Source organism: Nostoc sp. DSM 114167, from assembly GCF_052692655.1.
In genome coordinates this window covers 7605515-7663185 of sequence record NZ_CP195116.1, presented here as the reverse complement: position 1 = coordinate 7663185, position 57671 = coordinate 7605515, and the positions used below count along the sequence as shown (strand labels likewise).

Below are 57671 nucleotides of genomic sequence, written 5' to 3'. Positions count from 1 at the left end.
TGAAAGCTGGGATCTCGTACAAGAGGGCGTTATCTCCGAAGCCGACTTCAAATCCTATGTATTCGCTAATCCCTACAAGTTTTACACCCAAGCTAACCCCGATTTCTTCAAGGGTACAGCGATCGAATCTAAGGTAGGTAACACCGAATTTAAACAAGTGGACAAGAACCTAGTGGTGGCATGAAGAGTGCTGAGTGCTGAGTACTTCTTAATTCACTCAGGACTTAGGACTAAGTAGGGTAAAAGGCGAGATGAGGGAGCAGAAGAGAAGTTGCAATAATGTTTTTCTCCTCTGCCCCTCTGCCCCCTTGCCCCTCTGCCCAATCCCAAAATTAAATTAGGAGTCATAACAATGCCTGTTGAACAACGCTCTCATGACACTAACAATGGTTCCTTGCCTTATCTGTTCTCACCCGTTTCTGACAATGCCAAGCAACCTGCACCTTTAGTATTGTTTCTGCATGGAGGACGCGATCGCGGGACGGATTTGAATGTGCTACTGAAATGGGGTCTACCTCGTTTCGTGGATTTATCCGACTCGTTACCTTATGTCTTTGCTGCACCCCAGATTCCGGCTGAACAGACTTGGGCAGATCGAGCCGATGATGTGCTTGCTTTGCTTGATGAACTGATCGTTTCTCAGCCTGTCGATCCAGCGCGGGTGATATTGGCTGGGTTCAGCTTAGGCTCGGCGGGTATCTGGCATATCGCTGCTTTACATCCCGATCGCTTCGCAGGTTTAGTACCTGTGTCTGGACGTGTACCGAAAACATTAGCAGAAAGCGAACTAGCTGCACTCAAAAACATTCCTGTTCAGATATTCCAAGGTGGACAGGACAAAAATCTGCCGATTGAGGATACAGAGAATTTTGTTGAGCGCTTACGCAAGGTAGGGGGGAAAGTTGATTTAACTGTGCTACCAGAAGGCGATCATTTTATTGCAGATGAAGTATACGGCGATCCGAAGTTACAACAGTGGCTAATTTCCCAGAACCGGCGTGAAATTTCTGTAGTTGCTTGAGGTGAAATGTTCAAAAACTAATTTGCAATATTCTCTGAGGTAGGCAGCGTTCTGCCTGCTTAACATAACAATATATTAATATCTCTTCTAGAATCATGAACATAATGCTTCTCAAGTCAAAACCGAATTTTTTCGGCAAAATTTAGTTGACTTATGTCATCTCGCAAAGAAATCAGAATTTGTTTTATTGGTGAATCCTTTGTCAATGGCACAGGCGATCCAGAGTTTTTGGGTTGGACAGGTAGAGTGTGCCGCAATGCTGAGTCAAGAGGATACGCTATCACCCATTACAACTTGGGCGTGCGAGCAGAGACAAGTCGGTATCTCAAACAACGTTGGTACTCGGAAGTCTCCTATCGTCTCCCAAAAGAATCTGATGGTCGAGTAGTGTTTTCCTTTGGGGCAAACGATTCAGGATGGGCGGGTAAACAGCAAGGAATCGAACTTTCAGAGTCGATCGCAAATGCTCGCAGTATCTTAAGCCAAGCAAAGCAACTCTATCCGATTTTGATGGTTAGTCCGCCACCCTGTGGTGATAATCAAATTCTTGCTAATCTTTCCGAGGAATTCGCATTGGTTTGTAATGAACTAGATATTCCATATCTTGATGTGTTTTCTAGCTTGGTGAAGTCACCAATCTGGCTAGCAGAAGCAAAAGCTAATGATGGCGCTCACCCAAAAGCAGATGGTTATGCCGAATTTGCGGCGATCGTCCAAAACTGGGAAGGTTGGTTAAATTGGTTTACACCTTAAAAAATGCATTTATTAGACCTCTTGCAAAAGTTACTTTTGCAAGAGGCGGGAAAAGGGGAAAGGTTAAAGGGGAAAGGTTTTTTTATTCCTTTTCCCTTTCCCCCAAACCCAATTCCCTACAAATGCCAAGAAGTCTATTGCATAACGTTTTAGTTCTGCGTTAGCATACCCCTCCGGGGATCTTGCTACGCGTACCGTCTCGTAAAGAAGCGGGGCAAAACGCACGTCGCATTCTATTTAAAAATTTTAAAACTTTCTCAATCAACTTCAATCAACAACATATCTATGACTTTACCAACTACTAATCTCGGTAAAACTGGATTAACTGTTTCGCGTCTTTGTCTCGGCACTATGACCTTTGGTTTGCAGACCGACGAAGAAACTTCCAGGCAAATCCTCGACACCGCCGCCGATGGCGGAATCAACTTTTTGGATACAGCCGACGTTTATCCCCTTGGCGGCGGACTAGCTACTGCGGGACGCACTGAAGAAATCGTTGGGCGCTGGCTCAAAGGCAAACGCGAACATTTTATCTTGGCTACCAAGTGCGTCGGTCGAGTTGGCCCTGCACCTTGGGATCAGGGGGCTTCCCGGAAGCATATTTTGGATGCTATCGATGCTTCCCTGCGACGCTTGGGAACCGATTATATCGACCTGTACCAGTTGCACTCCGATGATGCTTCAACTCCCCTTGATGAAACTCTGGAAGCGCTGGATGCAGTGGTTCGTGCTGGCAAGGTGCGCTACATTGGGGTTTCTAACTTCTTAGCCTACCGACTCGCCCGCGCCTTGGGTCGTGCTGAAACGCGCAATTTAACCAAGTTCATCTCAATTCAGCCCCGCTACAATTTGTTATTCCGCGAAATTGAGCGAGAACTATTGCCCCTGGCCAAAGAAGAAGGACTGGGTGTAATTTCTTACAATCCTTTGGCGGGTGGTCTACTTACGGGTAAACACGATTTTACTCAAGGCCCTACATCAGGCACTCGTTTCACGCTAGGTGCTGCCGCAGAACGTTATCAAGAACGCTACTGGCGCGATCGCGAATTTAATACTGTTGAAGAATTACGCACGGTAGCCGATCTCGCCGGATTTTCCCTCACCACCTTAGCAGTGGCTTGGGTTTTATCTAATCCCATTATCACTGCCCCGATCGTTGGCGCTAGCCGTCCAGAACAACTTGCTGACAACCTCAAGGCGGTAGAACTAAAACTTGACGACAATTTGAAACAAAAGTTAGACGACATAACCGCCGAATACCGAAGAGGAGATTCTCTTCGTTAGAAACTAGGGACGCAGCGAATAACAAATGACAAAAAAAGCTAGACAATCCAAATCCTTTCAACGTGCCCCTGATGCACCAGATTTGCCATCAACTCCATTCAGGTTCATTTGCTATTTCGTTAACCAGTTTCGCTGGTGGTATGTGTTAATGGTGATCCTGGAAATCATACACGCAACCTGTGGCATTATGTTGCCTTATGCCATTGGCCAGATCATCCGGGGCGTAACGGGGACGGGACACAGCCAGCCCATTTTTGATGCCATGAAGCAACCCCTGATGCTGTTCATCGGCTTGAGTGTAGGTGAAGTGGTATTCGGGCGATCGGCTGGACTCTTGCAAACGATTCTCCATCCCATCCACCGACAGCACATTGTGCGATCGCTATATGCCTATTTACAGCACCATTCACATCGCTACTTAAGCAGCAGTTTTTCCGGGGCATTGGCACATCGGATTAGCGAAACTTCTCTGGGTGTTACCCAGACGATGCAAATGATGATTACTGAATTTATGCCAGTAATTGTTGTGTATTCCGTCGCTACGACGATACTGTATCGCGCCTATCCCCCGCTAGCTGCACTGGTGGGAATATGGGCAGTTCTCTTCATCAGTATTTCGTTCTGGCTGGCAACTCGCTGCCGATTTTATTCCCGGAAAGCCGCAGCCGCCAGAAGTGAGACAACTGGTATCATTGTAGATACAGTCACAAATCTCACTAGTAGCCGACTATTTGCTCGCTTTGGTTTTGAACGACGTTATTTGAACGAGCAATTAAGGCGCGAACTCAAACACGTGAGAGAGTCCAACTGGTACTCGGAACGCATTCGCTGGTTTCAGTTCATCTCAGCAGCTATTCTCAAAATTAGCACCCTGTATTACTCGCTCTCTCTCTGGAGTCAAGGAAAGATCGCTGCTGCTGACTTCGTTGTTGCAACCAGCCTGTCGCTATTGATTATCAGTGAAGCCCGGAATTTGAGCCGCCGCTTTCTAGAATTTTTTGAACACGTTGGGAATGTCGCCAATGGTGTTTTAACCATTGTTCAACCCCACGAGTTAATCGATCGCGATCGCGCGATCGCCCACTCAATCACTCAAGGTAAGATTGAGTTTCGGCGGGTGAATTTCAACTACACAGAAGAGAAGAAAGTTTTCAACAACCTTTCTGTAACCATCCAAGCGGGACAGCGTGTCGGATTGGTGGGCTTGTCCGGCTCTGGAAAATCCACCTTTGTCAATCTGATTTTGCGTTTGTTCGACCCACAATCTGGACAGATTATCATTGATGGGGTCGATATTCGAGACATGACTCAGGATGCTTTACACGCTCAGATTAGTTTGATTCCCCAAGATCCGTCTCTGTTCCATCGCACTTTGCTAGAAAATATTCGTTACGGACGTTTGGATGCAACCGATGAGGAAGTCATTGAGGCTTCGCGAAAGGCTCATGCTCACGATTTCATCGTTCAAAGTAAGGATGGTTACAATTCTCTGGTGGGTGAACGTGGCGTTAAGTTGTCTGGGGGGCAAAGACAGCGTATTGTGATTGCGCGGGTAATCCTCAAAGATGCGCCGATTCTAATCTTAGATGAAGCCACCTCTAGCCTCGATTCAATTACCGAAAAAGCAATTCAGGATACCCTCGATTTAGCCATGAATGGCAAAACGGTCATCGTAGTAGCTCATCGATTATCTACCATCGTCCATCTAGATCGGATTTTGGTGTTCGATAAAGGTCGGATTATCGAAGATGGTTCCCACGCCAAACTGCTGGCACTCGGCGGCGCTTATTACAGATTATGGAAAATGCAAGCAGGTGGATTTCTACCGGAAAATCTTGATGAGGTTCGCAGTGGCACAGATAACATCGAAAAGGGAATGATCGCTTGACATTTGCCGCTACTTGGGGCTTATTTGCAAATTCAATTCAAGAATTGTCCGAGAAAGAGTTCACAAAACTAAAGTAATGTAATTGAAGTAGTGGCGTGTCAAGACTAAATTTGTGCATTAGCAAACTCTTGTGGGATGGGCTTCTAGCCCGTCCTAATTTGCGGGCAAGATGCCCGCCCCACAAGAAAATTTATTGCAACATTTTAGCCTTGCCGCGCCACTACGTATATTTCAAAAATTAAACATGAGTTTTATATCATAAGTGCTGCATCGATCGCGACTATTGTTATTCTCTACATCTTCACAATCGGCTTGAATGTCTATTGTAAGTCTACCGATGCAGGTAACGGGGGAACTTTACCACCAGGGAAATAAAAGACAGATGCGATCGCTTCCTTAAGAGGAGCAACGCGAAAAAGTGAGATTATCGTGAAACGAGCAGGGAAGCAAAGAGAAATTTTGAGTAATTTTTACGACTGGTATAGCCATCAATACACTTATTTATTTTTCTTCCCATCTCAAAACCCCAAAACGCGATCGCATTTATAATTGAATTACTGTCTTAGTTATAGCCTCAGTTTAGAGTAAGAAAGACAAATTATAAACATATATTTGCAATAAAAGAGGTCTAAAAATGAAAAGCGAACAGGAACGCGAACAATTAATTAAAGAGATTAACATCCTGTTAAATCAAGCTTATGATAGTACTTTAGATGAGATTTACGCACTACTTAAAACAATCGAACAAGAAGAAGAAGAAGAAGATTTAAAAGCCTACGACAAAGCAAAAAAAGAAGCTAGTGTTGAGAACTCATTGTCATGGGAAGAAGCTAAAAAAGAACTAAAGACAGGAATCAAAAAGGAAGTTGCGTGAGTTATAAAGTTTAAATATTGAGGGGTGCATTGAAGCAACTTAAAAAAATCCCGTCAGAACTTCAAGAACGTATACAAATTAAAATTGATGATTTAGCTACAGAACCACGTCCGAATGGGGTTAAAAAGCTAAAAGGGAAAGAAAATGCTTACAGAATTAGAATAGGTGACTATCGCGTTATCTATGATATTTTCGACGATCTTCTAGTGGTGAATGTTGTGGAAGTAGGACATCGTAAAAATATTTATAAAGATGAAAGTTGAGAAGCAAGAAAAACTTAGAGCGATCGCACCTCCACAAACCTAAACACGATTCCTACTGTCAGCTTTACAAAGTATACATTTCCCCAACTCGTGAGTTGAGCCTACAATATAAAAAAGCAAGTTATCTGTAATCTCTATGGAAAAGCTCAATATTAAAGAAGAAGCTCGAAAGCTAATTGATAAATTACCTGCTAACTCAACATGGGATGACCTCATGTATGAGATTTATGTTAGGCAAGTTGTGGAAGCTGGACTTGCTGAGAGTCAAGCAGGTAAAGTAATTTCCGTACAGGAAGTTAGGGCAAAATTTGGACTACCAGAGTGAAAGTTTTTTAGACAGAAACAGCGATAGAAAACCTATCGGCAATTTATACTTACATTGCCCAGAATTCACCTCGGTACGCAACCAGGATTATTGACCGTATAACCAAACGTTCCCAGCAGCTTGCGAATTTCCCTCTATCTGGTCGAATTGTACCAGAGTTTGAAACCGAGGAAATTCGGGAAGTTATCGAAGGTTCATATCGAATTATCTATTACATCAAGCCCGAACAAATTGATGTACTTGCTGTTATACATGGGGCACAGGAAATTACACCAAGTATAGAATGAATAGCGATCGCTCTCCCAAACCAATCAAGCAAACGCGATCGCACCTCCAAAAACCAAACGTGATCGCTCTCCCAAACCAATCAAGCAACCGCGATCGCCCTACACAAACCCAAAATGAATAGACGCAACGCGGCTTGTCGTTATACATCGCACATCGCCCAGATCCCCCTACTCCGGTAAACCCTCTAAAATCTTCCGTGCTACCTTAGCCCAATATTCATCCTTATACTCAACATATATCTCCAACGCTTTCTGTAAATTAGCCCTAGCCTCTGCATAGTTTTCCTCTGCTTGTGCAAGCGTTCCTAAACCATGAAGCGTAAGAGCTTGCCAATAGCGATCGCCAAATTCGATTTTGATTTCCAGGGCTTGTTGATAATAATCCCGTGCCTGGTCGTATTCCCGCAACTCTTGGGCAACCATTCCCAAGTTGTGGTAAGTCCTAGCACTCGAATAGCGATCGCCAAATTCGATTTTGATTTCCAGGACTTGTTGATAATAATCCCGTGCCTGGTCATATTGGCGCAATTCTTGGGCAACCATTCCCAAGTAGTGGTAAGTGCTAGCACTCGAATAGCGATTGCCAAATTCGATATCTATTTCCAGGGCTTGTTGATAATAATCCCGTGCCTGGTCGTATTGGCGCAACTGTTGGGCAACCCTTCCCAACTGGTGGTAAGTCCTAGCACTGGAATAGCGATTGCCAAATTCGATATCTATTTCCAGGGCTTGTTGATAATAATCCCGTGCCTGGTGGAACTGTCGCATATTCAGAGAGACATTACCTAAATAATGCAATGAATTGGCGACAGCACGACGATTTTCCTGCTTTTTGGCAATATCTAAAGCTTGTTGATGATAGCTGTTTGCACTTTCAAACTGTCGTTGCTGCCGATAGCTTTTACCTAGCTGATTGATAACTTCGATTTGTAAGGAATAATCAGGAAATTGCTTGGCAATTTTCCCAGCTTTTTCTAAATATTCTCTAGCTTTGATTGGTTTGTGCTGGCTTAAATATGCTTTGCCCAATTCATTTAAAATATTACAGCAATTGCGGAGATGTTCTGGGCGGGGTATTTCTCCAGTTGGGTGATATTCCATCAACAAACTATGTAATAAATCGATACGTTCTTGTTGTTTTGGTGTTGGTAAGCGTTCTATATTTATGTCTGTATTCAGAGTATTGGCAATTGCCTTATCTCTAGTCAATTCTGTGGTTTTAAAGCGAAATAAACCTGATTTCCAAGCCCAAAAATCAGGTGCAAATTTTGCTAACCGCGAAATTGCATAATCTGGCAAGATAAATAAAAGCGGATGGGGTACGGTTTGACGATAGGAATCGCGGACGAAGTTTAAATCCTGTAAAACTGGTGGATAATCTCCAAAAACACCAATCGATTTTTCTAAATTCCGAATTAATAAAACAAGTTTTTTATTTGTTTCTTTAGTAATTTTGGCTAATTGCTGCACCAATTCATCCCGCAGAAATCGCAAATTTTCATCAGGAAAATCTAAAACCACAAATTGGATTTCTTCACATTGAGAATTTTGTTGCAATCCAGCAATTAATAGTTCTATATCGGGTGTAAAGTTAATTTCAATAAAACCTAATGTAAAATTTTCTGCAAAATCGACAAATGTCACTAATTCAGCAAATTCATCTTGATTATAGGCAATAAATTTACCTATTTCGGCTTGAAGTTCACTGTTTTTGTGCTGATTGAAGAGCTTCTTGGAAGAACTCATTTCGCTTCACCACTGGATTTGGATAATTCCATCGTTTATCACCGTTATATTCCAACACGGAAGTATTAAATAACATTAGTTGTCCAATTTCATCTTTACTGACATTTTTAGTTAAACAAACCTGCGCTAAATGAGCGTAATGTTCTTCAGGAATAAATCGCTCAAAACTAAATTGTTGCTGTTTAACTGCATACTCTATATCTTCGGAGATAATTTTTGTATGTTTTTTGGTACTGGCTGTTTGACATGCAGAGCGCATCATTTGCATTAACTGACGCACATGGCCACCACTTGCTTGTGCTAGTTCTAATAATTGATTACGGCTCTCAAAAATTGCATCAATATCAACCCGCTTTTCAATTACACTTGCCATCGCATCTAAGCCCGTTTGATGATAATTTAAATCACATTTATGCCGTTCAAATTTATAGATATTAATCATCGGTATAATATGAGGATCACCATCAAATTGATTTAGGGGATTTTTCGGCGAACAAAGAATTGAAATTGGTACTGTATAAATGATTGTACAATTTAATTCCTGCATCTGAGCTGCATAATCAAAGAACAAATGTTCTGCTACGACAGGAGGAACCCGATCCAAATTATCAAAGATAATTAATAAACCTTTACACTCAGGAAATTTTTGCCGCAATTTTGTGTAAGCATCACTTAATAACAGATTAGTATCAGATTTGAGGCGAGATAAATCTTTTTCTAGAGTTTGTCGAATAGTTGTCTTTTGCTTGTCCGAGCCTTTAATTTGTGCCAGCAATTTGACCATTAGTTTGGCCAAAAATGGCGCAGTAGGGCTGAGAGTTGCTTCTGCCTCGACGTTGACTGATTTTTCGACACTTTGCTCGTTTTCTTGAGTAATGTCTTTAAACCATGATTCAAAACTTTTTAATAAATTTTGATTAAAAGTTAAACCTAATTTTCGTAATTCAAATTCAACTTGTTTAATTACAATCAAATATAAATCTGTATATCGGGTATCATTAATATCTGTCTCTTCATTGGCTTCCAAATAAATTACCCGATAATTGTTTTCCCAAAGACTCTGAATTTTTTTTAACTCCGTACTTTTCCCACAACCGCGATGTCCGGTAAATAAAATTGTTGTAAAATCACCTGCTTCTTGAAAATCCAAAATTGTACTAACATTATCAATAGCTGAAGTTTTCCGCACCAGCGACAGATCGACATAATACCGTTCCATTTCTGCTGGTTCAAGCGGCTCAACATTACAAGCCAAAAAAGCCGCTTTAAGAGTATTTGCACGCTGAAAACTTGACTGAGACATTCTTTTGAGCAGATAACAATCACCAACTTTTAAATTTTAAGCGATCGCCCATCAAATTTAGCAAATATAGCTATAGCACTCATAAAACTCCGCGCGCAAGTTCGGAATTTAGTTATGATTCCTACAGCCATTGCACCCCAAAGAGCCAAAGCTATGCTTTGTCTCCCCTTTCCTTGGTATCAGCACTCGTAACTCGCTTAACCTTCAACAATAGTTGCCAAAATTGAAACGTTTGCAACAATTACTTGTTCATGTATAAGAAAGGTTTAAGTATTTCCAAGAAAGGTATAAGCAATTGCTGCAAAGGCTTCATACTTTGCAACAATTGCTTGTTCATGTATAAGAAAGGTTTAAGTATTTCCAAGAAAGGTATAAGCAATTGCTGCAAAGGTTTCATGCTTTGCAACAATTACTTGTTCATGTATAAGAAAGGTTTAAATCATTGCAGCAATCGTTGTAACTAACTTATGAGTCGCTCTATAGTGCGTCACTTCGGCTCCTTTCGACTTCGCGGTAGTTGAGCGCAGTCGAAACTCAAGGCAAGTCGCTCAGTGACCATCGTAGACATCGCAAACCGTCTCCATGAGGATAGCTTGGCGCGGACAGCATCAATTCTCGCTAATAACTGCTGTAAGTCAACCTGGTAGAGAAACAGAAAGTGCGATCGCAATTAGCTGAGAAAGATTACACTTCTTGGCATTTGTAGGGAAAAGGGTAAGGGGGAAAGGGAAAAGGAATAAAAAAACCTTTCCCCTTTGACATGAACCCCTTTGACCGCAAGAGTGCAAAAGTTACTTTTGCAAGAGGTCTATTGAATTTACGTTAACAGTGTTGTTGTTTTTTGAACAGTGACAACAGCAAACACACCAGTCCCATTACTAACAATGGCACTGAAGAAGTAGATTCTGGGACAGGCTGAGGGTTTTGCACAGGCTGATAATTGATAAAATTTCCTTGAATTGGGCTGAGTGATGCCAAAAGTTGCTCAATATCGCTAGATATATTAGTGTCATTACCAACACTTTTAGAAGAGATGAGGCGGTTAAAGGTTTGGCTACTCGATTTATCAAAATCTCCTGTGAACCCAAGAAAATTTTTACCTATTTTACCTATAAGAGAGTCAATTAGATTGTTAACATCAGTTTTGATTCCTAGTGGGGATAACTTTAAACTGCTGAGATTATTGACGTTTCCAATCGTTGTATTGTCAGTCTTTGTTAACCAATTGCCATTACCAATAATTTCATTTCCATTGGTAAAAACCCAGTTACCATTACCAATAATTGTATTATCTTTACCGAAGTCCCAATTACCGTTTCCAATGGTTGCGTTGTCACTGCCAAAGTGCCAATTACCATTACCTAATGTTGAATTATTACTTCCATCGTCCCAATACCAATTGCCGTTACCAAGGGTTGTGTTATTCTTTCCAAATAGCCAGTTGCCATTACCGATGGTTGTGTTGTCATTATTAAAGTTCCAGTTACCATTACCAATGGTTGCGCTGTTACTGCCAGAATCCGAGTTAAAATTACCAATAGTTGCGTTATTACTGCCAGAGTCCTTATTACCTTTGCCAACCGGTGCGTTGCTCTGATTAAAGGTTTGGCTACCTGAATTAGATGTATTCCCAGTGTTACTAAAAGGTATACTGTTACCAAGGACTTCTTTCAACGGATCGAAAGGTGATTGTTGAAGCAGACTTCCAGCACTTGCGATCGCATTACCACCACCTGCAAATGGGTTACTACCGCCTGCAAATGGATTACCACCGCCTGCAAATGGGTTAGTAGCCCCACTTGGAATCGCATTACCGTTACCTGCAAATGGATTAGTAGCTCCACTTGGAATCGCATTACCGTTACCTGCAAATGGGTTAGTAGCCCCACTTGGAATCGCATTACCGTTACCTGCAAATGGATTAGTAGCCCCACTTGGAATCGGATAACCACTGTTTGCAAAAGGATTACTACCTCCTGCCAATGTGTTGTCAATACCCTTGAAATAGTTATCACCTAGAACTAACTTTAATCGCTCAAAGATTAATTTTTGAAGCCCACTACCAGCATCGCCTGCAAATGGGTTAATACCGCCACCTGGAATAGGATTGTTACCGTTACCTAATAACAGATTGCTACCACCCGTCAATAGGCTGCCTTTAGCAGCAGACAAACTGTCATTGGCAGCAAAGGAATTACCGTTATATAGGTTGCTAGCGCCACCTGCACTTAATGGATTAAATCCACCATTTATGGGATTGACAGCAGACGCTTCCATTGGCACTAATTCTCCTATTTTTAGTTAAAAAATTATGGGGTCTTCAGTACTTCTTATACCAATTATGAATTTGCTAAACCCAAAATATCTCTACAAAAAAGGCTTTAATAATCTTACCGTCAAACTAACAGAAGATATTGCCTAAACCTTTGCCTGAGAAGAGTTTCGGGCGTAAAATAGCAAACTAGTACAATAAGGCAGAAGGCACATCAGAGATAATACACGCTTTTCCGGTTTATCGAATAATATGTTTATTTGCGCCAAGCTGTACTAGCATACTATGTACTGAAGAACTCATCATTGTTCACTTCTATTTATCTGCTGATTTTCGCAAATATTGTATTAAGCGAAGGGGTTTTGTCCACCAGTTGGAAATGGCGAGGTTTGTCCACCAGTTGGAAATGGCGAAGTTTGTCCATCAGTAGGGAATGGCGAGGTTTGTCCACCAGTTGGAAATGGCGAGGTTTGTCCACCAGTTGGAAATGGCGAGGTTTGTCCACCAGTTGGAAATGGCGAGGTTTGTCCACTACCCACTTCCTTGTCAAGCTTTGAGTTAACTAGCTTGTCAATAGTGGCCCTCAAAGTGAACCCGTCCGGTATTTCAGTTGTGCTAATGCCATAAGTCTGGCTGTTACTACCAGTCAAAGAGTCGTAGCCACTACCTTGGTTTCCGCCACCTGTGGATGGGCTGCCACCACCTGTGGATGGAATACCGCCACCTGTGGATGGGATACCGCCACCTGTGGATGGAATACCGCCACCTGTGGATGGAATACCGCCACCTGTGGATGGGATACCGCCACCTGTGGATGGAATACCGCCACCTGTGGATGGAATACCGCCACCTGTGGATGGGATACCGCCGCCTGTGGATGGGATACCGCCGCCTGTGGATGGAATACCGCCACCTGTGGATGGGATACCGCCACCTGTGGATGGGATACCGCCACCTGTGGATGGGATACCGCCGCCTGTGGATGGGATACCGCCGCCTGTGGATGGGATACCGCCACCTGTGGATGGGATACCGCCGCCTTTGGATGGGTTGACACCGCCTGCAAAGATATTCCAGAAGTTGTCGCCAGCGAAAGGATTACCACCATAGGCTAAATCAGGCTGACTGCCACCCGCACCACCAGCAGCACCGCCACCAAATGGGTTACTGCCACTTTCTCCATTACCAACACCACTGAATAGATTTTTGACGCCTTCCTTACCGACAACTTCTTCCAAGCGACCGAAGGGTGATTGGCTAATCGAATTGTTCCCACTAGTAGAGGAGTTACTGCTACTGCTATTACTTGAATTTTCTGCCATTAGATTAATCCTCATTATTGGATAAAAATTTTGCTAGCATCACAACATAAAATAGACTTAAATTTTGTCTATTGCATGGTTATTTTGTTGTCTTGATTGTTAGCAAAAATAGTGAGTAGCTATGAAATTACTTGATTATCTTTGTTAAGTGGAGATAATCAGTTTTGAATTAATGCTACCTATTGACAATTACAATTTATCTGATTTAACTTGGAAGCACAATGAAAAATATTTTGATATTTTTATCAAAATCGTAGATATTTTTAGACAATAATTAAAAAGATTAACTGATAGATATGTTTGTAAGTAGGTGGAGATAAACAGACTTAAAATAAAATAAAATCTTTGCGATCGCTTCTCTAGGAGAGGCTGCACGAACGTTTAACTCGCAATAACGTAGTTATGAATTTTCCCGCCTACTTACCTATAACAAAAATTAAACTTGGTTAAACATTATATTGCAATGAACAATCTTTTGATAAATTTACCAAATTTTTAGATATTTAATTAATATCAAGTCCGGCTAATTAGTTATGATTCCCGAATCTATGCAAAAATCCAAAAACCCTTCCCCTCTGCCCCCCTGCCCCTCTGCTACCTTAATGATAAGTCTTTAACCGGACACGATATAATTTGCGTTTAACCGGGCTTCTATTACTTTTAGCCGATGTAATACCCAATTTATCGGGGAATTGAGGGGGATATAAAACGTTTTGTTACCGTCCAAATAACTTTGAAAACATTCTCTTAGCACCACTACAAAGTGTAGCGAAAAAAAGTTCAGTACAGGAATTACTTCAGATAAATCAGCAAATTCAATCCCGGAATTGTGCGGGAAAGTGTCCACAAAACTAGCGTGATGTAAATTACACCCAAACTCCATTGATACCAAGCAAGTGCAGAGATGATGCCAGGTAGGTGTTCGTCTCGCAGGCGAATGTCGTTAAATCCTAATTTAACTAGGTTGTTGAGACTAAAATCATAGTAGTTGAGCCAGTTCCAACGGCGATCGCACAACAAAGGCATATATCGTTCCCGAAATGTCTGATTCCTTGGTATGACTGGCAAACGTCCAATCAACAATCGTAACTGGCGAAATGTGCCGTCTTCTGTGAAGTAAGAAACGTCCATTAAGTCATGATAACGCCCTTGTTGGTAAAGTCGGATTAATAAAGCCATTGGGACGGGGACAAGAATTATCAAAAGACACCCCAATGTCAACCAAGGTTGTTCGGCATTGCGAAAGATTGCTAGTAAGCTGAAGAATTCTAAAACGCTAAAACTGACTAATATTGAAATGGTTTCGTAAGATGTGGGAATAATTGGTACGGGATGCAGCCGACGACAGCGATCCACTAGCCAAAACAGTAAGCCGAAATAAGCGATCGCTAATCCTCCCACGCCAAAAACTAACCAAAAATTTGTCCCATAGCCACTCAACAATAACAATACACTCAACGCCAGCCAACTCCAAGCTTGCAGCAACCACCCAACTATAGAAAGGGTTTCGCCAACAATTAAGCGATCGCTTAGTTGAGTATATTTTTCTAAATCGATGTCTGCAATGGTGAGTAACTCATTACTGTTGCGAAAGGATTTTACCAGACGACGCTGGGCGATCGCTTGGGCTTGAGTTGCAGAAAAACCCAGGTTAATCAAAGTTGCAACAGTTGCACTATTAATATTTGTAGCCGTCAAACGATGCCCAAACTCGATTAATCGCAATCGTTGTTTTGTGTATTCCAGTTCATTAGCATCGCCTACTTGCTGTTGCTGACGGAAATTTTGCCCCAAATTCCGCAAGACGTTTTGATTACCTTGCAATGTTGGGATGCAGAACATCTTACCAATCTCACCGGGATTACCTAAAATTTTCGCTTGGTTAGAGTTAAAAGTTAAACCAGGTACGCTTAAACAAGCCTCTTTAGCAAACTTGGCATCACTAAAATCTGCAAGGTTCAGAATATTTGCACCTTGCAGATTTATCAATAGGTTAAACTCCGCTTCTCGGAAGCTTACACCTTGCTCAAAAATCGCTTCTGTTAAAAGAAGAAACTGATTAAAACCTGCTTTAGTAAACTGGGCTTGATTGGCAAAATCCACTTCCGAAAAATCAGCATTTCCTTGCCATTGGACGCTACTGAATTTAGCCAACTGTTTAAAAGTTGCTTGGTTAAAGTTGGCAGTCGCCTCAAAGATACTACCTTGAAAATCAGCCAGTTCCCGAAATTTAATTTTTTTAAAGTTAGCTTTTTCAAAAAATATACTGCCCTGAAAATTGCTTGGTTGTTGGAAGTTAGCACTGGTAAAACTAACAGGACGAGCAAATCTCGTTTCAGTCCAGTCAGTAGGTTGGAGAAAAGTTGCACCTTGGGCATCAACAGACTGAAGAAAAAAAGTATTGGAGAACTTCACTTCGCCATTGAAGCGAGTTTGCACCAGTGTTAAGACACCACGAAAGACGGCGATTTCACTGGCTGGGGTTGACTCTGTTCCCAGAAGCGATCGACAATCTTTGGAGTTGGGTAAAGCGATGGCGAGTGACTCTAGACAAACAAAGCGCAAACGTTCTAGTTTTTCTTGTTCGGTAGCGGTGAAAATGGGTGCGATCGCTTTTGCATACAATGGTGTTCTTAAACCTAAATCGCTACCGACAAAATCCCCCAGAATCAAAGCATAGCTGAGGTCTAAACCTAGAGGTTTTGTACCGAGTTCTTTTCGCAGCAGTTGGTAAAAAGCATCACGAAAGCTGGCGTTTTCTGGGCGTAAATCGATCGCCATCTTCTGCAAATCTACAGTTAAATTTCCTTCGCGGAGTATGGGTGTGCGTAGTCGTTCTTGCAATAATTCTAGGGTTAAGGGTGTGCGTTCTGGTTGTGTTTGTGTTGCCGAAGCTGGTAGAGGGAAAAGGAGTAAAACGCAAAGGAACGCTAAGGGAAGCGCAGAGGTACGCCAAGAAATTCCTCTGTGTACCTTTGCGTTTAACCTCTGCGTGCCTCTGCGTTTAAAAGATAAATTATGCAAATTGTTCGATCATTCGTCACTAATCAGCAGAACAATTTTACCTGCCACAGACCCGCTTTCAATTAATTGGTGGGCTTTAGCTGCTTCTTTTAGGGGAAATTTGTGAGTAACATGGATTTTTAATTTGCCTTCATCGAACCAGGTGGCACATTGTTCGAGAATTTCTGCATGATGGTGGAGACTATCTTGTAATCCTAGCAAGGCTGGTGTCAGCATTAATTCTAAACCAATGCGGAGGTTGCGAGTTCTAGCAGTTTTCCAAACAGTATTGGCATCTGGTTCGAGAATCGTCACAATATCGCCATAAACTCGCACTGCGGGGAAGGTTTTGTGAAAGGTTTCGCCACCTACGGTATCAAAAGCCAAGTCTACGCCTTCGCCACCAGTCCAATCTAATACCGCTTGCACAAAGTCTGTTTGTTTGTAAAAAATTACATTATCGGCACCAAGTTCTTTGACAAAATTAGCTTTTTCTTCAGAACCCACGGTGGTGGAAACAGTAGCACCTTTGAGCTTCGCCAATTGAATTGCTACATGGCCGACACCACCAGCACCCGCATGAATCAAAACCCGTTCCCCAGGCTCTAATCGTCCCCGTTCATATAAAGCTTCCCAGGCGGTGATTAATACTAAAGGTGCTGCTGCTGCTTCGGCAAAGGAGATAGAGGCGGGTTTACGTGCCACAAACCGCTCATCGACAACGGTATATTCAGCGTAATTTCCTTGGTGTGCGCCCAAGCCACCATAGCAAAAATATACTTCATCACCTGCGCGAAAACGCTGAACGCCAGCACCCACTGCTTCCACGACCCCTGCACCATCACATCCTAAAATTGTCGGCGTGCGATCGGGGTAGAAACTGCCTCGACTCCGAAGTTTAGTGTCAATGGGGTTAATGCCAGCCGCCACCAAACGCACTAAAAGTTCAGTATTCCCGACAGGAACAGCAGGATTTGGCACATCCTGCACTTGTAGAACGTCGGGATTGCCAGCTGCTGTCATCAAGACTGCTTTCACAACTCTTTCCTCCTGGCTTTAGATGCACATTCTTATGCAACTTTACCGCAAGAGGGTAGATCCAGAGATATTTATCAGCCAAAACTGCAATGTCTCCCACGTTTTTAGATATGTGTTCCCTTCTACCGTGTAGCTGGAAAGTGCTGAGTGGCGAGTAAAAATACTAGTAGTCTGCCAACCCAAAAATGCGCTTGTGAGGACTGGGGAAAGGGGAAAGGGAAAAGGAAAAAGGGTAAGGGATTTAAACCCTTTCCCCCTGCCCCCTGCCCCCTGCCTTTCAAGGGCAGGCTTTTAGGCTTTCGATAAATAGTTGAGAATGTTCTCAATTATTGAACGTAGTTTTAAGTTCTCAGACAATGGTTTTGGTTTTAAAATCCCAAAAATTTGTCTAATCAAAAAAACCTGCCCCAGAAAGCTGCCCCCTGCCCCCTGCCCCCTGCCCCCTGCCCCCTGCCCCCTGCCCCCTGCCCCCTACCCCCTACTTCCTGCCTTCTGAATTACAAAAGATGATTGTTTTTGTCCAACTTCCTTCGCTGCTAGTAATACACTTAGGGCATTAATTACATAAGTGCTTTCTTCAGCAGCACTATTAATTTCTTCTCCTAAAAAGCTGTGTGCTAGTTTGAATTCGTGGATCAGAGTTTTGCGATCGTTTTGAATAATTAATTGTGCTAATCGATGATAAGTAGATGCTAGTCTACTTATGGCTGCACGTCGCTCTGGTGTAGCTAGCATAATGTCTACTATCATAGATGCAGACTGGGTGAACATGCGACTAGCCATATCAATTTCCAGACGGTAAACTGGGCTAGAGAAGTCTAAGCTACGACGAATGTCAATCTCTTCTTCTGCCAAGAAAACACCAAGGCTAAAGGTTTTAAAGTTACGAATTGCCTGAACAACCATCATCATTTGGTCGTGTTCTTCTGGTGTAGATGTAATCAGTTTGCCGCCATCATTGGCAATCAAATCTATAAACCATTGAAAGGCAGCATCTTCTCGACCTGGACAGACTACAACTTTTTGAGACAAGAAAGATTTTATCCCTGGGCCAAACATTGGATGGAAGCCCATGACCGGCCCACTATGATGCTCAAGCATAGCTTGTAAAATAGGAGTTTTAATACTAGCAATGTCAGCTAAAGCAGTAGTTGGCGTTAGGTGTGGAGCAAGTTTACGGATTACCTCTATTGTGTATTCAATTGGAACACAGACTAAAACTAAATCTGCTCCATCTAATAGCAATTTTGCTTGTTCCCAGTCACCGCGATCGAGAATACTAACGTGATGACCGGCAGCAGATAACTTTTGCTGAAAGAAGTGCCCCATTAGACCGCATCCGCCAACTAAAGTAACTCGTCGCGATTTTACCTTAGCAACAGGAAAATTTGCAGTTGCAACGGCACAAACACACCCCATAACAAGATTTTTCCAAATTGACTCTGGAACACCACTTTCTATTAAGGAAAATGTGAAATTAGTAGTTTGTTCTTCTAAGGAAATGTGTTCTAATTCAGCCAATACTGCAATTCTTTTCCCTAATAGATCGATCAATTTTTGGTCAATCTGTTTCAGTTTTTCTTGCAACATGAGACATTATAAATGTATTGATAATTTAAATAAAGTCTAAATAAAATCTCGCAAAGCGATGTCTGCGATGGGTGGTTCCTAAGCGTAGCCGAGGGGCTACGCCTACGCCTAACCTAAAAATGCTATATCTGGACGTAACTGAGCGGCACGGTGTAGATAGACTGGGCGTAATGCATTTTGGGGTAGAGGAGTGTTTAAGTGGATTAGCACCCGAATGCAGCGATCGAGGCTATTGGTAACCTGCATCTGTTGCACATCTAGCAAAGGAACTCGATCCCAACCAGGACGACGACGTGCAACCGCAGCCGGAAACATTGCATCCAAGTCTGGAGTTGCAGAAAAGGTAACACTGACGATTTCCTCAGAGTCTAAAACATTGTTTGTTTCTAAGGCGTCTAATAACTCATTTACAGCCTCAGTAATTGCTTTTATAGAGTTGTAGCTGACTGTCGTTGCACCTCGAAGTCCCCGGACTCGCCATTCTCCTACTACCTTTGCCATACTAGGATGTTGGTCTATGTGTGTTGAAAAGGTTAGCCGATCCATATTAGTTTGAAGGTTGAGTTTTAAGTTTTTTATGTACATAGCAATTGCCAAGTGTAAATCTCAATTGTTGATAGTTTTATTTGGCAATCTTAAATTCGCTACAGAGAGCTAGACAATCAAGAAATCGGCACTTGTAATAGTATTGACTTGTACTCCACTCAATACCATCAAAGGCTCGTTGCTGCTGGTAATATTAATCAAAGTATCATTTACACTACCACCAGTACCTTGATAGATTGTTAAATCAGCAAATGCCAGACCACCCAAAAGCCCAATAGAATCTTCCCCATCAGTAAAGTCAACAATGGTATCAATCCCCGATCCAGATGTAAAAGAAAATGTATCTTTGCCACTGCCACCAGTCAGAGTATCCCAACCAAATCCGCCTACAAGGGTATCATTACCAGCACCGCCTCGGAGTATGTCATCACCACTCAACCCCGACAGATAGTCATTGCCACCCTGACCGTTAATAACATCATTAGATTTGTCAAAGCCACTAGTATTATTATTAAGATCGTTCAGGAATGTTACTGAGTTACGATTGTAAACACTACTCCTTTGTTCGTTGGCATCAAAGACATCAAAGCTGTCTTGAAACCCCGTCTGCCCGTCAAACAAAATATTGCCAATATCCTCCGATGCACCTGTGGCTTGGCGAAGGTTATCTAGGTTTTGTAAGGCAAAATTTTGCAAGACTACCCCAGTATTCTCAACTCCCTCAAAGGTTATGAGCAGGTCATCTTGATTTTGAGTTAAGAGCAGATTTCTAGCAGTTAGCCCATTACCCTCAAATTTTAGAGTATCAATTTCCGCAGATACGTCTGTAGATGGACGAGATCCCGATCCTACACCACCAAAGTCAGTAATGGTGTCGATGCCGTTACCAAATTGAACTGCAAACAAGTCTATATTTCCACCACCTGTAAGGAGGTCGTTTCCTTTTCCAGCAATAATGTTTTCACTGCTTTTCCCACCCGTAAGGATGTTATTACTATCATCTCCAACCAGAAGAACACCATCTTTTCCTTTGGGTCGAGCGTCATTGTCTACAATTGTCAGAGTAGCCGTATTCTGCAATAGCCCAATGATTGCGCCACCTGTAGCATCGCTCAAGGTGAGGTTGATAGTTTTATTTGCTTCGATTGAATTATCATCAATAATTGGAATGTTTACAACTTTAACTCTTTCTCCATCAGCAAAGTTAACCTTTATCTGTTGAGAACCGTTATAATCTTCGAGATATTTAGCAGTACCATCTTTTAAAGTGATAGTAGCGCCAACTGCCCCTGTATCATCTAACGGGCGGATCAAAGTTACTGCTGCTATGGGAGAACCATCTTCATTGACGCTGTATTCAGTGCCAGCAAAAATTATTGAGTCTAGGGGTACTGATGCATTGTCCTTAAAGGCTTGCACGATTTTATCGAGTCCTTCATCGGTAAATAGTGGAAAAGCCGCAGATATGTCTGTCCCTGGACGACTCGTATCCTCAATCAATTTATCAAGCCCAGAGGGAATACCTTGGATAAGCATTCTCGCTGGCTTATCTTCAAGATTGCGATAGGCGTGGGTTTGCCCTTTAGGCACATTCACAAAAGTTCCAGGACTTGCAGTAATAACTCGATCGTTCAACTGAAATTTTACAGTCCCCTCGACAATGTAAAATCCTTCGTCTTGCTGAAGGTGGATATGCGGTGTAGTCCCGACATTTGATGGAACGTAAGCATCAAATAGATCGTATTTACCACCAGTATCTTTGCCAGTTGAGATAAATTTAACCAAGTCTCCAACCACCCACAATGACTTACTCGATTTGTTGGCTGGTATCTGTTGAAAGCTATTATATTCTGTCATTCTTGTTCTCCTTTCGAGCTGAATTGATGGTGAGCTAGTGGTACGCCAAGGCAACTTGGCGGGGTAAAGGGGAAGGGGGAAGGGGGAAGGGGGACCTTTCTGGGGCAGGTTTTTTTGATTAGACAAATTTTTGGAATTTTAAAACCAAAACCATTGTCTGAGAACTTAAAACTACGTTCAATAATTGAGAACATTCTCAACTATTTATCGAAAGCCTAAAAGCCTGCCCTTGAAAGGGAAGGGGGACAGGGTTTAAATCCCTTACCCTTTTCCCTTTAACCTTTACCCAACCTCCACCTAACATTTTTGGGTTGGCAGACTACTAGTTTTGGATTGATGTTGTAAGTGCAGACATCGGCTCTATTGCTTGGACATTCTCTTGTTTAGTCAAGTGTTGAGCATTTATGTCTGCATTTGTGAAGAAATGTGGATTTATTAATCTGGAACTTGACTTACAAGATTCAAGCTTGCTAGGGAATAGTTACGGATGATACTTATTTATCGCGTCTTTGTTTGAGATTTATGCAAAAAGTATGAGAAAATATTTGAAAGTTCAATACACTTGGGTTAAAGGTTATTGGTGTAGATAATCGGTCTTAAAAGACGCAATAAATCGCGTTTATACATGAGGATTTTGGGGCTGAGCTGAGATGTATTGCTTTAAAATCTGGATTGCAGCAAGATTGCAGTAATTGCGATCGCTATTAAGTTTCACCTTATATTTTTTAGAGTTGCGATCGCCCATAAAAACCTCAACAGATGTAGATTCCACTCTTTTTGTTCCCATCCAAACTAGTTTGGATGAGATTGTTTGGATCGAACTGATGCTAAGAAATTACCTCGTTACCGCCAGCCCATTTTGGTTTGCCCAACGTCTAATCGAATCTCTCAAAGATGGAACGTCAGCAAATAAACGACGTTGCAAAGTAGTATCAGCTACATATTTACCTGAAGAAACATATTCCATAGCCTTATCAGTACCCCGAAACATAGGATTAATAACTGCCATAAACTTAAACAAGATTGTTTTGACCAAAGGTGGAATTGTTTGCAATTGCACTTTCTGTCCAGTTATTTCTGAGAGCAAATTAGCAATTTCTCTAAGATTAGTTGGCTGTTCAGTACCCAAATCGATGCGATGTCCTACAGCTTCAGGTGTCTCAATTGCTAAGACAAGATACCGGGCCACATCATCTGAGTGAATCGTTGATGCTGGAGCGTCTGCATCAGCCATAGCTCGAAATTTGCCATTTTTGATATCTTTAAGACTAAAGCCCAATAGTGTATCAACGAATCCGCCTGGTCGCAACGATACAAAAGGAACTCCAGATTTCTCAATATAATCCTCAGTCACAGATTTCTGATAAAAGTGAGGTACAGATTTTGCTTTTTCTGCCGTCAAAATACTTGTAAAAACGAACAATTTAATTTGCATTTGCTTGGCTGCATCAACCAGATTGCGATTTCCCTTGTCGTCAGTGTTTTCTAAAGAGTCTCCTTTCTTTCTATGTGAGTAACCGTTAGCCGTTGTAATTACAACATCAATATCACGCATTGCAGGCAAAAGTGTTTCATAATCAGTGATGTCGCCCCGAACTATTTCCACACCTTGAGCCTGCAAGTGAGAAGCTTCAGTTCCAGGGCGAACCAAAGCACGGACTCTATGACCTTTTTGCAGCAGTTCTTTAACCACTTTGCCGCCAAGCAAACCAGTTGCACCAATTACGAGAACTTGACGCTGAAGCATTATCTAAACTCCTTAACTATAAACATTTTCTTTGACTTTTCAGACTTGATTAAAGTTCTATTTTTTTGTCTAGTTTTCTGTATGAAATTTGTAGCAATATAAGCAGTAAAGCCCAAAATCCCCAATGTAGAAGTTGGTTCTGGGACAGCGATAGAAGAAACTGGTAAACCAGGATAAGTAACGGTAAATTTTCTCAGAGAACTTTCCTCAGATTCCCCGCCTCTATTACGAACTTCTTGACTTAAACCTTTGATATAGTTTGTCCAACCCATTTCCGGAGGCCCCCCGAAATCACCACCAAAATCTCCAAATACATTAGTCAACTGTGTGACAGAGTTAGTATAAAATGTCAGCGTACCATCTGGGTTTTCTTTAAACCCAAATTTTCTTGAGCCGTTCACTGGATGTTTTCCTGTTACGCCACTGGTAATAGTTGATAAGGTAAAATGATCGTCGGTCAAATCTGTAAGCATCACAGAAACATCATCTTCGTAATTAGGAAGACCCAGTGCTGCAAAAAGGCGTAATTTTATATCATAAATATCGCCTACCTTTGGGGGTGTGGAGGTGTTCCTGGGAATTAGCTGATTGAGCGTATCATCACCGCTAGAGAGATAATCATCAAAAGATTGATAATTTATTGCGCCATTTGGGTCTTTAGCTATTTCTAAGAGAAAATCTGTAGGCGTTAGCCCTTGGGGCATTTTGTCAACCAAAACAGAAATTTCGTCATAAAAAACTTTTTTATTTCCAGTAAGTAACTGCAAGTTGCCGTTATCTGCTTGAAGGGCTGCCTTAACTGTGGGATTTTGAGACCAAGGTTCTGTAAACAATTCCAGATGGGTTTTCAGTGGGTCGTAAGGCTCTGATTGCAAACTGAATTCGCTAGCAAGAGCCGGACTACTAAAAGAAATCACAGGAGTAGTTAAGCCCAAGGTCAATAAAAGTGGTATAAACCCTAATAATTTGTGTCTGTAACGCAGTTTCATAATTGATTACTTCAAAAAAGTTAAGTTACAAAATACTAGGAAACTGGCACAGCAATGAATAAAATATTTTTTTGCTGCTGAAAATATATGCGATCGCTAAAGCCAGTTTCCCAGATTTTATTTGCAAGTCTCAATGTTGGAAATTTTCAATAATCTATCGTAAAAAACAACTGACTGGGAATTTCCTGAGACTTTTTAAACGCGAACGAAATAGCTATCACTCAGATTTAAACCTGTGACTCCTTGGACAGTAGCAATCAATTCCAAAGGCTGATTTGCTCTTTGTAAGAATATATCTGTGGATGCTACACCTGAAGGAGAGCTAGAACCTGTAGCTAAAACATAATTAACATTAGCTACACTTTGCAATTGGATGAAATCTTCATTCTTTTTGAAGTCAGTAATAATCGCAGCATCATAAACATCAGAACTGCCACTATCATAAAATACATGACCGTTATTCCCCAGAATAAATGTATCTCTGCCTTGATTGCCGGTGAGCGTATCAACCTCACCACGACCAAACCCAAATAACGGATCGAATGGATCAACACCAACAATCACATCATCTCCAGCGTCACCAGAGAGGAAATCGTTCCCGGATGCACCAACTAGTAAGTCTGCTCCTGCTCCACCGACGATAATATCATTGCCAGTACCACTATAGAGGTTGTCTTTGCCATCTGCACCATTGAGGAAGTCATCACCATCTCCACCATTGATGATGTCATTCCCGACATCACCATCAAGTATGTCGTTACCTTCCTGACCTAATATCCGGTCATTACCTGCACCACCTAAAACTCTATCCTTACCTAAACCACTATAAATAGTATCGTTACCATCTCCGCCATTCAGGTCGTCATCACCAGCTTCACCATTGATTTGGTCATTGCCGATTTCTCCAAAAACGCGGTCGTTGCCATCACCACCTAAAATAACATCGTCTCCGACTCCCCCAAAAAGGTCATCAGTTCCAGAACCACCATCCAGGAAGTCATCGCCCTCGTCGCCTAATAATTGGTCAAGACCATCGCCACCCGAAATAATGTCATTCCCAAAACCTGCCGCAACAATGTCATCACCAGTTCCAGCTGAGACAACATCATCTCCAGCAGTAGAAACAATCAAATCATTTCCTGCCCCAGCATAAATAGAATCGTTGCCGTCACGGCTGTCGATCAAATCGTTGCCGTCTAAACCATAAATGTTATCGTCACCCGTAGTGCCACCGATAACATCATTACCATTTGTGCCAGCAATTAATCCTGCATCGGCAGAAACATAAACGAAGTAACTATCGTTTAAATCCAGATTTTTCACGCTTTGCACGCTAGCAATCAGTTCTAGCGGCTGATTTGGCCGACTGATCAGTATGTCTGTGGTGTATTCATTTCCCGCAGTCGAATTAGGGCCAGGAGCCACTACATAAGTGCTACCATCTGTCAACTTTTTCAGTTGAATGAAATCCTCATCAGGGTTGAAGTCAACAATTAAACCAGCGTCAGAAACGTCAGAGCCACCTTTATTGTCATAGTAGGATTCAGCAACATCCCCAAGCACGAAAGTATCGTGCCCTGAACCGCCGACCATCTCATCTCTTTCAATACCGTCCAGCCCTGGTATGCGGATAAATGGATTACTGCCAATAATTACATCATCTCCAGAACCACCATTTACATAGTCATTACCGACCGAACCAACAACTATGTCATTACCTTCTCCACCAAAAACTCGATCGTCGTCAAAACCACCCAAGACGCGATCGTTCCCTAAACCACCATCTATATAGTCTTCTCCGGCGACACCAGAAATGTCGTCATCACCTTCTCCACCAAAAACTCGGTCGTTACCATCATCACCCAAAATTTTGTCATTCCCAAGACCGCCCAAGATGAAATCGTTGCCAGTACCACCCGAAATATCATCAATCCCGTCTTTACCATTGATAAAATCGTCGCCATCTTCACCAAGTATCAGGTCATTGCCGTTAGCACCCGCAAGTTCATCATTCCCGACACCACCTAAAATGAATTGGTTGCCTCCTGTGGCCGCAACAGTATCATTTCCAGGCCCCGCAATCACTAGTTTATTTCCAGTCCCACTAACGATGAAGTCATCACCTTCACGTCCCGAAATGAGATCGTCGCCCGCCAAACCAAAAATTTGATCGTTGCCTGTACTACCAACCAGTATATTGTCTTCAAATGTACCAAAGAGTTGACCAGGTGCAGTTAAGGTTTTAGGGAAGTAGGAATTATTAGAAGTTTGAGCTTGTTTTTGTTTCTGATCTTGAGACATTTTTGTTCTCCTGATTGCGATCGCAAATTATGTAGGCAAATATTTTCAGTCTTCCACCAATAGAAATTGTGGAATTGTTGGTTCATTCACAGGAGTTTTTCAAAGAAACTCCTGTGGGGTGGTTTTGAAATTAATTGCTATACAGTAGTCAGGATGTTGCTAACTGACTTATTTAGATTGACTGCGGAAGCAGGAAGAGTTCCCAGTTTGACTTCACCCCAGCGCATAACAGTGGCAGCAGCAGTAGATGCTGAACCAATAGTATAAACCAGCACTAAATCGTTTTCTCGAAGTTTCTTTGATTGAGCGCCGTAGTACAGATTGGCAATGGGGAGGACAGGCCCAATGTTTGCATAATACGGGTAGAGATTGATTGTACGGTCTGGATCGATACCTAGCGAGCGGGCACACAGATTAGCGTACCAGGCAGTTGGTGTATTGAAAGCAAAGAACTTAATATCATCGAGACTAACACCAGCAGATGCGATCGCACCTTCACAGCAAGTACGGACAAGATCAACAGATGTGCCACCTAGTTGCTTACTGGCGCTTTCACCAGTCTGTATCCGCATCCTTGGCTTACCTTGAGAGTCTGTAACTAGTTCATTAAAGAAAGCACCACAAGTTGCTTGAGTGTGAACAATTTTCGTACCCAAGACTCCTTGGTTCGGTTTGAGGGTACTAACTAAAAATGCACCAGCACCATCGGCCATAAACCACGAAAGGGTATCATCTTCGTCAACAAAGTGCGAATAGATGCACGAAATCACCACTAGGACATTGCGGTACTCTCCGGCTTGTACTAACGCCGAGGCGTTCTGCATTGCCACTAAAGCACTCGAACAAGTTGACTCTAGATTCCAAGCGGGGCAGTTCAGTCCTAATTTACGGGCGAGATAAGAAGCATTACCAGGAGCGATTTGCTCGGGAAACAGAGTAGTTACAATCATCAGATCGATTTCATCTGTGGAAAGTTCTGCTGCTTCGAGGGCACTTCTAGCCGCGCCGTACTCTAAGGCTAACGATGTTTCACCTGGAGCCAGCACCCGCCGCTCAACAGTACCTCGGAAGGGATCGGACAGATAAGGTCTTATAGCTTCAGACCAGAGGAGGTCTTGCTCTTTTTGGTTAACGGCAGGTTCAGCAGGTTTAAACAGCTTCGCGAGGGTTCTGCTCTCTGCCTCAGTTACCAATTTTGGGTAATTCTGTTGCCAATAATCGTTGGTACGCACAATGCTAGGGAAGTTAAGGGCAACTGAACGAATACCTACTGGTTGATGGGTCATGATATTACTCCTTCAAATTAAGAAAATTAAGATTCTTTTGCAACTTGTGAAATCAAACTTTGAATCCGAGTGCCAATTGGGGCAGGTCTGGTCGGATCGATTACGACATCAATCACAAAGGGGACATTGGAAATTAGCCCTTTTTCTAAAGCGGCTTCGACATCGGCTTCTCGCTCCACCCGGATGCCATCAGCTCCCATCCCACGAGCAATCATAACGAAATCTGTAGTGGGTATCTCTGCGTCTACACCGTTAAATCCCAACAAGGTCATCCCCTGGTCGCACATGTTGTAATAGCCATCATTGAGTACAATCCAAACGGCAGGAATTTTGTATTTGACAGCAGTGCTAATCTCGCTGTTCATGAGCATAGCTCCGTCCCCAAGAATAGCAACAGCTTTACTATTGCGTGCCAGTGCAGCACCGACAACACCTGTGGCAGCATGACCCATTGAGCCAAAACCAGTACTGACTCGATATCGTCTAGGGGTGTTAAACCGTAGCCAGTGGGTTCCCCAAGCAAAAGAGTTACCCGCCTCGGTAATTACTATTGCATCACTATTTTCGACAATTACACGTTGAATCTTATCCATCAGTATTTCTGGTCTAATTAAACCATCATTCTGAGAATCAATCGCCTCAAATTTGGGTCGGGGCAGCGATGAGACTGGTAATCGATCGGAACGCTTGGGAAAATGCTTCAATAATGCCTTAACAAATTCTCCGACATCAGACTGGATAGGCACTGTCTCAACAGATGGATAAGCAACTCCAGGTACTTCCGGGTCAATATCGACATGTATAAAACCGCGTGAGGGAATCATTTCCAGATTCCAAAATGAGGTAAATTCACTCAATTTTGTTCCCAAAACCAGTACGCGCAGAGGACTTTGTGATTGCATGTATGTCAGAACTGAGGAATGTCCACCGAAGCCTGTCACACCGACAAACTGAGGATGATCTTCAGGAAATATACCCTTAGCACGAGGCGAACATATGACGGCAGATCCGGTTCTCTCTGCAAGTTGGCGGATTTCTTCGCCGGCATCCCTGGCACCAAAACCCACCCAAATAGCAAACGGGCCTTCAGATAACAATTGTACAGATTTCCAAATCGTATCTTCTCCCGCAGATGGCAGAATTGGTGAGCTAGTTATACGAGGTATTGATGCCTTGAGAAAACTTGTCTGAATCACCGGGGGGACACTTAGATGTGCAACAAAGCTACCAGGTTGTGCTAAACCGAGGGCTAGTCTGCGAGTAGTTACTGGAAGTTCATCGCTGCCTTCAATAGTCGTTGCATAATGGAACAGCTTGCCTGAAGTAAAAATACTTGTATTAGACATTGTGTAGGCACTAGTTTCTTGAAAAGCCCAGCGTCCACGTTGCTGTGTTGAGGTAGAAGGAGAGAGAAAAATTACCTTTGCACCTTCCCAGCGTGCAGCAAACATTCCAGTTAGAGCGTTGGTAATGCCTGGCCCAGTTGTGGTGAATACTACCACAGGACGACCATTGGCAAAGTATGACTCAATAGCTGCAAAGGCTGCTCCGGTTTCGTGACGAAATTGCAGCACCTGGATTGAGCTTTGCTCTAGCATAGCTACCAGTGGCGTAATTCCACCTCCAAATAGACCAAAAGCTTGGCGTACTCCCAAATCTTCCAGCATTTTGACTATAGCTGCTGCAACTGTTATTTCAGTTGATTCTGAGTAGCTGGGCTTTCTATGAGGGGATAGCAAAGAGGAGCTTGTAGATTGCGATCCAATAGCAGGTTCAGCTATTGAATGTTCAACTGACTTATGATTAGTTCTAACATTAGTATTACGCATCGATGAAACCTCTATTTATCTTTTTTATTTTGGTAGTTTGTTTGGGTTGTGAATTAATAGGTAATAGTGGCGAATTGAGATGTTGATTGCTTACGTAAAACTCGCTTGAGTATTTTACCTGTAGGGTTTTTAGGAATTGAATCCACGAAGTTAATTACATGGGGAATTTTGTAGACTGCCATCCTTTGCCGACAGAATTCAATGATTTGCTTTTCTGTAACTTCAATACCCGATTTAACTACAATATTCGCCTGGATTATCTCACCTTTGAAACTATCAGGAATGCCATAAATAGCTACTTCGGCAACTGCTGGATGCTGATAAATGACATTTTCAACTTCAGTTGGATATACCTTAAATCCAGAGACATTAATCATGTCTTTTAAGCGATCGACGATGTAGAAAAAACCGTCTTCATCCATTCGACCAATATCGCCAGTATATAACCAACCATTTTTAATGACTTCAGCAGTTTCAAATGGGCGATTCCAATAACCAAGCATAACGTTGGGGCCGCGGATGACAATCTCACCCAATTCACCAGGCTGTACCTGATGATCGTCAGCATCAACAATTTTCATTTCTACATTTTCAATGGGAGCGCCAATGGAACCGAGTTTATATTTCAAGTCGTGGTTATAACATGCACATGGTGATGTTTCAGTTAAACCATAGCCTTCATGAATCACTTTTCCATACTTTTCTTGCCAAATTTGAGCTATTTCAACTGGCATAGGTGCCGCAGCAGAAAAGTAATAACGTATGCTCTCAAAGGCTTGCTTAGGTATGTCGCTATTTAAAATTTTGATGAATACTGTTGGCACACCAAAGAACATGGTGATTTTATGAGTAGCGATCGCATTTAAAACTTGTGTCAGATCGAACCGCCGTTGCAGGACGAGGGTGGAACAAGTATTGAGCGCAGCATTGAGAATGGCGTTTTGACCAAAACAATGAAATAGTGGTAGAAAAAGTAGTAATTGGTCATTAGCTTGCATTCCACAACAACGATTTTGGGAATACATATTAGAAATGATATTGCCGTGAGAAAGAGTAGCTCCTTTGGGAAAACCTGTGGTTCCTGATGTGTAGACTATGCTAGCAGGAGCATGGCGATCCATTTTCACAGCGCGGGCATTCGGGGAAGAGGTTTCTATTAGTTGGGCTAAACTTATCCCCTTTTTGGTGCTACCTTCTGCAATCAAAATGTGTTGTAATTCTGGTAAATCTGCTTCTAATACCTCCAAACTACCTGACTCTGTGGTGATGATGGCTTTAGCAGCACAATCGTGAAGGATATAGCTGACTTCAGAACTTTTCAACATCACATTTACAGAAACAGCGATCGCACCAATTTTGAGAATGCCAAGATAAGAAGTAATGAACTCTGGAATATTTGGCAAAAACAAGGCCACGCGATCGCCTCTTCTTATTCCCAATCCTTGTAAACTATTAGCTACTCGATTTACTAACCGATCTAGATGGCTGTAAGTAAAAGATTTATCTTCAAAAATCAGGGCGATTTTCTCAGGAAATAATAAATGACCGCGCTCGATATGATTGGCGATATTCATAACTTAAAAGTCTCTCTTTCATCTGAAGTATGGCAACAAATTAAGTTAACAAAACTTTCGGAATAGAATGGCACGAATCAAAGCTAAAATCATTGCTAATACCATTTCACAAAATAATTGATACAAATGATTTGTCTCTAATTCTTTTCCCCTGCTCCCAGCAAGAACTGCTCCCCTGCTCCCCTGCTGCCTATTTGTATCAAATTTAAAGTGAAACGATATAAGGCTGGGTGTAAGTGAAATAATTACCGCGTCAACTATTGTGATGTTTTTCCCTACACCCAAAAGCCAGTTACATTCAGGTTTGCGTTTATCTTAGTGTCATTCCTTTCTGAATACCTGGTACATAAACATCACCAAAACTGATTTTTGGTTCCAATGTCATGAGGATGCCGTGACGGGGACGTAATGTAAACATTGGCTCCTCTTCAACCGGATGTCCAGGTACTAGGTGCAGCCGATATTTTTGAGCTACCATTGCAACTATCAATTGCATTTCAGTCATTGCAAATATTTCACCTATGCATTGGCGTGGGCCGCCGCCAAAGGGGTAGTAAGCATAGCGGGGACGCGCAGCCGCTTGTTCTTTCGTGAAGCGCTCAGGGTCGAAGTCTTCGGGATTCTCCCAAAAAGCTGGTAGGCGATGGGTGACATAAGGGCTAATCATGATTACAGAGTTAGCTGGGATGTGATAGCCTCCAACCTCGTCGGGCTGTAAGTTAGTGCGAGTATAAACCCATGCACCAGGATAAAGCCGCATCGATTCTTCGAGTACCATCCTGGTATATTTCAGGTTTGGTAAATCTTCAAGAGTCGGGGTACGCCCATTTAAAACACTCTTGAGTTCATCTTGGAGCCGACTTTCGACGTGAGGGTGAAGAGAAAGCAAGTACCAAGTCCATGCAAGTACGGCTGCTGAGGTTTCAAATCCACCGGTAAAGATGGTCATAATCTCATCGCGCAATTGCTCATCACTCATTCCCTGACCAGACTCTTCATCGTAGGTATCCATCAGCATGGAGAGCAGGTCGTCAGGACTATTACTATTTTCCCGACGGGAGCGAACGATCCGATAGACGATTCTATCCAGTGTTCCCATCGCTTGCACAAAGGCGCGGTTTTTCGGTGTGGGTACCCATAGAGGTAGTTTGAACACTGCCCATAGTTGACTACTAAGATACTCGTAAGCAGTATTCCATGCTTGATTCATCTCGGAAATTTCGTCTTCAGAATCAATACTCAACAAACTCTTGAGGAGGATATTCTGGGCTAGTTGCATCATCTGTGCAAACACATCTAGGGGTTTGTCTGAGCCGATGCTGCTCCAGTTATCTAGCATTTGGCTAATGGTTTTAGTCATGAAAGTAATTAATGCTCCAACCCGATGGCGATGAAAGGTTGGTTGCATCAAGCGGCGTTCGCGCCGCCAGGAGTCACCCTCGGCGACTGCTAGACCATTACCGATTACTTGCTTAATAGACTTAAAGTTTTCGCCTTTAATGTAGTTGCGGCTATTTTCTTGCAGGATGTACTTTAGATGATCTGGGTGAGAGACTAAATAAAGCTGTTGCGGCCCCATTGCCCCCAGGTGGACTACTTCGCCATACTCCTGTACGGCATTCGTGAGAAACTGTAGTGGATTCCGCAACATTTGCGGGAGATTGCCTATAATCGGGTAGCCGATAGGGCCGGGAGGAGCTTTGCTGATACTTGGTGAAATGCTCTGTTTGTGCATCTTAACTGTCCTCAAGATTTAATTGAGACTCGACAAAATATCTTGAACTGCTTGCACAATCTGCCCACCAGATGCGATATCTGCACTAATCCGAGCAATATGTTCGTCAAGAGGTTGTTCGTGGTCGTTCCAGATATAAGGACGGTCAGGTGAAGCTGGTTGTCCGATGACATCGCGCACTGCCATATATAAATCTCTGGTAGCGGGAGATAAACCAGCACGAGCATCATAATGGTCTGCAACTAAGTAGGTGCGTAAATCAACCGCTTGTACCCCAAATATCAAAGCGATCGCCATATACTGTTGGAAGGTATCTACTGAACGACGCGCTAAGTTTGCCGAAGCAAAACCTTGGCTGTTGATATTTTGGTTAAATTGTTCAGCATGGGTAGGAAATCTGTCTGCGATCGAGTTTCCATAGAAGGTTAACAATGGCATGATCGAGTTCCCAGATATTTGCAGACCTTTTAGCCCCATGTTGACACTGCGTTCTCGGTTCCCCACTAAAGATGCTGGCAGTCCATTGTTAAATTCTGGCGCTACCAGATAGGCTATTTGCACATCCAAATGTTTAGCCAACAACCCGATATAGTAACGCAGCCGATCCATTCCTATACCGATGTACTGCCCTAAGAAATTACCGCCATGATAGCTAACTTGGTTCTCAACATCGATCAGTGGGTTGTCGGTGACAGAATTAATTTCTACTTCAATTTGTTTTTTAATGTGCTCGATCCCATCTACAATCGGCCCCATATATTGTGGTAAACAGCGTAGTGAATAACGGTCTTGAATTGGATCTCCACCCCGATAGTTGTGAGAACCATCTAGTTCTTCGCGGACTAAGCGTGAACCTGCTAGTAAGTTCAGCATTTGGTTCGCAGCCCATTTTTGCCCTGAATGTGGTTTGAGTTGATGAATAAATGGGTGGAATGATTGATTGGTACCATTCAAACCTTGAATTGCTAGGGCATGTGCCCCCATTGAGAGAGCTAATAAAACTCTGGTGTCGTAGACACAATTGGCAGCAATACCTGTCATGACAGAGGTGCCATTCATCATTGCCAATCCTTCTTTAGGAAGTAATTGTAATGGCTCTAAACCCAGATGACTCAATGCTGTCGGCGCGTCGATTTCTTCGCCGTTAAAGTCAACAGTGTAACAACGGTCTAAACCAACCAATGCCCCAGTAATGTAGGATAAAGGCACTAAATCACCGCTTGCACCAATAGATCCAAATTCATATACATGGGGTGTGACACCAGCATTTAAGAAAGTTTCCATACGCTGGATAAGTTCTAGACGAATACCAGATGCACCATGCAAGTGAGAGTTAGCACGCAAAAGCATGGCGGCGCGGACATCAGCTAGCGGTAATTTTTGTCCAGCTCCGGTTTTGTGATACCAAATCAGGTTGTTCTGAAGCAGTGCCGCAGATTCAGGGGAAATGACAACATTGGCCATGCCACCAAAACCACTTGTCACGCCATAAATTGGTTGACCAGATTCCACAGCATTACTAATGTAATCACACGATGCTTGAACTCCTTGCACAACATCTCGATTATCGGTTAAGCGTACTTGAACACCATGACGGGACACACTAGCTACATCATCTATTGTTAGGTCTTGGTTGCCGACAACTACAGTTTTAGTGGAATTTACTAGGGAGGTTACAGAAGGTTGAAAGGTCTTGTTTTTGTTGAGTGATGTTGTATTCATTGAACTTCCAATTATTATTTAGATTGCACAAATGATGGACTGATTGGATGTCCTTGTTGGTAGGGTAATGGCACGCTTATAAAGCCCTAATGGCGGTGGTAGAAACTCGTGCAGCAAACTTGGGGATAACGCTATGTTGTTTAGACCAACGACCAAAGAACTTAGCTAAAGAAGCCATTTCTAGCATTAAGTCTTCAAATGCTTGTGGTGTTAAAGACTGAGGTCCATCTGAAAGAGCCTTAGCTGGGTTAGGGTGAACTTCAATCATCAAGGAATCTGCGCCAGCTGCCAAGGCAGCCAAAGTCATCGGTTGAACAAACTCTGATTTCCCGGTGGCGTGGCTAGGGTCAATCATAATTGGTAAGTGAGTCAAAGTCCGCAAGACAGGGATTGCAGATATATCAAGGGTATTCCGTGTATACTGTCGGTCAAAGGTGCGAATTCCCCGCTCACACAAAATTACATTGGGATTACCTGCTGCCAAAATATATTCAGCTGACATCAACCAATCTTCAATTGTGGCTGACAGTCCCCGCTTCAATAACACTGCTTTACCAGTAGCACCTACTTTCTTTAGTAGGGAGAAATTCTGCATATTGCGGGCACCAATTTGGATTACGTCTGCTACTTCAACAATCTTGTCTAAATCAGCTGCATCCATAACTTCTGTGATAATACCCAAACCAGTAGCTTCGCGAGCTTTTGCTAACAAACCTAATGCGCTTTCGCCATGTCCTTGGAATGCATAAGGTGAAGTCCGAGGTTTGTATGCTCCACCTCGTAGAAACTGTGCCCCTGCTGCTTTTACTATCTGTGCTGTTTCAACAATCATTTCCTCGTTTTCAACAGAACATGGGCCAGCAACTACAACTAAAGGATGGGTTTGTCCAAAGGTAACAGCTCCATTAGGTGTAGGTACAACCACTTCACTATGTTCTCCATAGCGGAATTCTAAAGAAGCACGTTTAAACGGTTTTTTTACTCGGATAACCTGCTCGATAAAAAGGCTAATATTTTGAATCTGCCTAGTGTCAATTTCTGCCGTTTCACCAACTAAGCCAATTACTGTTTTGTGTTGACCTTGGCATACCTCTGGGGTGATTTCATAATGGCTGATTTCTTTAACAACACGCTCGATCTCTGTTGATGGCGTACCTAATTTCATAACTATAATCATTGCTTTGAATCTCCTAATTGCAACTATTGATTGAGTTGTGATGCCTAAACTTAAGAATGTTGTTTGTTGTTTGTTTAATCCTTCAAATAACAATCAGTCTATTCTTTGAGTTTTATGCAAAATCCTAGAAAATTTCTATTTGGTTAGAATTGCTCGAAGTAATTATCCAAAGTATCTCCGATATTTATTGCTAAATTCCAAACTTTTCACTGTAAAAGCCTCTCGATTCTACGGCTAATTATTGAAATTTATCTTGTCTTAATTGTTGCAGCATCATCTATCAAACTAATTGTCAATACGTCTACATCTAAAAACACGAAGTTCTTTATTCGTGTGCTGTTTGATTTTATATTTACCATTCTTTTCAAAAAAAAAGCAAGTATTTTTATCATTTTCAAGATATTGTTTTATTTACTATCAAAAAATCTATTTTTTAAATATTTTTTACTTGGTTGAGCTAATTGTTTATGCAAATCTAAAACTGGAAATTTTATCCAGCTTAGGAATTTATCAAAAATAGATTTTTAAATAAAAGCTAGATGTACAGAGCCTTAATAAATGCTAGTAATGGAAGAGATTGTCAGATCGGGAATGGCACTGTGGAAGACGTTTTAACATCAAACAAATCAGGGGTATATAAATTATAAACTCATTACTTTCTGGCAAATGTTTATAATTGCAAGCTTCAAACGAGCATATGAAAAATATGAATATAAAAAAATGTAGAGATATAGCAATGCTACCTATATCTCTACAAGGTTTATGGATAATGCATATTTAATTTTTGAAGATATCTCTTGATTCTACTAGATGAAAGTTAGCTCAATAATTAGTACTTAGACAAGTATCAGAGATTCCTTTAAGTACTGCTAGCTTTACTAGTTTGTAATAAAGTTAGTTCTGAACGAAGTTTTGCAATATCTTGCTTAAGTTTCTGATTCTTTATTTGCAGTGCTTCTAGTTGTGCTTTATAAGTATCACGCTCCGCTACCAATTTTTGCAGTTCATTTTGTTGAAGTGGAGAAGAAAGTGGCAGATGATTAGTGGTTGTTTGTTCAATGCTATAAACCTCAGTCTTGGGTAATACTAATGCCTCTACTTGATTTGTATCCATCTGCTGACTAACTGAAGAAACTTTTTGTTGCTGTTCCTTTACTGTTTTAGAAGTTTTATATTTTTTGATGAGATTTTTAGCAACCTCTGGATCGACTACTTCGCCTGTTTTCAAAATATTTATTGCTTCATCTCTAGCCGCTTCAGACGTACTAGGAGCAGCCAGTTTATAAAGAGCAGTAGGAGTAATGCCATTAATTAAATTTCCGATAATCGGAATTTTAGACTCAAATGCTCTAGCAACGTGAATAAACTCATAGGCTGAAGTTTTTCCCATTCCGAACTCTTGTCGTAGCCAAGGTAGAAACTCGCCATGTTCGGTAATTTTTTGAGCTTCTAACAAGTTGACACCAATGCAATAAATGTCCATAGCACTTCGTTTCAGCCTCCGTCGTGTGTCTTCTGCTAGAATAGCTAGACGTTGTTGTTTTTCCTCTTTACTTTCAAAGTCTAAATTGCTCTTAGGTACTGAAGACTGATTGATAATTTTTTCTGACTGTGTAGGTGTTACTTGGATTTCTATCGGAAAAACTGTTGACTCATGCTTACTAATTTTCATACAATCTATTCCTGCTAGCATTTGTATTTTTTTCCAGAGAGATTTTTGCAAAGCAGTTTTTTCGGCTTGTGATTTTATGTTTAAGGGAACTTATATTAAGTTACTCAGGTCAAGCAAATAACTTTACGCAACTTCTTCTTATATCTTTACAAAAGTACATAATCGATTGCTACCCCAAATACTATTTTAAAAACGCTAATAGACATCTCCGGAAAAGATTTAGAAACTCCAGGCTTTTTCCCTCACTTCCATTCCTCCCCCCGTGGGGGAGAGGCTTTGAAATCCAGTTTTAGTTTTTCTCTGCTTGTATGAAACCACCCTGCTTGTAGGGAAGGGGGAATTAAAGCCTCTCTCTGCTTGCCTAACGGCAGGCTGCACTTCGACTACGCTCAGTGACCACGCCAACGGGGAGAGGTTTAGAGAGGGGTATGGATGCGGGTGATTTTCCCAATTGGCAGACGCTTTACACCGATTTCCTTCACTGGTGTCAGTGCGATCGCTTTTCATTCATAATTGAGCCATTTTGTAAAGTCGCCAAACTCCTACTTAAGTATGGCGACAGCCTGATGAACAGATCGGGTAAATTAAGATAAGTAAAGAAAACGCTTTGAACTAAATGGCAGCTCTAAGCTTACAAGAAATTTCTACTCAGCTAGAAAGCCCGAATTTACGCGATCGCATGGTAGCCCTTGCTAATCTGCGTCATGTTGCGCCTGAGGATGCAGTCCCTTTAATTAAAAAGGTACTAGACGATGAATCTTTGCAACTGCGATCGATGGCAATATTTGCTCTGGGAATCAAGCCAACACCAGAATGTTATTCAATTTTGGTAAAAATTCTCGAAAATGACCCCGATTATGGTATGCGCGCTGATGCCGCCGGTGCTTTAGGATATTTGGGTGATGCCAGAGCCTTTGAGGTGCTTTCACGGGCATTTTATGAAGATACTGATTGGCTAGTACGTTTTAGTGCAGCTGTTTCTCTAGGTAATATTAAAGACCCCCGTGCCCGTCAAGTTCTTCTTCAGGCATTGGATAGCAAAGAAGTCGTGTTGCAACAAGCTGCAATCTCTGCACTGGGAGAAATTAAAGACATCGAGTCTGTAGATAAGATCCTGCGCTTCGCCCAATCAGATGATTGGTTAGTCAGGCAGCGTTTAGCAGAAGCCTTGGGAAATCTTCCCACTCCCAAGAGTGTCTCAGCTTTAAAATACCTGGAAAAAGACAATCATTTCAACGTTGCCGAGGCAGCCAGAATTGGCCTCAAGAAGCTTGAGGAAATAGGCAATCAAGCTTAATATTAAAGCCTCCTGCTACCTTTTAATCATAATTAAGTGGGAATTTTAGCATTTTGATGCAGGGTAATTTCATTCATGAATATTGAAGAGTTTTTTCAGTTAAGTACTGGTAAATGGTTTTCTCATCGTACTAGTCAACATTTGGCTTTTAATCAATCGGAACATAGCAAGTCAGATATCATCATTGAGTCGCTAGCAGTAGATCGTCCAGAAGTAATCAAGTTGTGTCAAAATTACAACATTAATCCTAGTGCTGCTTCCTCTGCTACCAAAATTACTTGGAACGGCACAATGGACAAGGATCGAGCAAAACACAGTGGTTCAACTGTATTAGTTTCGGTACCTGATGCGGATAATCCGGCCCAAGGCAGTTTACTCAGAGAAATAGTTGATGCCAATAAAACTCCAGTTGCCGGACGCTATAAATTTGACAGTGATGGTGCTTTGATCTTAACTACAGAGGATGAAAACATCTTCTCAGAGGAACGCCTGTGGTTTGCTAGCCCCAATTTGCGAATGCGGGTAAATATCCTCAAAAGTTTTGGTGGATTTAGCATCACTTCCTTCACTTCAGAGATTCGCATGGGTGGCTTTCCCCCTGCCGAGAAGGTTTCCGAGGCGGCGAATTCAGTATCTAGTTAAGTTCGATGCAAAATATTCCCCCCAGAAAGGCTACGTTGTATACACATCTGTGTACAAACTCAAAATCGTTGGAGATCCCCCTAAATCCCCCTTAAAAAGGGGGACTTTAAGAGACTTTTGCCCCCCTTTTCAAGGGGGGTTGGGGGGATCAAAAGCCTATGAGGCAACTCTAGAAGACTTGTGTGTACACCGTAGGTTTCTGGGGGGAATTAAGTAGAGATGGATTAGCGTTAGAGAAAGTTTTGATTAAGCCTGTAATACCTTAAACCACTTATTCAAAACTGTGCTGATGGTTTTCTTAATCTGATGATTGCGGCTCCATTTTTGGAATGCCATTTCATACTCTTCGCCTTTGATTTGAAAGGTATTCCAGACATCAAGTGCTACAGGCAATCCGCAGAATAGTAAAATGTACAGCGACCAAGAAATTCCGCCACCAGTAATTAAATCAAGCAGTATAAAAAAGCCATTGAAAATTGCATATTTGCTTAAACGCTTCTGAAATCTTCTGATGCGGTAAGCGTCAAAAGCTTTTCGCTGTTGAACTTGACCCTGTTGTAATACCCAATCGCGCTCTGCTAATTTTAAAGACTCAGGTGAAATTTCTAACTCAGCAGCAATTTCTAATATGTGCTCATAAGAAAATTCTGTGTCTTTATCATCTGCCTGACGAGCGATCGCTAAGTGCAGAATTTGTTGGACATCTTCTTGGCTATACGAGCGGATGCTTTGAGGTTCAAACGCCGTCATAATTTTTTCTCTTATATTACTTTTAATAGAAATTTGCTGCCCGATAAATTTTAAGCAGCTACGCTAGTACTATTTCCATTATTCTTAGATTAACAAATCTAGATACTGTCCAGCATCGAATGTATGGGATTTTTAACTTTGGGCATAGGGTAAAGAGGCAGAGGGGCAGGGGGCAGGGGGGGAAAATTTACTGCATCTGCCCACTCCCTACCAATATAAAGACTCTCCAAACATCCAAGATATTATCAAATGCAGCAGAGCATAATTAATAACGAAATAACAAGCATTAACAAGGATGTAACTCAATGGTTGAAGAAAATGGATCGATTCGTACCTTATCAGTTGATATTGGCGGTAGTGGTGTTAAGGCTATAGTTTTGGATATTACGGGGCATCCTGTAACAGAAAGGGCGCGTTTAGATACACCTCAACCTGCGACACCAGAGGTTGTAATTAATGCAATTGTGGTGTTAGCAGCGGCTCAAGGTGAATTTCATCGCGTTTCGGTCGGTTTTCCTGGTGTGGTGCGGTCTGGAGTCACGGAAACAGCGGTAAACTTACATCCAGATTGGATCGGATTTGATTTGGAAACAGCATTATTAAAACGCTTAAACAAGCCTGTACGGGTAATTAATGATGCAGATATGCAGGGATTTGGTGCGATCGCTGGTAAAGGTGTCGAATTGGTGATTACTCTGGGTACGGGGTTTGGTTCGGCTTTATTTGTGGATGGTAAGCTGGTGCCAAATATGGAAATGGGGCATCATCCGTTTCGCAAAGGAGAGACTTTTGAGGAACAGTTGGGGCGTGCAGAGTTAGAAAAAATTGGTGAGAAAAGATGGAATAGGCGTTTAGAAAAAGCGATCGCATCCTTGCAACATCTGTTTAATTATGACCACCTTTACATTGGCGGTGGTGAAGCAGTGAGAGTCAATTTACAGCTCCCGTTAAATGTCAAACTCATCCCCAATATCACTGGTTTATTAGGCGGTATTGCTTTGTGGCGAGATGATAAAAGATGAAGAAGTACCGTGCAACAAGGTTGTGCGGTTTCATTCTTTTGAGGTGAAAGTGTGCGCTTTTCGAGAAGCGCTTGAAAGAGCGACATAAGTTGCAATACAGTTCAGAATGAGCAACAAAACTCTTATTGTAGAGACGCGATTTATCGCGTCTTCAAAGAGCAATAATCCTTAACAAAAGCGTATTTACATAAATTGTGATTGATAAAAAGTATTTGATATTAAAAGCTTTTAATCAATAGTTCAAAAACTGACTCTATGAATTGAGTAGTATTTTTACTGGCAGTATAAACATGATAAAAGCACATCAGGTATACCAAGTATGAACTAAATATAACTAGGTAAATTTATTTGATGGGATTCCCTAGCGATCGTATAGTATGTTATTGTCTAAACCATTGATTTAGATAATATGTCTAATAACTTGATGGCTTGATTAATCATATTAATCTGATTAAATGGAATCGGGGGTGAGCAAATATGAACATGAAAATATTACCTGGAAAAATTAGTACATGACTTTTTTAATCGGTCAGTATGTACTATCCCGGACAGCAAATGTTGGTTAAAAGAAATAGTGGTTGAAGTAAAATAAACGAAAATGAATGAAATTGGCCTGATGATGACGGGCGTGTTAACAATAAGACAAGCATCTGGAACCAATTTGCCACAGCAGCAATTATTACAGATGGAAAATGACGTAAACCAATCAAAACAGAGTCAGTTAGAGATAGCTGCTAAAGTTACGCCACCTGAATTTATGCAGACAGATGAGATTTCCCAGACTTCTCTCTCAACGGTAAAACTAAAAAAAGAACACATACTTCAGAAAATTAGCAAAAAGAATCTGGGACTAATTTCTTCTAACTTCGGTAAGCCTAAGAAATCTTTTCAGTCTGAAAATAAAATCCGTACAAAGGCTACAGGACGGTTTCAGAAGTTTAGTAGCCAACTACCAACTCTTTATTTTGGTAGTTCTGGTATTGCTGTCAGAGCCTTACAACAGTTATTAGTGTCTAACGGTTATGCTGTGAGAGTAGATGGGATTTTTGGCGCCCTAACAGAGACTGCTGTCAAAGCCTTTCAAAACCAGCAAAATTTAGGTGTGGATGGAGTAGTTGGTCAACGAACTTGGAGTGCGTTAACAATTTAGTCATTTGTCCTTAGTCATTTGTCCTTGGCTAATGACAAATGACGCCACGTGCTTAACTTGGGGAGACCCCAAGACCGCAGTGGCTCACAAATGACAAATGACAAACTAACGGTACTGATGCTGTTCTAATAGCTGTTGCGCTCTTGGCTTGTAAATTAAATAGAACAAAGCCTCAATATAGCGCAATAAATCTTCTCGATTTTCCTTTGAGGTAAAGTTCCAGAAGCCATAAATCCGTGCTAATGATAACAGCTTGCTAGTGTGAATTTTCCAAGTATAGGTGCTATAAACTCGGTCAATTCCTCGTTGGGAGATTTCATTCCAATAGTTAGGATTTTGTTCGCATTTGGTGATAAAGTCCACAATTTTGGTGGCTGTCTCTTCTAAATTCGTTGGGTTAATCAAAAAGCCATTCACCTTATCTTGAATAATCTCCAGTGGCCCGCCAAACTGTGTGGCAAGAGTTGGCAATCCTGAAACCATCGCCTCTAAAATTGTTAAACCAAAAGCTTCAAATAAAGCTGGTTGGACAAAAATTCCCTGACGATCGGCAATGACTCGGTAAATTTCACCAGAATCAGTTTTGGAGAGACGCACACCCAACCAACGAATTTTCCCGTGGAGATTGTACTGGTCAATTATTTGGTAGAGTTTGATAATTTCGCTGCGTTCTTCGTTGTCATCTGATTCTTCGACGCGTAATTTACCCGCTACTAAAATTAAATTGCAATGCTCTTGTAATTCTTTACTTTGACCATAACATTCAGCCAAACCTGTGAGGTTTTTGATGTGGTCAAGACGCGCCATTGAGAAGAGAGGGCGCTTGTTAGGATCGTCGAGTTTGCCAAAGATTTGCGTGGGGTCTTCCAGAGTAAAGAGCATTTCTGTAAGGCGTTGGCGATCGCTCTCCACGCGGTCTTTATTTCGGGTGTAAGGGAAGTAATTATTTTCATTTACTCCCGGTGGTACGACATTAAATTTGGGACTAAATAATTCAATGCCATTGGTAACATGATACAACTCCGGCATAGTGAAGCACTTATAAGACTCGTACTGTCCCACACTATCCGGTGTTCCGACAATTTCTTGGTAGGTGCTACTAATCACAAAATTGGCAGCATTCATGGCAATCAAGTCAGCTGTGAATTGCAAGGAAAAATGATATTTATCCTCTAATTCTTGCCAGTAAAGGTTACTGAACAAGTATTTAGATTTTTCCAAAGCATGGGCAACATTGCATTGAGTAACTTTTAGCCGTCGCGCCAACAAGAATGCTACTAAATTTCCATCAGTATAGTTTCCAACTATTAAGTCAGGTGTGCCGTGAAATTCTGCCCGTAGTTCTCTTTCGGAATCAATGGCGAAAGTTTCTAGATAAGGCCAAAACTCAAACCGAGAAATCCAGTTTTGAGTCATATTAGGATTAAATTCCCGTAAAGGCACTCGCAAAATCCAGGCATTTTCGCTACCGTGGACTTTTTCTAGCCGTTGATTACATAGAGTACCATCACTATTGGGAATCAAGCGGGTGAGAATAATTACCTTTGGCTCGACATTCAATTTCTCTAAACCCGCAAGCAGGACATCTTCTTGTAACTGCTTCTCTAGGCTCTTTGCCTGGTCAAGGACGTAAACTACTTGACCGCCGGTATCGGGACGCCCTAAAACTCCCTCTTGCCCAAACCAACCGTGAGCTGACACTAGGACGATTCTAAAAATCATCGGGACACGAGAAATGAATGCTTCTAGGGTCTGAGGATCGGCAGAATCAATCAATTCATCGAGAATACTTAAGGTTTCCCGCACTCGTGCTGCGGTGTTACCCCAACCCGGCTCAAAACCCATTGACTGCAATTGGAAGCGGAATTGTTCGTAGGGTTCATCATCGGGGCGATTATTAACAAAACCGATCGCCTTCTTAACTTGCTCGGAAAGTTGCTGCTGTGATTGAATGCGATCGTTGAGTAGCAGTTGCACACCGTTGTAGTGGTGCAGGCGCAAGAAATTCAATAAGCTGTCGAGCAATTGTTTGGAGTCTTGAAATATTTTGCTGGATAGATAGCGGTTGAGAAATTCTACCCCTTTACCAATATTTTTAGGGTCGCGGATGACTGGGGTGTAGTCATAAAACGGGCCGAAGTCCAATTCTAGCAAGCCGCCGTCGTTAGGATGAAATTTGTCCACCAAGCGATCGCGCAGATCCAACAAATCCTGCACCGTCATCGGCTCAATGCTTAAGTCTGATGTCAACCAATAAACTTCTTGGCTGGCAATCTTAGAACGGATAATGAAACAGAAGTTTGAGTCCTCTTGAATTATTTCCTGAGTATAGTAAATGAGTTTGCCTAACTCCGAGGAAGTGTAAAAAGTCTCAGGTTTCTGGGATTTGGAGCAATACTCACTATATACATTGAGTATGTCATTCCGCAGCAAGTACTTCTTTTCTTTTTGGCGTAATTCACTAATAAAAGAACGTAAATCACTTCTTTCTTCACTATCTAAGACTGCTTGAAGCAATTCAGACATAGCAACTCCACTAAATGACGATGTTTGCATTGTTAACTTTCTAGGCAAGACAAATTAGCCTCTACCTTTTGTTAGACACATATAAACACGAAACAACACAGATAAATTATATTTACCTGTGTACATACAAGTATCAACTTTTTAGCAGACACTTAAAGCGTGTTCTTCTTTACCTAAAGTATCTATGACTCAGTATTTTTGGATCTCACTAAAGGAATACAATTTTTATTTCTTTTGATAGAGGTTACTAAATAACTGCATAATAATACTTGGGGCACAAACTATCACGCCCTCAATTGCTTAATGTAATCTTTACTATATCATTTATTTGCGTATATTTTGATTATCAGCACATACAGCATAATTCATAATTCAGGAGCAAAGCCGGAGACGTTTCCATTGCTTTGGTCAGAATGGGCTGCGCTAACAGAAGTAAAATAGACTTTGAGACTTAGTTTGTGTAGTTCACTTTCCTTGAAATCTGCTGTATATAAGGTAAATATTTTCAAAAATCAAATAAGATTCCTATATTGTGTTAATTTGGGTAATAATTGATAGTATTACTATAATTATTTTTAAAATATTTGAAACAAAAGTTAATGATTTTGCTGAAATTCAACTATTTATTTAAATTTAAATGAATTAAAATCAATTTTTGTTCAAAAACAAACTAATATTTGTTCTCCATAGTTATAATTTAGACAAAAGTTGTTTAAAATTGGTCAATTTATATGGATACCAATACAGATAAAATAACAGCTTCTGACCACAGCATAGGCAACATTTTGATTATGTCTTTACTTGCCTTCTGTGGGCTGACTTTGATCGTTCTTCTAGGCATTTTTTAAAATTTAAATGTGCGTTCAAAAACTTCTAAGGCTAGATTCCCGATTTTTTATAAAATTCGGGAATTTTAATATGAAGGGGAAAGGGTTTAAATCCCTTACCATGAATTCCCTTTCCCCTTTCCCCAGCCCTCACAAGCGCATTTTTGGATTGGCAGACTACTAGAGTGGTTTGCGTCGAATGCGTTGCCCCGTCCAAAACTATTAGGTCATAACATCGGTGTGCTTTATTCTAAATAGAACAAGTCGGATTTGTTTGCACGTAACATTTTGTCATCTTTAATATGAATCAGAACTGAAGGTATTAACTTGACGAACACTAATTGTGGTTAACTCAAAAAAGAGTTCATCTGTTACAAAGTTTAGAGGTGTAATGTTTGGGATGACTACTAATTGGTGTTTGGGTATTGCGATGGGGGGTGCGATCGCTTTGGGTGCAAATTATCCTTCTGCCCAAATAATCACCGATGGCACTCTGCCTAATAATTCCATTGTTACATCAGACGGCAGCACCCTCAATATCACAGGGGGAACGCAAGCAGGTGGCAACTTGTTTCACAGCTTTAGGGAGTTCTCTGTGCCTACTAACGGCGCTGTTTTGTTCAATAATGCTGTAGATATTCAGAATATCATCAGTAGAGTAACGGGTGGGTCAGTCTCTAACATTGATGGATTAATTCGCGCTAACGGTACAGCTAACCTGTTTCTGATTAATCCGTCAGGGATTATTTTTGGTCAGAATGCGCGGTTGGATATTGGTGGTTCTTTTGTTGGGACAACAGCTAATGCACTGCAATTTGGAAATATCGGATTTTTTAGCGCTACCGATCAAAATATCCCTTCACCATTGTTGACTATTAATCCTTCAGCATTGCTGTTTAATCAAATTAATCAAAACGCAGCGATTCAAAATAACTCAATAGCACCCACCGGAACAGATCCAGCAGGCTTTGATGCATTTGGTTTACGAGTACCAGATGGTAAAAGTTTACTGCTGGTGGGTGGTAATCTCAGTATGGATGGGGGACAATTAAATGCTTATAGTGGGCGAGTTGAGTTAGGAGGATTGGCCCAAGCTGGTACTGTAGCGCTGAGTGTAGATGGCGATCATCTCAGCTTAAGATTTCCTGAGAATGTTGTACGAACCTCGGTATCCCTTAACAATCAAGCTGCAATATATGTAGAAGGGACTGGTGGCGGTGATATTGTAGTTAATGCAGAGAATCTAGAGATATTGGAAGGAAGTATTTTAAGCGGTGGTATTGGCGCAGGTTTGGGGACACCTGAAACAATTGGGGGAGATATTACGCTTAATGCTACTGGGGAAATCAAAGTTGCTGGTGAGAGCATAGTTAGTAATCTTGTGCGCTTAGGGTTACTTGGCAATGGGGGTAACATTACTATCGTTTCTCGTTCATTTTCGTTACAAGATGGCGCTCAACTTGTTGCCTCGACTTATGGACGAGGGGATGCGGGAAAGGTCAATATTAATGTTGATGGTGCTGTTGATATTGCTGGTGAAAAAAATGGTTTTCCTAGTGCGATTTACAGCAGGGTAGAAACTATGTCACTTGGCGATGGGGGTAATATTACTATCAATTCTCGTTCATTTTTGTTACAAGATGGCGCTCTACTTTTTACCTCAACTAATGGACAAGGGAATGCGGGAAATGTCAATATTAATGTTGATGGTGCTGTTGATATTGCTGGTGAAAAAAATGGTTTTCCTAGTGCGATTTACAGCACGGTGGAAACTATGTCACTTGGCAATGGGGGTAATATTACAATCGTTTCTCGTTCATTTTCGTTACAAGATGGGGCGCAAGTAGCTACTAGCGCATTAGGAGTGGGCAACGCAGGCAATATAATTTTAGATGCAAATGTAATTGCGCTTGATGGTGCCAAAAGTGGTGTATTCAACACACTAGGTTCTACAACCGCGCCAATCATTAAAGTCAATTTAGATGACTTAGGGCGTCCCAAAGTCACAATCGAGTCTGGCGAACAAACTATCAATCCAAATGCTACAGGTAATAGTGGAAACATAAATATCACATCTGGATTATTTTCTATCACTAATGGCGCTCGACTGACCGCTAGCACTTTTGGCATAGGAGACGCAGGTAGTATTAATCTTGATACCCAAAATGCAGTATTCACTGGTACTGATAATAGTGGTTTATCAAGTGGTGTCTTTAGTGCAGTAGAAGAAAAAGCCGTGGGAAATGCCGGAACCATTAGAATTACCACAAATGAACTAACACTCAAGGGTGGCGCTCAATTAGTTGCCAGCAGTTTTGGAGCAGGAAATGCAGGTACTGTAACAATTGAAGCCAGCGATAAATTTTTAGTAAATGGAGCTAATAGCAATGGCTCACCCACGGGTGTATTTGCAGAATCGAGAACAGGCAAGGGTGGAAATATTGGACTACAGATAAAAAATTTACTGATGTTACGTCATCAGGGTTTAGTCTCTGCCACTAGTGGTGTTGCTGGTAGTAATGGAGTTGACGGCAATATAAATATTGGCACTAAATTTTTAGTTGCTGTCCCTTCAGAGAATAGTGATATTGTTGCAACTGGCTTCGGACGCAGCCCCGGTAGTAATATTCAAGTCAAGGCAGAAGGAATTTTTGGCACTCAATTTCGGCAACAATTAACTTTAGAAAGTGACATTGTTGCAACTGGACAGGTCACATTAAACACGCTCGATATCGACCCTAACAGTGGCTTGCTAGAGTTGCCAACAATACCAGTTAACACTAAGTTAACACAAGGCTGCTATAGTGCAGGTTACGCCCAAAACCGATTTGTGATCGGTGGACGTGGCGGTTTACCCCGCAATCCCTATAACTTTCTTTCTCCTGATACAGTTATGGTAGATTGGGTAACGCTCAATCCCAGCACCAGAAACCGCAAGAGTCCACCTGTTACCATCAAACCTACTACTGATACGCCAAAACCGATTGTAGAAGCTACAGGGTGGGTGATAAATGCCAAAGGTGAGTTGGAACTCACAGCGAATGCACCCAGCACACCTCATGGTTTATGGCAGAATCCTGTATCTTGCCGTGTTCCTTCTTAGATGCTAATGTCCGTTTTAGAATACCCATACTATTAAGGATGAACTTGGTCATGACTTTAGGAGTGCGATCGCCAGTCTGTAAGTCTATAAAGCTACAGATCGCATATGCTTATCCTTGTTAAAGTTATGATTACGAGGATTTACACCATCTAACCCACCTTGCACAGGAGTCTAGATATTAATATTAAATTATGTAGGGCGAACGATGGGACTCGAACCCACGAATGGTGGTACCACAAACCACTGCCTTAACCACTTGGCTACGCTCGCCATTCAACAATTTGAATTATAGCAACAATTTGGCAAGCGATCAAGAGTTTTTCTTCAAGGAACGGACTTAGTTGATTTAGAGTCTCTGGAATCTAACAATTACAATGAATTTTACTTGGAAAATATGAAACCATTGACCATCATCGCGTATACTGGAGCAGCAGTAGGACTCGCCGCCTTGGGTGTGACAATGGCGAAAACCAATCCCAGTCAGGTTGAATATGAAGAATATGCAGTTCAACGGTTGACAAAATACTTAAAAACCGATGTATGTAAAAAAACTACGAATATTCTTGAAAATTTAATCCGTTTTAATTGTGATAAGTTAGTTGACTCGGCTAATCCACAAATCCAAAAAATTATTGCCAAGACCACAGAAAGGCAAGATTTCGTGATTTTTAGCATTTACCGTACAGATTTCAAAATAAACTCTTGGATACCTTCGTACAAATTTGAAACGGTAGGAGCTTTCGATCAATTTTATACTTACACTGCCGAAGAACAATAAGGTAAAGAGTACGGGGAGAATATAAAAGTGATTAAGAATACTTCTATTTAGTAATTAATAATAGTTTCAATAATTACCAGAGTACTTAATTATCCCCAGCTTAATCTTAAATAAGAATAGTAACTAAGAATTCAATTTACCGATGTCATCTGCCTATCTACTACTATCTCACGGAAGCCGCGACCCGCGCCCAGAAATTGCTATGCAGCAACTAGCTAGGCTGATATGTCACAAATTGTCAAAAAACCACAACTCAGCAAATAGCGAACATTTGGTTGGCATCGCTGCTTTAGAAATGAGTCCTCAGCCTTTACACGAGCAGATTCAACAATTTGCTAAAAGCGCTTTTGGCGATTGCCCACAGTCTCAAAATGAAAATCGCCTCAAAATTATACCGCTATTTCTACTGCCGGGAGTGCATGTGATGGCAGATATTCCTGCCGAAGTAGCACTCGCACAACAGGCTGCTGGTCAAGATATCATCATTGAGTTGGAACCATATTTAGGCTCTCACCCCAATTTAGAGAAATTGCTGGCAAAACAAATAGCTGCTATAAAAGCAGAAGCATGGATTCTCTTAGCTCATGGTAGTCGTCGCCCAGGTTCGCAAGAAACTGTGGAAGCAATGGCGGCGAGTTTGAAAGCCGTGACTGCTTATTGGGCTGGGCCTCCTAGTTTAGAATCACGAGTGAAAGAGTTGGTAGATGCTGGTTATCAGGAAATTGCAATTGTGCCATACTTTTTATTCCCTGGTGGAATAACCGATGCGATCGCCACCTCAATAGAGGAACTAAAATTACAATTTTCTGCGGTGAATTTCCAACTGGCCAAACCATTGGGAGCAAGTGCAGAATTAGCCGAGCTAATTTGGGATTTAACACAGAGATGAACCGCACAGAAAAACAGGATAACAAGTATTTAGGAAAGGTTTATTTAGTAGGTGCAGGGCCAGGAGATCCAGGACTAATTACCCTGAAGGCGAAAGGTTTATTGGAATGTGCAGATGTAGTCATCTATGATGCCTTAGTGAGTCCGGCAATTTTAGCAATGATTAATCCCCAAGCCGAGCAAATTAATGCTGGTAAACGGAGGGGAAAACATTCGCTGTTCCAGTCAGAAACAACTCAATTGCTGATTGATAAAGCGCAGGATAATGCAATTGTAGTGCGGCTAAAGGGTGGCGATCCGTTTATTTTTGGTCGCGGTGGCGAAGAGATGGAAGAATTAGTTCAAGCTGGAATATCAACGGAAGTTGTGCCGGGTATCACATCGGGGATTGCAGCAGCAGCATACTCAGGTATTCCTTTGACACATCGGCTGTATAGTTCATCAGTCACATTTGTAACTGGTCATGAAGCGGCGGGTAAGTATAGACCGCAAGTAAATTGGAGTGCGATCGCTCACGGTTCCGAAACCATTGTAATTTATATGGGAATTCACAATCTGCCTTATATTGTAGAAGAATTAATCACAGCTGGGTTGAATTTAGAAACGCCGATTGCTTTGGTACGCTGGGGTACGCGCCCAGAACAAGAAGAATTAATTGGGACATTGGAAACAATAGTCACACAGGTAGAGGAAACGGGATTTGGTGCGCCTGCGATCGCAGTTATTGGACAAGTAGTAAAGATGCACAGTATTTTATCTGGTTGTCGTCCAATTTGATGGTTGGTTTGAAAGTTGTCCAACATCAGACTAAGATTCATAGCACATTCTGTAGATGCAGGTTTGCGAACTGTCGTATTTTTTGAAATATAACAGCTTCATCACAGGGTAAATGATAGATGGAAACTCGGAATATTATTCCAAAAATTCTAGATATCACCAAATTTTATCCTGAAAATTCCTGTATATTATCGTTAGTCCGATAAGCATAGGTATTTAAAGGCAAGAGGGATATGAAACCAGCCGTAATATTTCTACCGATTCTTGTAGTTCTACCTTTCCTTTTTGCCACTATTAAAACTGCGATCGCAATCCCATATCGAAGTGGTGGAAAATTTTCTTTTTCAGGTATTGATATCGATCTTGTCACGGGTCAAACTCAGAGTATATTTATGCCTCCCAAAGATCCATCTTGTTATGGAGATCAATCAGCATCTCAACAACGCCCAAGTCAGCAAAGCTATCAGTTTCGTTTCAGTAATAACTGCTCGCGTCCGGTTCAAGTAGCTCTGGGATACAGAAATTTAAATAATAAGTGGGAGACTCGTGGTTGGTGGCAATTTGCTCCTGGCGAAAAAGATAACCTGTTTAGCAAAGGTAATCCTATTCTGTCTAATAATCGCATCTTCTATTTCTATGCCGAAACAATCGATAATGGTAATCGTTTAACTTGGCAGAGTAATACCTACATGTCTGTTAATGGTCAGAGTCTAGGTTTTAGAGAAGAACGTGATACAAAGGGCAAGAACAACGATTTTTCTGTAGACTGCAAATAGTCGTAAAATGGTCATTATTCAGCGTCAAATTACTGTTAAGATATAATACTACGGTTAGTACTCGTAAGTCTTTTGTTTGGAGGATTTGGGTATGACTTCCACATCAAATGAAAAAGCAAGGATTATCCGCACTGAACGAGGGCTGACGATCGCTGGAACACGCATCACGATTTACGATGTTATGGATCATCTCAAAGCAGGATGGGCATCCAAACTAATCCCGAACTGGCTGCCTTTGACGGAAGAACAACTTGACGCTGCACTCTTCTACATTGACACTAATCGTACTGAAGTGGAAGCAGAGTATCAAACTGTTCTACAGGAAGCCAAAGAGATGCGAGAATATTGGGAAGAAAAAAATCGCGATCGGCTAGCAGAAATTGCAAAGATGCCACCAAAACCAGGACAAGAAGAAATTTCTACTAAACTCCAAGCCTGGAAAGCAAAGCTTGGACTCACTGCATGATTGTATTGGTTGACTATAACCTGAAGGGCTACGTCGTTCTTCTACAAGGAACCTTAGCTGCTGAGGGTTGGCTCGATCTTTTGTCGATTCGCTTTGTAATGTTAGAAGAGGCTGGATTAGCTGTTGATAGCAACGATCGAGTCATCTGGCAGTTCGCGCAAGCTAACCAAATGCTTCTGTTAACCGCAAATCGAAATGCAAAAGGCAAGGATTCACTGGAGCAGACAATTCGTGAAGAGGGTACACCTACATCGTTGCCTGTGATCACAATTGGAAGTCTTGAGCGACTCATCGAACGAGAGTATCGAGAGCAATGTAGTGCCCGTCTTGCTGATATTATGCTGTACATTGAAAACTACTTGGGCGTGAGTCGGCTTTTCATTCCTTAAAGGCTATTGGTCAATTTCAATACAGTTCAAGTAGAGGAAACTGGATTTGGTGCGCCTGCGGTCGCAGTTATTGGACAAGTAGTAAATATGCACAGTATTTTATCTGTTTGTCGTCCAGTTTAATTGTAGTTGGTAGCGAAGTGATGCCTACGGCTGGCTGCGCCTACGCAATACATTCAGCAGGCTGCGATCACCATTTACTATCGCAGTGACAAGATTGTGATATCAGACTTGTCTGTAATAGATTAATTTCAGCAATAAACTCTATACAGGCTGGACTAATACTCAGTAGCCCCCATAGAGAAAGGGCAGTATATAAGGTAATCATTTTAAATCAACCTCTATGATTTTCTTGGCGTTGAAGCAACGCTGGTTTTAGCCTTGAATCTTGGGAAACCAGCGTTTTGCCGCTGGCTACTTGACTTGATTAATTTTTGCCGAGTAGAAATGCCATTTACGCTGCTCTGGAGTTGAGCCAGGAACATTATTGACTCGTCGCAGCACATAGCTGCCGCGAAATCGCTGTGGAGTTCCATTGGTGGTAACAGTAGTAATAGTAACCGGAATCTCAATGTAGATTGAGCCTGCACCTGGGTCTGGTCTACCAGGTTTTCCAATCTCTACAGCAACGGATGTGGTGTTGGCAAAACCCTGCTTGAACTGCTCAAACGATTGCTTGCTAGCAGCTCCATTTCCATCCCAAGCTGAGTAAGCTTGTTTATAGTCTTGACGGGCGATCGCACTGTAATAGTCACGAATGACTTGAACTGCTCGCTGCTCAGAGCTTTGTGTAGGAGAGGCTGGTGCTGGGGTTGGACTAGACGCAATCAGATTTGCAACCGATGGAGTATTCCCAGCAGGTGGTTGTGATTTCACAGAGTTATTACAGCCTGCGATCGCGATCGCAAATAGCATTGCTCCAACAAGCATACGGTGCTGTTTTAACCAGAGATATAAAGAAAAGTTCATTATTGACAAAGATACTTCCTTGGGATTCCACATACTGGAAATGCAATCGATACAATCATTGACAATTTTAGCTAAATATGCGGTTTTAACTAAAAATATCTCTGGCTAAAGGTTTCAGCATACTTGCAGTTAGTGTAGTTTCGCTGATTGCTGAGGATTTATGTTTGTAGTTGTCTACACCTGTGGCAGTTAGGCGCTGAATCCTCCATCAATCATTAGGTTTGCACCAGTGATGTAAGCTGCCTCAGACCCAGCCAGATAAGCGACCATCCCTGCAACCTCCTCAACAGTGCCGTAGCGGGGCAGTGCTAGCTGCTTTTTGAGCATCTCGGCAAACTCGCCCTCTGGGGGATTCATATCGGTAGCGATCGGCCCGGGCTGGACGTTATTGATTGTAATTCCGCGCGGGCCGAGGTCACGCGCCAACCCTTGCACAAGACCTTGTAGAGCAGATTTGCTCATGGCATAAACAGAGGCGCCAGCAAATGGCACACGTTCGGCGTTGGTGCTGCCAATGTTAATTATGCGTCCGCCTTCTTGCATATACTTGACTACGGCTTGAGCCGCCACAAATACGGCACGCACATTAATGGCAAAGGTGCGATCAAAGTCCGCAAGTGTGAAATCATCGATCGGGGACATCATCGCTACACCTGCATTATTGACGAGGATATCAATGCTGCCAAATTTGTCCGCTGTCTGTTCAACAGCAGCCACCACCTCACTGGCTTCAGCGCTGTCGGCTTGGATGGCCAAGGCCTGAACGCCGAGCGCCTGGACTGCCTCGGCGATTTCCTTAGCGCGATCGGGCGAACTGGTATAGGTGAAAGCGACATCAGCACCTTCAGTTGCTAAACGCTTAACTATGGCGGCCCCGATACCGCGACTGCCTCCGGTGACGAGTGCGCGTTTATTTTTGAGTGTGTAGTTCATATTCGATACCGTCGATTATAAATTGGATAAAATGCCTAGCGTCTAATGGGTAAAAGCTGCAAATTCTGCCTTCAAAAGGGTGTGGGGTGCGGGGTGTGGGGTGTAAGGAACCCACGCTTAAAAAACTTGGGATTGAAGCAAGGACTCATTGCTTTTCCGGGCTACGCCAATCAAAGGAATTCTTTTTTTTACGCTCGCTTAAACCCAGCAACTTCAGTTTTTCTCCCTTCCCCACACCCTACCCCCTACACCCCACATCCTGTTCTTTGTAACAACCTAATCTACTCGTCGTGAAAGTCACAATTAATCGGAATATATTTGTACATTGTTGTTTTTTTCGTAGTTGAGCACTTTAGGAATGTCAAGCTGTAAAATGTTACCCAACAGTACCCTCAGAGAAATTATAGGATGTATGAGGCTTTTGGGGGAAGTTGTCAAGTTTGTCACCTTCAAAAATGCGATCGCCACTATTGGATCTCGTCGAGCAGCAACGTGCAACTTACTTATATACCAGTTGAGAAAGCGTACCTTGAAGCTGCGCGTCCCTTCCACTTGGGGAATACGCAGGTCGCCACCTACAGCAATACTCCAAGCGGTGTCTACTACCTTACTTGCCTCCTTGAAAAAACGCGCCCGCAGATTTTGACTACCTTTAGCAAGGCAATTTTGCAAAGCCAGGGACTCAAGAGCAGAAACCGTCATGCCTTGACCGTAGACTGGGTTAAAGCTGCAAATGGCATCACCAAAAACCAAGTAATTTCCGGGAAAACGCGCCATTCTTTCATAATGGCGACGCTGGCTAGTCGGAACCTTGTAAGACACTATTTCTGAGAGGGGTTCAGCATCTTTGATGACTTCGTAGAATTCGCGAGCAGGCATGGCCTTAGCGAATTCCAGGAAGCCTTTTTCGTCAGTGGGTGCGCGATCGCCCAGATAGCCAGCAATGCTAACGATCCAGCGATCGTTTTCATAGTTTGTTCCTCTAGTTCTTCTAGGTCGCAAAGGTGCTGATAATTTATTTGTCTGCAAAACAAAAGTCAGGAGCTTGTCTCTTTAATTACGAATTAGTAATTATTAAGTCTTGGGTTGGGCGAAGACACCCACCTTCAACGATTCAGGAATATTGTTCTCAACTTTGAACTCTCCCCAAACCAAGCCGTGACCTTTAGGATGATCCTTTCGCAGGTCTGGGCCTTTCTCGGCTTGAACTTTGAGATCGATGTCCACGATGGTATTGGTAGCTGCTTCTTGGGCAGCAGTGTCCAAGATGGTATCAGTAGCCGTTTCTTGGGTAGCAGTGGATAGATTAGATTGGCTCATGGTTCTTTCTCCTTATTGATTGTGAGTGTTTCAAGACTGAGAAAATGAGGGTTACCAAACAAAGTAAAAGTTAAAAGGCAAAAGAAAGAAAAAAATGCAAAGTGTTGCGATTTATGGGAATGATGATAGTTAGTAACTCATAAGGCCTCCTCTGGTTGCTGGATTGTTTTCAATGCCCGTATACCAATCCAACATCCCAATCCATCTACTATTAATATGAGGATGGCTGTGATTTGGAAAAGCAGACCCCAACCTTGCCAAGAAACTTGAGAAAGATGATCGGGGCTAATTACGATCAAATGATTGTAAATTCCAAAGAGGAGCGATCCTGCTATTGAAAAGAGCAATAGCCAGCTACCAAGGCGATAGAACTGTGTCCAAAGTAAAACGGCTGCAATGATGGGAGTCAGAAAAATTACAATAACCACGAACGAACTCTGAAGCAAAGATAAGCCAACAGGGATTTCGATATGTGCTAAACCATGCATTCCGTTGGCGATCGCATGGACGATCGCCAACGCTGTTCCATATTGAGCAACCTTCATCTTTATTCCTCCTGAGTAGAAAACTTCAACAGACATCATTCATTGATGGCAGTGCGATCGCAGACCGTAAATATGCAATGCTGATTAAGTTAACTGGATTTACGGCGACGGAAAATTATCGATAAGTCTATTAGATTAACTTGTTTTGCTGTGAGTTAGCTTGCACTGACCACGGGTGCGTCAACCATCCATTCCAAAGGTCGCGGCTGAAAATTTAATTCGCGTTTTGCCTTGGCATTCGATGCGCCTCGCATCTGAGTACCGTAGTAGACGGCATCTGCACCACCGATTTGTAGAGCATCTGCAACCGATATCTGCGGAGGCGATGGAGCATTGAGCCAACGAGCAAAGGCAGGGAGCCACTCGCGCACCTCTAAAGGGCGATCGTTGGTAATCAGGTAAATACCAGGATTGCCTCGCTCTGCTGCTGCAACTGTAGCGATCGCTGCATCTTCAACGTGTAACCACGACCATACACCTTCGCCATTGCCGACGATCGGGAATTGTTGCTGCCGTACTTGTTGAGCAACGTCGCCATCGGCAGCAAACCAAGTGCCAGGCCCGTAGAAGAAGCCATAGCGTAAGGCAATCCCTTCTAGATTGGGTGTTTCGAGTAAGCGACGTTCGATTTCAGTCACCGTGCGAGCATCTGCTGCAACTGCCGGCGAAGCATCCAAAGATAGCGGTGTCTCTTCATCTGCCAATCCGCTACCGGGAACTCCCCAGAATGCGATCGACTGTCTCAAGTAACGACGCACGCCAGCTGCTTGTGCTGCTGCCAGTACATTAGCACCCCCTTCTTGACGAAGACGCTGGTTGAGTGGTGCTGCTGCACTCATTGACTCGCCAGTGTAAGTTTTGGGTAGAGCGGTAAGTTGTTCGATAACTACTTCCGGTTGAGCGCGAACGATCGCAGCTTTGACGGCATCGGCATCGAATACATCTGCGATCGCAGGTTCTACACTTTGTTCTACTAAAGCCTTGGCTCTTTCTGAAGAACGGGTCAACGCAACTACATCATGTCCTTGCCCCAACAATTGGGCGATTAGCGGACGACCGATCGCTCCCGTTGCCCCAGCAACAAAAATTTTCATTTATGACCTCCTGTT

Annotated in this window: 49 protein-coding genes, 1 tRNA gene and 1 pseudogene (1 of these 51 cut by a window edge); 21 read left to right on the top strand and 30 right to left on the bottom strand. The window is 42.2% G+C overall.

From position 1 onward, the window contains the following. The 9 genes from NSTC731_RS32210 to NSTC731_RS32170 form a co-directional block, all read left to right on the top strand. On the top strand, positions 1 to 184 hold the end of the coding sequence (locus NSTC731_RS32210) for an amidohydrolase family protein (protein WP_445628499.1). The gene continues 1355 nt to the left of window position 1, outside the view; 184 of the gene's 1539 nt are visible here — the last part of the coding sequence; its start codon lies off the left edge, out of view; its stop codon occupies positions 182 to 184. A gap of 168 nt (positions 185 to 352) precedes the next feature. After that, on the top strand, positions 353 to 1021 hold the full coding sequence (locus NSTC731_RS32205) for a carboxylesterase family protein (RefSeq protein ID WP_445628498.1): 669 nt from the start codon (positions 353 to 355) through the stop codon (positions 1019 to 1021). A gap of 153 nt (positions 1022 to 1174) precedes the next feature. Then, on the top strand, positions 1175 to 1774 hold the full coding sequence (locus NSTC731_RS32200; protein ID WP_445628497.1) for a GDSL-type esterase/lipase family protein: 600 nt from the start codon (positions 1175 to 1177) through the stop codon (positions 1772 to 1774). 285 nt (positions 1775 to 2059) lie between these two features. After that, entirely contained in the window at positions 2060 to 3058 is a 999-nt protein-coding gene (locus NSTC731_RS32195; RefSeq protein ID WP_445628496.1) for an aldo/keto reductase, read from the top strand. 25 nt (positions 3059 to 3083) lie between these two features. Continuing rightward, positions 3084 to 4946, top strand: a complete 1863-nt coding sequence (locus NSTC731_RS32190) for an ABC transporter ATP-binding protein (RefSeq protein WP_445628495.1) — start codon at positions 3084 to 3086, stop codon at positions 4944 to 4946. 634 nt (positions 4947 to 5580) lie between these two features. After that, positions 5581 to 5820, top strand: coding sequence for a hypothetical protein (locus tag NSTC731_RS32185; RefSeq protein ID WP_445628494.1), 240 nt, complete (start codon positions 5581 to 5583; stop codon positions 5818 to 5820). A 14-nt stretch (positions 5821 to 5834) separates the two neighbouring features. Further along, positions 5835 to 6083 (top strand): type II toxin-antitoxin system RelE family toxin, encoded by a 249-nt coding sequence (locus NSTC731_RS32180; RefSeq protein ID WP_445632222.1) that lies wholly within the window; start codon positions 5835 to 5837, stop codon positions 6081 to 6083. A 136-nt stretch (positions 6084 to 6219) separates the two neighbouring features. Continuing rightward, on the top strand, positions 6220 to 6408 hold the full coding sequence (locus NSTC731_RS32175) for a hypothetical protein (protein ID WP_094347334.1): 189 nt from the start codon (positions 6220 to 6222) through the stop codon (positions 6406 to 6408). Positions 6409 to 6431: 23 nt separating this feature from the next. Continuing rightward, positions 6432 to 6695, top strand: coding sequence for a type II toxin-antitoxin system RelE/ParE family toxin (locus NSTC731_RS32170; RefSeq protein ID WP_445632221.1), 264 nt, complete (start codon positions 6432 to 6434; stop codon positions 6693 to 6695). Here the strand turns inward: NSTC731_RS32170 and NSTC731_RS32165 are convergent. The 21 genes from NSTC731_RS32165 to NSTC731_RS32065 form a co-directional block, all read right to left on the bottom strand. Continuing rightward, the gene (locus NSTC731_RS32165) at positions 6676 to 6843 is read right to left on the bottom strand and encodes a hypothetical protein (protein ID WP_445628493.1); all 168 of its coding nucleotides are present in this window, start codon (positions 6841 to 6843) and stop codon (positions 6676 to 6678) included. The two genes, NSTC731_RS32170 and NSTC731_RS32165, sit on opposite strands and share 20 nt — an antisense overlap. 20 nt (positions 6844 to 6863) lie before the next feature. Continuing rightward, positions 6864 to 8441, bottom strand: a complete 1578-nt coding sequence (locus NSTC731_RS32160) for a tetratricopeptide repeat protein (RefSeq protein ID WP_445628492.1) — start codon at positions 8439 to 8441, stop codon at positions 6864 to 6866. Beyond that, the gene (locus NSTC731_RS32155; RefSeq protein WP_445628491.1) at positions 8398 to 9744 is read right to left on the bottom strand and encodes a P-loop NTPase fold protein; all 1347 of its coding nucleotides are present in this window, start codon (positions 9742 to 9744) and stop codon (positions 8398 to 8400) included. Before NSTC731_RS32155 ends, NSTC731_RS32160 begins: the two co-directional genes overlap by 44 nt. An 822-nt stretch (positions 9745 to 10566) precedes the next feature. Then, positions 10567 to 12021 (bottom strand): hypothetical protein, encoded by a 1455-nt coding sequence (locus NSTC731_RS32150; protein ID WP_445628490.1) that lies wholly within the window; start codon positions 12019 to 12021, stop codon positions 10567 to 10569. 342 nt (positions 12022 to 12363) lie between these two features. Continuing rightward, the gene (locus NSTC731_RS32145; RefSeq protein WP_445628489.1) at positions 12364 to 13338 is read right to left on the bottom strand and encodes a hypothetical protein; all 975 of its coding nucleotides are present in this window, start codon (positions 13336 to 13338) and stop codon (positions 12364 to 12366) included. Positions 13339 to 14130: 792 nt separating this feature from the next. Next, positions 14131 to 16362, bottom strand: a complete 2232-nt coding sequence (locus tag NSTC731_RS32140) for a pentapeptide repeat-containing protein (RefSeq protein ID WP_445628488.1) — start codon at positions 16360 to 16362, stop codon at positions 14131 to 14133. 9 nt (positions 16363 to 16371) lie between these two features. Beyond that, positions 16372 to 17379 (bottom strand): zinc-dependent alcohol dehydrogenase family protein, encoded by a 1008-nt coding sequence (locus tag NSTC731_RS32135; RefSeq protein ID WP_445628487.1) that lies wholly within the window; start codon positions 17377 to 17379, stop codon positions 16372 to 16374. 471 nt (positions 17380 to 17850) lie between these two features. Beyond that, a complete protein-coding gene (gene tyrA / locus NSTC731_RS32130) occupies positions 17851 to 18969 on the bottom strand; it encodes a bifunctional chorismate mutase/prephenate dehydrogenase (protein ID WP_445628486.1) in 1119 nt (372 codons plus the stop codon). Positions 18970 to 19077: 108 nt separating this feature from the next. Continuing rightward, complete coding sequence (gene aroH / locus NSTC731_RS32125) at positions 19078 to 19470, bottom strand: chorismate mutase (protein WP_445632220.1); 393 nt, start codon at positions 19468 to 19470, stop codon at positions 19078 to 19080. Positions 19471 to 19623: 153 nt separating this feature from the next. After that, on the bottom strand, positions 19624 to 21372 hold the full coding sequence (locus tag NSTC731_RS32120; RefSeq protein ID WP_445628485.1) for a cupin domain-containing protein: 1749 nt from the start codon (positions 21370 to 21372) through the stop codon (positions 19624 to 19626). A 619-nt stretch (positions 21373 to 21991) separates the two neighbouring features. Continuing rightward, positions 21992 to 22144 (bottom strand): hypothetical protein, encoded by a 153-nt coding sequence (locus NSTC731_RS32115; protein ID WP_445628484.1) that lies wholly within the window; start codon positions 22142 to 22144, stop codon positions 21992 to 21994. A 63-nt stretch (positions 22145 to 22207) separates the two neighbouring features. Next, positions 22208 to 23119 carry an SDR family oxidoreductase gene (locus tag NSTC731_RS32110; protein WP_445628483.1) on the bottom strand — a complete coding sequence of 304 codons (912 nt, stop codon included), beginning with the start codon at positions 23117 to 23119 and terminating at the stop codon, positions 22208 to 22210. Then, positions 23119 to 24108, bottom strand: a complete 990-nt coding sequence (locus NSTC731_RS32105) for a hypothetical protein (protein WP_445628482.1) — start codon at positions 24106 to 24108, stop codon at positions 23119 to 23121. Before NSTC731_RS32105 ends, NSTC731_RS32110 begins: the two co-directional genes overlap by 1 nt. A 195-nt stretch (positions 24109 to 24303) precedes the next feature. After that, the gene (locus NSTC731_RS32100; RefSeq protein WP_445628481.1) at positions 24304 to 26409 is read right to left on the bottom strand and encodes a calcium-binding protein; all 2106 of its coding nucleotides are present in this window, start codon (positions 26407 to 26409) and stop codon (positions 24304 to 24306) included. Between the two features lie 137 nt (positions 26410 to 26546). Beyond that, positions 26547 to 27695, bottom strand: coding sequence for a 3-oxoacyl-ACP synthase III family protein (locus NSTC731_RS32095; RefSeq protein WP_445628480.1), 1149 nt, complete (start codon positions 27693 to 27695; stop codon positions 26547 to 26549). A gap of 26 nt (positions 27696 to 27721) precedes the next feature. Continuing rightward, positions 27722 to 29524 (bottom strand): thiamine pyrophosphate-dependent enzyme, encoded by a 1803-nt coding sequence (locus NSTC731_RS32090; RefSeq protein WP_445628479.1) that lies wholly within the window; start codon positions 29522 to 29524, stop codon positions 27722 to 27724. Positions 29525 to 29577: 53 nt separating this feature from the next. Further along, a complete protein-coding gene (locus tag NSTC731_RS32085; RefSeq protein ID WP_445628478.1) occupies positions 29578 to 31098 on the bottom strand; it encodes a class I adenylate-forming enzyme family protein in 1521 nt (506 codons plus the stop codon). Between the two features lie 310 nt (positions 31099 to 31408). Then, positions 31409 to 32833, bottom strand: coding sequence for a cytochrome P450 (locus tag NSTC731_RS32080; protein ID WP_445628477.1), 1425 nt, complete (start codon positions 32831 to 32833; stop codon positions 31409 to 31411). Between the two features lie 18 nt (positions 32834 to 32851). Beyond that, complete coding sequence (locus NSTC731_RS32075) at positions 32852 to 34555, bottom strand: HAL/PAL/TAL family ammonia-lyase (protein ID WP_445628476.1); 1704 nt, start codon at positions 34553 to 34555, stop codon at positions 32852 to 32854. A 76-nt stretch (positions 34556 to 34631) separates the two neighbouring features. Next, positions 34632 to 35732, bottom strand: coding sequence for a 3-deoxy-7-phosphoheptulonate synthase (gene aroF / locus NSTC731_RS32070; protein ID WP_445628475.1), 1101 nt, complete (start codon positions 35730 to 35732; stop codon positions 34632 to 34634). Between the two features lie 859 nt (positions 35733 to 36591). Beyond that, on the bottom strand, positions 36592 to 37404 hold the full coding sequence (locus NSTC731_RS32065) for a DUF3102 domain-containing protein (RefSeq protein WP_445628474.1): 813 nt from the start codon (positions 37402 to 37404) through the stop codon (positions 36592 to 36594). 616 nt (positions 37405 to 38020) lie between these two features. Between NSTC731_RS32065 and NSTC731_RS32060 the strand changes: the two genes are divergently transcribed. Continuing rightward, complete coding sequence (locus NSTC731_RS32060; RefSeq protein ID WP_445628473.1) at positions 38021 to 38701, top strand: HEAT repeat domain-containing protein; 681 nt, start codon at positions 38021 to 38023, stop codon at positions 38699 to 38701. A 75-nt stretch (positions 38702 to 38776) separates the two neighbouring features. After that, entirely contained in the window at positions 38777 to 39343 is a 567-nt protein-coding gene (locus tag NSTC731_RS32055) for a phycobiliprotein lyase (RefSeq protein WP_445628472.1), read from the top strand. A gap of 246 nt (positions 39344 to 39589) precedes the next feature. Here NSTC731_RS32055 and NSTC731_RS32050 read toward each other — a convergent pair whose 3' ends face one another. Continuing rightward, positions 39590 to 40093 (bottom strand): 2TM domain-containing protein, encoded by a 504-nt coding sequence (locus tag NSTC731_RS32050; protein WP_104905232.1) that lies wholly within the window; start codon positions 40091 to 40093, stop codon positions 39590 to 39592. 305 nt (positions 40094 to 40398) lie between these two features. Between NSTC731_RS32050 and NSTC731_RS32045 the strand changes: the two genes are divergently transcribed. Then, positions 40399 to 41115 carry an ROK family protein gene (locus tag NSTC731_RS32045; protein WP_445628471.1) on the top strand — a complete coding sequence of 239 codons (717 nt, stop codon included), beginning with the start codon at positions 40399 to 40401 and terminating at the stop codon, positions 41113 to 41115. 598 nt (positions 41116 to 41713) lie between these two features. Further along, positions 41714 to 42265 carry a peptidoglycan-binding domain-containing protein gene (locus tag NSTC731_RS32040; protein ID WP_445628470.1) on the top strand — a complete coding sequence of 184 codons (552 nt, stop codon included), beginning with the start codon at positions 41714 to 41716 and terminating at the stop codon, positions 42263 to 42265. 105 nt (positions 42266 to 42370) lie between these two features. Here the strand turns inward: NSTC731_RS32040 and NSTC731_RS32035 are convergent, their stop codons facing one another. Next, positions 42371 to 44791: a sucrose synthase gene (locus NSTC731_RS32035; protein WP_445632219.1), complete on the bottom strand. Its 2421-nt coding sequence runs from the start codon at positions 44789 to 44791 to the stop codon at positions 42371 to 42373. Between the two features lie 1227 nt (positions 44792 to 46018). On the opposite strand from NSTC731_RS32035, the gene NSTC731_RS32030 reads away from it, so the two are divergent. Next, complete coding sequence (locus NSTC731_RS32030) at positions 46019 to 48721, top strand: two-partner secretion domain-containing protein (protein WP_445628469.1); 2703 nt, start codon at positions 46019 to 46021, stop codon at positions 48719 to 48721. 197 nt (positions 48722 to 48918) lie between these two features. On the opposite strand, the gene NSTC731_RS32025 is transcribed toward NSTC731_RS32030, so the two are convergent. After that, positions 48919 to 48991: transfer RNA gene (locus tag NSTC731_RS32025), tRNA-His, on the bottom strand. 124 nt (positions 48992 to 49115) lie between these two features. On the opposite strand from NSTC731_RS32025, the gene NSTC731_RS32020 reads away from it, so the two are divergent. The 7 genes and pseudogenes from NSTC731_RS32020 to NSTC731_RS31990 form a co-directional block, all read left to right on the top strand. Further along, complete coding sequence (locus tag NSTC731_RS32020) at positions 49116 to 49499, top strand: DUF4359 domain-containing protein (RefSeq protein ID WP_445628468.1); 384 nt, start codon at positions 49116 to 49118, stop codon at positions 49497 to 49499. Positions 49500 to 49641: 142 nt separating this feature from the next. Further along, complete coding sequence (locus NSTC731_RS32015; protein WP_445628467.1) at positions 49642 to 50388, top strand: sirohydrochlorin chelatase; 747 nt, start codon at positions 49642 to 49644, stop codon at positions 50386 to 50388. Then, positions 50385 to 51164, top strand: coding sequence for a uroporphyrinogen-III C-methyltransferase (cobA, locus tag NSTC731_RS32010; protein ID WP_445628466.1), 780 nt, complete (start codon positions 50385 to 50387; stop codon positions 51162 to 51164). Before NSTC731_RS32015 ends, cobA begins: the two co-directional genes overlap by 4 nt. Before the next feature lie 233 nt (positions 51165 to 51397). Then, entirely contained in the window at positions 51398 to 51940 is a 543-nt protein-coding gene (locus tag NSTC731_RS32005) for a DUF1036 domain-containing protein (RefSeq protein WP_445628465.1), read from the top strand. A gap of 91 nt (positions 51941 to 52031) precedes the next feature. Next, on the top strand, positions 52032 to 52406 hold the full coding sequence (locus tag NSTC731_RS32000; RefSeq protein WP_445628464.1) for a DUF433 domain-containing protein: 375 nt from the start codon (positions 52032 to 52034) through the stop codon (positions 52404 to 52406). Then, on the top strand, positions 52403 to 52795 hold the full coding sequence (locus NSTC731_RS31995; RefSeq protein WP_445628463.1) for an ACP S-malonyltransferase: 393 nt from the start codon (positions 52403 to 52405) through the stop codon (positions 52793 to 52795). The genes NSTC731_RS32000 and NSTC731_RS31995 overlap by 4 nt, the downstream gene beginning before the upstream one ends. Before the next feature lie 27 nt (positions 52796 to 52822). Further along, a pseudogene (locus tag NSTC731_RS31990) lies at positions 52823 to 52918 on the top strand (uroporphyrinogen-III C-methyltransferase); the annotation flags it as partial. A 291-nt stretch (positions 52919 to 53209) separates the two neighbouring features. Here the strand turns inward: NSTC731_RS31990 and NSTC731_RS31985 are convergent. The 6 genes from NSTC731_RS31985 to NSTC731_RS31960 all read right to left on the bottom strand — a co-directional run bounded on the left by NSTC731_RS31985 (position 53210) and on the right by NSTC731_RS31960 (position 57656). Continuing rightward, the gene (locus NSTC731_RS31985) at positions 53210 to 53764 is read right to left on the bottom strand and encodes a hypothetical protein (RefSeq protein ID WP_445628462.1); all 555 of its coding nucleotides are present in this window, start codon (positions 53762 to 53764) and stop codon (positions 53210 to 53212) included. 189 nt (positions 53765 to 53953) lie between these two features. Further along, entirely contained in the window at positions 53954 to 54697 is a 744-nt protein-coding gene (locus NSTC731_RS31980) for an SDR family oxidoreductase (protein ID WP_445628461.1), read from the bottom strand. Positions 54698 to 55000: 303 nt separating this feature from the next. Further along, a complete protein-coding gene (locus NSTC731_RS31975; RefSeq protein WP_445628460.1) occupies positions 55001 to 55726 on the bottom strand; it encodes a hypothetical protein in 726 nt (241 codons plus the stop codon). Between the two features lie 45 nt (positions 55727 to 55771). After that, a complete protein-coding gene (locus NSTC731_RS31970) occupies positions 55772 to 56017 on the bottom strand; it encodes a hypothetical protein (protein ID WP_445628459.1) in 246 nt (81 codons plus the stop codon). A gap of 137 nt (positions 56018 to 56154) precedes the next feature. Next, positions 56155 to 56562: a hypothetical protein gene (locus NSTC731_RS31965; RefSeq protein ID WP_445628458.1), complete on the bottom strand. Its 408-nt coding sequence runs from the start codon at positions 56560 to 56562 to the stop codon at positions 56155 to 56157. 155 nt (positions 56563 to 56717) lie between these two features. Beyond that, the gene (locus NSTC731_RS31960; RefSeq protein ID WP_445628457.1) at positions 56718 to 57656 is read right to left on the bottom strand and encodes an NAD-dependent epimerase/dehydratase family protein; all 939 of its coding nucleotides are present in this window, start codon (positions 57654 to 57656) and stop codon (positions 56718 to 56720) included. Between the last annotated feature and the right edge of the window lie 15 nt (positions 57657 to 57671).

What these genes read in the sequence shown, in the direction of transcription:
- NSTC731_RS32050 (WP_104905232.1), bottom strand. Translation starts at nt 40,093, where the DNA reads ATGACGGCGTTTGAACCTCAAAGCATCCGCTCGTATAGCCAAGAAGAT.
- NSTC731_RS32060 (WP_445628473.1), top strand. Translation starts at nt 38,021, where the DNA reads ATGGCAGCTCTAAGCTTACAAGAAATTTCTACTCAGCTAGAAAGCCCG.
- NSTC731_RS32100 (WP_445628481.1), bottom strand. Translation starts at nt 26,409, where the DNA reads ATGTCTCAAGATCAGAAACAAAAACAAGCTCAAACTTCTAATAATTCC.
- NSTC731_RS32200 (WP_445628497.1), top strand. Translation starts at nt 1,175, where the DNA reads ATGTCATCTCGCAAAGAAATCAGAATTTGTTTTATTGGTGAATCCTTT.
- NSTC731_RS32095 (WP_445628480.1), bottom strand. Translation starts at nt 27,695, where the DNA reads ATGACCCATCAACCAGTAGGTATTCGTTCAGTTGCCCTTAACTTCCCT.
- NSTC731_RS32040 (WP_445628470.1), top strand. Translation starts at nt 41,714, where the DNA reads ATGAATGAAATTGGCCTGATGATGACGGGCGTGTTAACAATAAGACAA.
- NSTC731_RS31995 (WP_445628463.1), top strand. Translation starts at nt 52,403, where the DNA reads ATGATTGTATTGGTTGACTATAACCTGAAGGGCTACGTCGTTCTTCTA.
- NSTC731_RS32075 (WP_445628476.1), bottom strand. Translation starts at nt 34,555, where the DNA reads ATGAATACAACATCACTCAACAAAAACAAGACCTTTCAACCTTCTGTA.
- NSTC731_RS32055 (WP_445628472.1), top strand. Translation starts at nt 38,777, where the DNA reads ATGAATATTGAAGAGTTTTTTCAGTTAAGTACTGGTAAATGGTTTTCT.
- NSTC731_RS32165 (WP_445628493.1), bottom strand. Translation starts at nt 6,843, where the DNA reads ATGTATAACGACAAGCCGCGTTGCGTCTATTCATTTTGGGTTTGTGTA.
- NSTC731_RS32090 (WP_445628479.1), bottom strand. Translation starts at nt 29,524, where the DNA reads ATGCGTAATACTAATGTTAGAACTAATCATAAGTCAGTTGAACATTCA.
- aroH (WP_445632220.1), bottom strand. Translation starts at nt 19,470, where the DNA reads ATGGCAAAGGTAGTAGGAGAATGGCGAGTCCGGGGACTTCGAGGTGCA.
- NSTC731_RS32015 (WP_445628467.1), top strand. Translation starts at nt 49,642, where the DNA reads ATGTCATCTGCCTATCTACTACTATCTCACGGAAGCCGCGACCCGCGC.
- NSTC731_RS32035 (WP_445632219.1), bottom strand. Translation starts at nt 44,791, where the DNA reads ATGTCTGAATTGCTTCAAGCAGTCTTAGATAGTGAAGAAAGAAGTGAT.
- NSTC731_RS32005 (WP_445628465.1), top strand. Translation starts at nt 51,398, where the DNA reads ATGAAACCAGCCGTAATATTTCTACCGATTCTTGTAGTTCTACCTTTC.
- NSTC731_RS32105 (WP_445628482.1), bottom strand. Translation starts at nt 24,108, where the DNA reads ATGAAACTGCGTTACAGACACAAATTATTAGGGTTTATACCACTTTTA.
- NSTC731_RS32205 (WP_445628498.1), top strand. Translation starts at nt 353, where the DNA reads ATGCCTGTTGAACAACGCTCTCATGACACTAACAATGGTTCCTTGCCT.
- NSTC731_RS32080 (WP_445628477.1), bottom strand. Translation starts at nt 32,833, where the DNA reads ATGCACAAACAGAGCATTTCACCAAGTATCAGCAAAGCTCCTCCCGGC.
- NSTC731_RS32195 (WP_445628496.1), top strand. Translation starts at nt 2,060, where the DNA reads ATGACTTTACCAACTACTAATCTCGGTAAAACTGGATTAACTGTTTCG.
- NSTC731_RS32155 (WP_445628491.1), bottom strand. Translation starts at nt 9,744, where the DNA reads ATGTCTCAGTCAAGTTTTCAGCGTGCAAATACTCTTAAAGCGGCTTTT.
- NSTC731_RS32045 (WP_445628471.1), top strand. Translation starts at nt 40,399, where the DNA reads ATGGTTGAAGAAAATGGATCGATTCGTACCTTATCAGTTGATATTGGC.
- NSTC731_RS32120 (WP_445628485.1), bottom strand. Translation starts at nt 21,372, where the DNA reads ATGACAGAATATAATAGCTTTCAACAGATACCAGCCAACAAATCGAGT.
- NSTC731_RS31965 (WP_445628458.1), bottom strand. Translation starts at nt 56,562, where the DNA reads ATGAAGGTTGCTCAATATGGAACAGCGTTGGCGATCGTCCATGCGATC.
- NSTC731_RS31985 (WP_445628462.1), bottom strand. Translation starts at nt 53,764, where the DNA reads ATGAACTTTTCTTTATATCTCTGGTTAAAACAGCACCGTATGCTTGTT.
- NSTC731_RS32185 (WP_445628494.1), top strand. Translation starts at nt 5,581, where the DNA reads ATGAAAAGCGAACAGGAACGCGAACAATTAATTAAAGAGATTAACATC.
- tyrA (WP_445628486.1), bottom strand. Translation starts at nt 18,969, where the DNA reads ATGTTGCAAGAAAAACTGAAACAGATTGACCAAAAATTGATCGATCTA.
- NSTC731_RS32085 (WP_445628478.1), bottom strand. Translation starts at nt 31,098, where the DNA reads ATGAATATCGCCAATCATATCGAGCGCGGTCATTTATTATTTCCTGAG.
- NSTC731_RS32030 (WP_445628469.1), top strand. Translation starts at nt 46,019, where the DNA reads ATGACTACTAATTGGTGTTTGGGTATTGCGATGGGGGGTGCGATCGCT.
- NSTC731_RS32190 (WP_445628495.1), top strand. Translation starts at nt 3,084, where the DNA reads ATGACAAAAAAAGCTAGACAATCCAAATCCTTTCAACGTGCCCCTGAT.
- NSTC731_RS32110 (WP_445628483.1), bottom strand. Translation starts at nt 23,119, where the DNA reads ATGCTTCAGCGTCAAGTTCTCGTAATTGGTGCAACTGGTTTGCTTGGC.
- NSTC731_RS31960 (WP_445628457.1), bottom strand. Translation starts at nt 57,656, where the DNA reads ATGAAAATTTTTGTTGCTGGGGCAACGGGAGCGATCGGTCGTCCGCTA.
- NSTC731_RS32000 (WP_445628464.1), top strand. Translation starts at nt 52,032, where the DNA reads ATGACTTCCACATCAAATGAAAAAGCAAGGATTATCCGCACTGAACGA.
- NSTC731_RS31980 (WP_445628461.1), bottom strand. Translation starts at nt 54,697, where the DNA reads ATGAACTACACACTCAAAAATAAACGCGCACTCGTCACCGGAGGCAGT.
- aroF (WP_445628475.1), bottom strand. Translation starts at nt 35,732, where the DNA reads ATGATTATAGTTATGAAATTAGGTACGCCATCAACAGAGATCGAGCGT.
- NSTC731_RS32175 (WP_094347334.1), top strand. Translation starts at nt 6,220, where the DNA reads ATGGAAAAGCTCAATATTAAAGAAGAAGCTCGAAAGCTAATTGATAAA.
- NSTC731_RS32020 (WP_445628468.1), top strand. Translation starts at nt 49,116, where the DNA reads ATGAAACCATTGACCATCATCGCGTATACTGGAGCAGCAGTAGGACTC.
- NSTC731_RS32150 (WP_445628490.1), bottom strand. Translation starts at nt 12,021, where the DNA reads ATGGAAGCGTCTGCTGTCAATCCCATAAATGGTGGATTTAATCCATTA.
- NSTC731_RS31970 (WP_445628459.1), bottom strand. Translation starts at nt 56,017, where the DNA reads ATGAGCCAATCTAATCTATCCACTGCTACCCAAGAAACGGCTACTGAT.
- cobA (WP_445628466.1), top strand. Translation starts at nt 50,385, where the DNA reads ATGAACCGCACAGAAAAACAGGATAACAAGTATTTAGGAAAGGTTTAT.
- NSTC731_RS32160 (WP_445628492.1), bottom strand. Translation starts at nt 8,441, where the DNA reads ATGAGTTCTTCCAAGAAGCTCTTCAATCAGCACAAAAACAGTGAACTT.
- NSTC731_RS32145 (WP_445628489.1), bottom strand. Translation starts at nt 13,338, where the DNA reads ATGGCAGAAAATTCAAGTAATAGCAGTAGCAGTAACTCCTCTACTAGT.
- NSTC731_RS32065 (WP_445628474.1), bottom strand. Translation starts at nt 37,404, where the DNA reads ATGAAAATTAGTAAGCATGAGTCAACAGTTTTTCCGATAGAAATCCAA.